The sequence below is a fragment of the Mesorhizobium sp. NZP2077 genome (assembly GCF_013170805.1).
Taxonomy (GTDB): Bacteria; Pseudomonadota; Alphaproteobacteria; order Rhizobiales; family Rhizobiaceae; genus Mesorhizobium.
This window is the reverse complement of sequence record NZ_CP051293.1, coordinates 3,880,051-3,937,281: the sequence shown is the minus strand read 5'-3', so window position 1 is coordinate 3,937,281 and position 57,231 is coordinate 3,880,051. Positions and strand designations below refer to the sequence as shown.

Here is a 57,231-nt window from a genome sequence, read left to right as displayed (position 1 = left end):
GCAGACCGCGCCTTTCGTGACCGGACGCCGTCGATCCTCGGCCACGAATTGGCCGGCGTCGTCACCGCGCTTGGCTACGGCACTACGGGGCTTTCAGTCGGTCAGCGGGTGTTCGGCCTGTCGGACTGGCACCGCGACGGCACCCTCGCCGAACATGTCGCCATGGAGGCACGCAACCTCGCGCCGCTGCCGGGCGACGTCGACTTCACGGTGGGCGCGAGCTTGCCGATCTCGGGCCTGACTGCGTGGCAGGGCCTGTTTCAGCATGGCCGCCTTCAGGCGGGGCAGAGCGTGCTTGCGCATGGGGCTGCCGGCGCCGTCGGTTCGATGGTGACGCAACTCGCGCGGGAGGCCGGCGCCTATGTCATCGGCACCGGACGCGCCGCGGACCGCCAGAAGGCGCTCGACTTCGGCGCGAATGAATTTGTCGACCTTGGGAACGACACACTGGAAGATGTCGGCGGCGTTGATTTGGTATTCGACGTCATCGGCGGTGACATTCAGAAGCGGTCGGCAGCGCTGATCCGTGCAGGCGGCACGCTGGTAACCGTAGTCGCACCGACGGATGTTCGCCCCGCCGACGGCCGGACGAGCGACTTCGTCGTCGAGGCCAATCGCGCGCACCTATCCGAGGTAGTCCAGCGGGTTCGAGACGGAAGACTGCGGACGAACATCGGCAAAGTTTCAAGCCTGGATGATGCCGTCGCCACTTTCAACTCAACCGAGCGGCGTGCGGGAAAGACGGTTATCCGCGTTCGTCCATGAGAACTCAGCGAGAATGAGGATATTCGCAACCGTCGCACCAGCAACATTTTGGACGACCGTGGTCGATATGGCCGCAATCGGTGCGACCGCCCTCATGGGGTGGAAAGCGTCCTCTTGGCAGGTTAGACTTCACGATCATGCTGGAGCCGCTGGGATCGGACCTGTGGTTTGCGGATGGCGGAGTCGTTTCGTTCAAAGGCGTCGACTATCCGACGCGGATGGTCGTCGTCCGACTTGCCGATGGTGGGCTATGGCTATGGTCGCCAGTAGAAAAGACGGCAGCGATCGAGGGCGAGATTCGGGCGCTAGGTCCTGTTCGGCATATCGTCAGCCCCAACAAACTGCACTACCTGTTTCTGGGAGAGTGGCAGGCCGCATTCCCAGGCGCGAATTTGTGGGCAACGGCGGCGACAACCGCTAAGTGCAGGGAACTCCATTTTGCCGGGGTACTAGCCGACGATCCGCCCGCCGAATGGAGCGGGCAGATCGACCAATTCTATTTCACCAACTCGCCTTTCATGGACGAATTGATCTTCTTTCACCGGGCGTCGTGCACCGCCATCATCGCCGACCTCTCGCAGACCCTCAGCGAGACGTTCTTGAAACGTCATTGGCCTTGGTGGATGCGGCCAATCGCAAGGCTTTCGAAAATCGTCGAAATCCCCTGCCCCAGCTCAATACCCCGCTTTGGCGCGCTAAATCCGCCCAAGGTTTCTTGCTCCACCGTGTACCAACGTGATCCAGCGTGACTGATCGTGATCCACAATCACCCGTCGGGCGACCCGACGCCGTCGCGCGCCGATATCGAGATGACGAAAGAGATCATCGACGCGGCCAAGCGGTTGGGCATTTCCGTGCACGACCACATCATCATCGGGCGCAAAGGCCATTCCAGCATGAAGGGTTAGTTGCCTATCTAGGCAGCGACCCCCTATGCCGCCGAAGTCGTCTTCGCCGGATCCGCGTGGCTGTTGCTGTGACGCGGATTGGCAACTAGGACCATAGTCCGGCCGACATGGGACTTCAGTACTGCAGCAGTTTCATGGCAAGAATTCTTATGAAATATCAAAAGGTTACGGTGCCCTCTGGTTGCCAGATCGCGTATTGAGACCGCATTTGTCTAAAGTTTACTCTGTACATTTAGCAATTCCTCATACGACGCTTCCTTAGCTGTCGGGCGGATGGCGATTCCCCGAGGAGGTTACCCATGACAAACCGAAAAACTCTGTTCGCGGCGCTTGCCGCATTGGCGCTTCTGGCGTCCCCGGTGCTCGCCGGAGCCGGTGGCAACGGCGGCGGCGGTGGCAACGGCAATGGCGGTGGCAACGGCAATGGCGGCGGCAACGGGGGTGGTAACGGCAAGGGCAATGGTGGCGCCTCGCATGGCAACAGCGGCGCTTCGCACGGCAAGTCGTCGTCAGCCAAGGGACAGGTGGCCAAGTCGGAAACGGACACGACGGTCGATACGACTGAGGTCTCGTCCGTACCCAAGGAGAAGAACATCCACGCCAAGCTTGGTCGGCTGAACTCGCTGCAGCGCAACATCAACGCCTATATGAACTCGAAGAGCAAGAAGTTCGCCGCCATTCAGGCGTTTGTGACGCAGTCCGCGAAAGCCAAGGTCGCCCAGGCCGCCGCTGATGCGGCAGCCGCCACAGCGGCCGCAGCCCAGGCCCAATTGGATGCCCTGAATACGCAACTGAGCGCGCTGACGTCACTGACGGCGGCTCAGATTGCCGCCATGTCGCCCGCAGACCAGGCGGCCCTGCCTGGGAAGATATCGGCTCTGCAGGCCGAGGTCACTGCTCAGCAGGCAGTGGTCACCGCCGACAACACGGCGGCCGACCAGGCCGAGGCAGCTGCGGTCACGGCGACCGTCGGCACCGATCAGGCATCACTCGACGCGGCGCTGGCGGACATGGCCAACAAGCCCGTCGATGCTGATGTCACGGCCTGGGCCCAGGGCGTCCTCGCCGGCAAGATCGACCAGATGGCTACCAAGATCGAAGCACAGGCGACACCTTAGAGCGTCGAGCACAACCGCGGTATCCTGATTTGTCCAAGACGATGCCGTCGGGTCGGCCCGGCGGCATTGCTGTTTCTGGCCGTGCCAGAAACGCCCGACGGCCATTCCGGAGCGGCAGCTGCGAGCTAAGTTGCCGGAAAGCGCTGCGAGTCCTCGTCGACTGCTGAAATCAGATTGACAAGTCGGCCAATTAATTGAGATTCAGGTCAGGCCGAGCCGGAGTGAACGGCGTTTCGAAACGGTAGTCGGCAACCCCGCGTCATCCAGGGCGCGCTCGATATCCTGCCTCGTGCGGTCCTCGCGGCCAAGCGCGATGAATTCCTGCTCTTCGAACTGGGCCGCGAAAATCACATTGTCATTGGCGAAGGCATGGTCGGGCGCAGGCACTGGAGGTCTTTTCGGGAAGGCGGTTTCGGGGGCCGCTTACCAACCAAAGCGCCAGAGTCTGATCAGGGCGGATTGGTACGGCAGGTCCCGGCGATCTGCTCGACCGCCGTCTCAAGCCCGGTGAGGTCGAAATCCGCCTGGCCGCGGCCGGACAACAGTCCGAACCGCCAGGAAAGCGACAGCCGGCTTGCGGGAACAAGGCGCTTGATACCGTCAGCGCCGTCGCGCACCAGGATTCGGCCACGTGACCCGACCGACCAACTCTCGTCGAACTTGCCGCCGCCGTCGACGGTGACCGACATGGTGATCTTGCGGCTGGCCGAAACCCCGTCATTCAATTGCAGCCATTCGGTCCAGCGCGGTTCGCCGTCGGCCCGGCAGGCAATGGTCAGGACCGGGCTGTAGCTCAAGGCGCCGCCACCCGTGATCAGTTTGTTGGTGCCATGAAGCGAAGCGGTGACAAGGCCACCGTCTTCCGTGAAAAAGCGCCACTCGCCGGCAAGCGCGTCGGCTTGGGCAAGATCGCAGGCGAAGGCCAGAACAAGCGCCAGGACGACGGCACGCCCCGTTTCGAAGAATAGGCTCAACGCCCCCTCCAGGAACCACACGATTTGCAGCAACAGTGCAGATAGTGATTAGCGCTTGGTTTAGCCAAGTGCCGCCTCCTGCGAAGTCAATCGGCTGTTGCAGTTTCGCAACGAAAAAGGCCGCCCCGAGGGCGGCCTTCGTCGATTCCATGAAGTGCGGGACCTTATTCGGCGTCCTTGGCAGCCTTTTTCTTCGGCGCAGCCTTCTTCTTCGGCTCTTCCGCCTCGTCCTCGTTCGCCTTGGCTTCAGCCTTCTTGGCCGCGGCCTTCTTCGCCGGCTTCGCCTTGGTCGCGGTTTCCGCGTCCTCGTCGTCGGCCATCAGCTCTTCCTTGCTGACCTTGACGTCGGTGACCGAGATCTGGCCGAGCAGGTGGTCGACCACCTTCTCCTCGAACATCGGTGCGCGCAGCGCATTCAGCGCCTCGGGATTGTTGCGGTAGAACTCGAAAGCTTCCTGCTGCTGGTTGGCCGGGAAGCGGCGAACCTGCTCGAACAGGCCGCGCTGCAATTCCTCGTCCGAAACGGTGACACCGGCCTTCTCGCCGATCTCGGCCAGCACCAGGCCGAGACGCACGCGGCGTTCGGCAAGACGCAGATATTCGGCGCGGGCCTCTTCCTCGGTCGTCTCTTCGTCGGCGAAGGTGCGGCCAGCGGCTTCCAGATCGCGGTTGACCTGCGCCCAGATGTTGTTGAACTCGGCCTCGATGAGCTTCGACGGCGCCTCGAACGAATAGGCCGCGTCGAGTTGGTCGAGCAGCTGGCGCTTGACCTTCTGGCGCGTCATCGAGCCGAACTGGTTCTCGATCTGGCCGCGCACGATCTCACGCAGGCGCTCCAGCGATTCCAGGCCAAGGTTCTTGGCGGTCTCGTCGTTGATTTCCAGTTCGCCCGGCTTCGACACTTCCTTGACGGTGACGTCGAAGGTGGCTTCCTTGCCGGCCAGATGGGCCGCCTGGTAGTTTTCCGGGAAGGTCACGGTGACCTGCTTTTCGTCGCCGGCCTTGGCGCCGACCAACTGGTCCTCGAAGCCCGGAATGAACTCCTTGGAGCCGAGCACCAGCGGCTGGTCGGTGCCGGCGCCGCCGGCGAAGGCTTCGCCGTCGATCTTGCCGACATAGTCGATGCTGACGCGGTCGCCTTCAGCGGCCTTGCCGGTCTTCGGCTCATAGCTGCGCGCCGATTCGGCGACCCGCTTGACCTGGTCGTCGATCTCGGTGTCCGGCACGTCGAACACCTGACGCGTCACTTTGATGTCGGAAAAATCCTTGATCTCGATCGCCGGAATGATCTCGTAGTTGAGGCGGAACTCGAAGTCGGTACCGCCGGCCAGGATCTTCTCGGCTTCCTTCTCGTCCTCGGTCATGATGACTTCGGGCTGCATGGCGGCTTTTTCGCCACGACCCGTGATGATCGAACGGGTCGAATCGTTGAGGATCTCGTTGACCACTTCGGCCATGAACGACTTGCCGTAGACCTTGCGCAGGTGCTGCACCGGCACCTTGCCCGGCCGGAAGCCGTTGATGCGAACCTTGTTGCGGGCGTCCGACAGCCGCGCCATCAGCTTGGCTTCCATGTCACCCGCCGGCACGGTGATCTTGATCTCGCGCTTGAGACCGGAGTTGAGCGTTTCGGTGACCTGCATCGTAAAACCTTTGTTTTCACCAATGAGACTGCCACGGCCTCTGCCGTTTACAGCCTGCCGGTATAATCTTGCCGGGAATGGCTTTTGGTACGGAACCTGGCGATTTGACCGAAATTACGGCTCAAACTCTCCCAAACTGCGTTCCAAAATGTGAATAAGTTCTTGTTTTTCCTACTTCTTATCACATTCTGTAGAAGCGGATCGTCGCGTCCCGTCACATTTGACACGCCTTTTGTCACAGGCGAGGCTAATTTTCAACAGTCTTCGCGTTTAGGCGAATAACCAACATTTCGGCCCTGAACCGACATTTTGGCCCTCACCCGACATTTTGGACCTGACCCAACATCTTGAACCTGAGATTGACAGAATGATGGCTACATGGGATTGCCGGGCAACGCGGGTATGGCGGAACTGGTAGACGCACCAGATTTAGGTTCTGGCGAGAGATCGTGGGGGTTCGAGTCCCTCTACCCGCACCACCCTTCGCTCTTCGACCTTCGGGTGGCAGGCCACCTGAAGCTCGTTAGACGAAGGAGTGTCCTCCGAAGCCTTGGCGAAGGAGGACCGGCGCTGTCACGTGTGCCATTCCAAACCACTATTGGAACCAACACCGCAGCCTAATACAGCGGCTCCTCGAACAGTGTCTTGTCGCCGTCGACCAGTGCCTTGATCTGCGCGGTGCCGTCGCTGGCAAGGACAAGCTTTATCCCGAACGGGCGCACCCGCATGTCGTTCTGGATCGCCATGCCCTCGCCTTCCGGCAGGTAAAAGCGTTCTATACCGTAATCCGGTGCGATCGACGCTCCTTCCTCGCGAAGATCCCAACCCGCTGCAACATGGCCTGATATATCAGCCTCATCCGCGGCGGCCTGCGTTGGTGCCTTGCCGAACCAGGCGGTGGTCGGTGTCCAATAGCCGTCGACGCCTTTCTTCAAGCGGACGGCAATCGAGGTGTCGTCGCTGGAGAGTTTGCCGGCGGGAATGTTGGCGATCATTTTCACCGGTATGCGCGAGATGTCGTAGCTCAGGATAATGTAGTCGCCGCGCAGCAGGTCGCGCGGATCGACGGGTTCGATCTTCAACAGCACCTCCTTGCCGTGGCGCAGGATCGCCGCCCGGCCGGCGATGATCCAGCTCAGGAAGCCTATCTGGACGAGCGCCAGCACCAGCGCCGAGATAACAAGCCGCTTTCCGGTCATCATGCCGCGACTCCCCCGGTGGCCGGACCCTTCATGCGTTTTTCGACGCGGATGATGACGATCGCCAGGATGCCGAGCAGCACCGCTGCGGCAAGGAAGAAGCCGGCCGTATCGAGCATGGATTGCAAGGTCACGACATAGATCATGGCGAGTTCGAAAGCGAAGCCTAGATAGGCAAGCCAGCGCAATCCGCGGCTCTCCCGTCCTGCCAGCACGATGGCAGCGACAATGCCCGCCAGCGCAACAACCGAAGCAATGGTGAAACCGCTGTTGTAAGTGCTCTCGTCGGCCAGTTCGAACTGGATGATGGCGAGGCCGGTGAGGAAGCCGAGCAGCGCGTGCAGGGGCAAGCGGCCGCCGAGCCGAACGATCCTCTCGACCGGCTCCGGTGCGAAGACGGCAGCCGCGAAAAGCACGACGGAGACGATGACCAGGGGGATCGCCACCGGCAGCGTCGCGTGATTGCCGGCCAACAGCACGAGATAGAGGAGCAGCGACAGGATGATCAGATGCCGCGCCGGCTGGCTGCGGGTCCAGAACGAGATGGCAAACAGCACGACCGCCATGACGACGAAGGCATGCGGAAAGTCGCTGCGGTTGTAATAATCGAATCCTTTGAGGAACAGCCAGGCATCGGCGATGCCGACCGAAGCGACGGTCAGCGGGTTCGACCGCAGCGCGACAGCCGCCAGCGCCGTGCCGGCGCCCCAGGTGATCAGCGCGGACGCCTCGTCACCGGACAAATGATACATCTGGCCAATCAGCGCGATCGAACCGCCGAAGGCTGCTGCCGCCACGATCCACAGGGCTTCGCCGATCGCCGCATGGTCGCGCGTCTTCAGCACCGCGCCGCCGACATAGCCGCCAAAGATGATGGCAAACAACGCTGCCACGCGCGCCAGCCGCGGGATGGCGTCCCAGTTGGCGGCGACGAAGATCAGGATGGCCGCGCCAAACAGCAGCGCCGCCATCATCGCCAGGATCGAACCGAAGCTCAGTGATGTGCGCGCGTTGGCCTCGACGTCGCGCGTCAGGGAATCGGCTGTCGCGGCGTCGATCAGGCCTGCCTGAAGCCATCGCGCAATATCGGACCTGACTCGTGTCGAGTACCCTGCCATCCCCTGCCTCCCCCGCTAGGTCGTTTTTTTCAGCCGAACCAGCCAAACCGTTGACGCCACGGCACTTTCTGATTCTGGCTTCTTTGTGTCAGGTCCGTGAAGGCGCGTTAATGTTGCATTGCACAATTTGCATTGCTGCCATGCAGCCATAGCGCTTTTAAATCGATATAGGCCCGCCTATTTATGGTTCGTACACAAACGGAATGATCCGCAAGAAAGACGAAACGAGAACTACCATGAACCTGATCCGCAACTACCGCAACTGGCGCCGCTACCGGGACACCGTGTCCGAGCTGAGCCGCCTGAGCAACCGTGAACTGACCGACCTCGGCATCAGCCGCAGCGACATTCCTTACGTCGCTCGCAAGGCGGTCTAATTCTTCGGACCGCGAATGGTCCGAACAAGTTTCTGAAAAGAGAACGACAATGAACCTGATCCGCAACTATCGTAACTGGCGCGTTTATCGCGAGACGGTTACCGAGCTGGGTCGCCTTTCGAACCGTCAGCTGCATGATCTCGGTATCGTCCGCGACGAAATCAAGATCATCGCCCGCCGGGCGATCTAACGGAATTTCGCTGGGGTCGACCTCCTCCCCGACCTCCAGCGAACGGTCAGCCCTTATCCTCCTCCCGAGGGTTGACCACCAAAACGGCGCCCGCCGCACCTCCTCCCGCGGCGGGCGCTGTTTCCCCGGAGCAAAATGAATTTTGCTCCAAAGGGTTTCGCCCCTTTTCGAAATGCGAAAGAGATTTCGTCAGAGCCGACCTCCTCCCCGGCGATGACGAATAGGCCGGACCTTCACCTCCTCCCGAGGGTTGGCCAACCAAACGGCGCCCGCCGCACCTCCTCCCGCGGCGGGCGCTGTCTCTCCGGAGCAAAATGTATCTTGCTCCAAGGGGTTTCGCCCCTTTTCAAAACGCGAAAGAGATTTCGTCAAAGCCGACCTCCTCCCCGGCGATGACGAATACGGTCGATCTTCACCTCCTCCCGAGGGTCGACCCCAAAAACGACACCCGCCGGACCTCCTCCCCCGGCGGGTGTTGTTGTTTTCAGGGCAGGCTTTCCGGATCAAGCGTTTCCCGTTACCGCAGCACGACAATTGCAATCGCGGCGGCAAGCGATTATTCCGGCGCTCATGAGCAAAAACCCTATCCACGTCATTGGCGGCGGTCTCGCTGGTTCAGAAGCCGCATGGCAGGCAGCGCAAGCCGGCGTCCCCGTCGTGCTGCATGAAATGCGCCCGGTTCGCGGTACGGACGCGCACAAAACCGATGGCCTGGCCGAACTCGTCTGTTCCAATTCCTTCCGCTCCGACGATGCCGAAAACAACGCCGTCGGCCTGCTGCATGCCGAGATGCGGTTGGCCGGCTCGTTGATTATGAGCGCCGGCGACGCCAACCAGGTGCCGGCCGGCGGCGCGCTCGCCGTCGACCGCGACGGTTTCTCCGAAGCGGTGACGAAAAAGCTCGAAGCGCACCCGCTGATCACCATCCAGCGCGAGGAAGTGCCCGGCCTGCCGCCGGCCGACTGGGACCAGGCGATCATCGCCACAGGCCCGCTGACCGCGCCTTCGCTTGCACAGTCGATCGCCGAAGCAACCGGCGCCGATGCGCTGGCCTTCTTCGACGCCATCGCCCCGATCATCCATTTCGACACGATCGACATGGACATTTGCTGGTTCCAGTCACGCTACGACAAGGTCGGACCGGGCGGCACCGGCAAGGACTACATCAACTGTCCGATGGACAAGGACCAGTACTTTGCCTTCGTTCAGGCGCTGGTCGACGGCCAGAAGACCGAGTTCAAGCAATGGGAAGGCACGCCCTATTTCGACGGCTGCCTGCCGATCGAGATCATGGCCGAACGCGGCGTCGAGACGCTGCGCTACGGGCCGATGAAGCCGATGGGGCTGACCAATGCGCACAACCCGACGGTAAAGGCCTATGCCGTCGTCCAGCTGCGGCAGGACAATGCGCTGGGCACGCTCTACAACATGGTCGGCTTCCAGACCAAGCTCAAGCACGCAGAACAGGTCCGCGTGTTCCGCACCATTCCGGGCCTGGAAAACGCCGACTTCGCTCGCCTCGGCGGACTGCACCGCAACACCTACATCAATTCGCCGACCTTGCTCGACGCTTCGCTGCAGTTGAAATCGCGCCCGGGCTTGCGCTTTGCCGGCCAGATCACCGGGTGCGAGGGCTATGTCGAAAGCGCTGCCATTGGCCTGCTCGCCGGCCGCTTCGCCGCCGCCGAGAGGGTCGGCCAGGCACCCTCGCTGCCGCCGCTGACCACGGCCTTCGGCGCCCTGCTCAACCACATCACCGGGGGCCATATCGTTTCCGAGGACGAACCGGGAAAGCGCTCCTTCCAACCGATGAATGTCAATTTCGGCCTGTTCCCGCCAGTGGAAGCGGTGAAGGTCGAACGCAAGCGTCTGCGCGGCAAGGACAAGACGGTTGCTAAAAGACATGCGATCACGTCGCGTGCGCGCACCGACTGTCGGCAATGGTTGGGATTGCCGGCGCAGCCAGAAACTGCCGAGGCCGCAGAATGAGAACCCTTATTTGGCTGGCTCGGCACCTGCCATCGGCAACCCCGGCTTGCCAGCCTCACCCGGATTTCGCCTGACATAGGCGGCCTTCAGGCTTTCCGATGTGTCGCGCGAACCATCATGGCTCCAGCCCGGTGGCTTGATCAGGTAATTCAGGCGATCACTCAAGGTCAGCCCCGGCGCGAAGGCATCCCTGAACATGCCGATCCACTCGTGAAAGGCGACTTTCAGCGCGTTGAAGGTGCCGAGATTCTTGACGATGCCGTAGCGCGGCCGGTCCTCCTCCAGCTCATCGACGAAGGTGCCGAACATGCGGTCCCAGATGATCAGCGTGCCGGCATAATTGGCATCGAGATAGCGCGGATTGGTGGCGTGGTGGACGCGGTGATGCGAGGGCGTGTTGAAGATGAGTTCGAACCAGCCCCACATCTTGCCGATCGTCTCGGTGTGGATCCAGAACTGCCAGACCAGGTTGAAGCCGAAGGTGAAGGCAATCACCGCCGGATGGAAGCCGAGCAGCACCAGCGGCGCCTGCAGCACGAACATGAAGGTGAACAGGCCGGTCCAGCTTTGCCGCAGCGCCGTCGACAGATTGTAGTGCTGGCTGGAATGATGGTTGACGTGCTCAGCCCACACCCAGCGCACCCGGTGCGCGATGCGGTGGTAGACGTAGTAGCGCAGATCATCGAGCAGGAAGGCGGCCAGGAACACCCAGACCGACAGGCCGAGATTGAAGACGCGGAACTGCCACAGCCACAGCAGCGCCCAGTAGGACACAACGCCAAGCAGCAGCCCGGCGACGACATTGCCGGTGCCCATCATCAGGCTGGTCAGCGTGTCGCGCGTCTCGAACGAGCCTTTCGCGCGGCCTGTGCGCACCAGCCAGAGCTCGATCAGGATGGCGGCGACGAAGAACGGAATGGCCAGCTGGGTGACCTGCGGAAAATCATAACTGTCCATCACGCGGCCTCCCTGGCCGAATTTGCATCGTGCGGCCCGAGAACGTTCAGCAAGGCCTGTGCATCGCCGGCATTGGCGAAGCGGAAGCGGCCGCCATTCCAGGTGAAGTCCGTCAGACGCATCTGAATTGTGTTGGCCTCGTTAGCGCTGGACACCTTTGCGTCGTCAGCCGTGACCATACGGGTCAAAAAGCAGTCGCCGATGCTGTGAACGATGCCGACGCGCCCTCGTCCAAGGTCCAGAAATGCTGTTTTGGCATCCGCCGTCAGGCGGACTATCGCAGCCATCTCGTCAGGGTAATCCTCGGCGAAACGGCTCAACGCCTGATCCGCATTGGCCAGCGTGGCCGTCTTGCTACCGCCGGTAAAATGCACCGCGGCAACCGACAGCGCAATGCCAAGGACGACGATCGCGACCAGAACGGGCAGGCTCATGGATTTCCTCCGGGCCGGCCTGTCGTCTTTGGCGACAGTTCTCGGCGCGGCCGAATCCTTAACACGAATGACGTTTACGTCAAAGTGCGGGCCAGCCCTTGCTCGCCCGCCGCAACAGCAGCCAATGCCGGCGCAAGGCGGATAGCCGCACGACGCCCTCGAGCGGGCGAGAGCCTTCCATTTTGTCGAGATAGGCACGCGAAAGGGCCAGTGGCAGGAATGCCGGACGCAACGACACCGGCAGCGCGGCAGCGCCCCGCTCGAAAGCGGAAAGGTGTTCGCGCGCCAGCGCGGCCAAAGCCGCCAAGGCGCGCTCCGCGCCAGGCCCGCCATCGCCGGCAACGAACTCTTCCGACGAAGACCCCGCCGCCGCCAGAATGTCGGCCGGGATAAAACACTGCCCGCGCTTGCGGTGCCGCGGCAACAGAAGCAAGAGGCCGGTCATCGCCTGCGCACAGCCCGCCCTGCCCGCCAGTTCGGCAAAGCGAGGCGCCTCGACGGGATCGAGCACCATCGCCGCAAGCTGGATGAGCGCGGCCGCCGTCTCGCCGCAATAGCCTTCCAGATCCGTGCGCGACGGCATCGGATCGTCGTAGAGATCGAAGATGCGCGCTTCGAGCATGTTGTCGAACGCCAGCTTTGGCAGGCGATGGGCGGAAATTGTCGCTTTCAGCGTATCGGCGACGGGATGGCCAATGCCTGCGCCATCATTGTCGGCGGCGATGAGGTCACGCCACCATTGCAGCCGTACCTCGCCCGGCAACGACTCGTGGATGCGGTCGCGGATGCCGGCGATTTCGGCATTGAAAGCGTAAAGCGAAAACAGCGCATCGCGCTTTTCGGCCGGCGCATAGAGCGCTGTGAGGTAGCGGTCGTGGTCGGCGGCGCGCACCGCGTCCATGACAATTTTGGCATTCTGCGACATATCAATCGACGGCGATGAGCGCGGCAGCCACGGCGCGGTCTTCCGCCAGCAGGACATTGTAGGTCCGCACCGCCGCACCCGTCGACATCGGATCGGACGCAATGCCCGCTTCCTTCAGCGCCGCTCGCAGCGCCGCCGGCAATGGCCTCAAATCCCTGCCCATGCCGACCAGCAGGATCTCAACCTTGCCGGCCTCTGCCAGCAGCCTATCGAAATCCGCGACGGTAAGCGCCAGGGGATCTGCCGGCTCCCAGCCATGGATGCCTGTGGGCAGGCATAGCAGCGAGCCGCGATGCGACATGTCGGCAAAGCGGAACCCGCCATTGCCGTAGGCCTCGATTGGCGCGCGGCCAGGGAAATGCGCCTCGCGGATGACAATGCCTTTGCCGGTCACCACTCTGTCACCCCTTCGGGGCCGCGCGTCAGGTCGCGACCGCCTTGCCGCCGCTGACCGGCTTCTCCTCGTCGGCTGAAGCCTGCGGCCGCAGCTTGAACAGGATCAGCAATGGTGCGGCGATGAAGATCGACGAATAGGTGCCGAAGACAACGCCGAACAGCATCGCCAGCGTGAACGAGCGGATCACCTCACCGCCGAACAGCACCAGCGCCAACAGCGCCAAGCTGGTCGTCACGGACGTCAGCGTCGTTCTCGACAGCGTCTCGTTAATGGCGTTGTTAAGAAGCTGCGGCAGCGGCATTCGCTTGTATTTTCGCAGATCCTCTCGAACACGGTCATAGACGACGATCGTGTCGTTCAGCGAATAGCCGATGATGGTCAGGATTGCCGCCAGCGATGACTGATTGAATTCAAGCCCGCTGATGACGAAGAAGCCGAGCGTCATGACCACATCGTGCACCGTCGCGATGATAGCACCGACAGCGAACTGCCATTCGAAACGGAACCAGACATAGACCAGGATGCCGACCAGCGCGACGATCATCGCGATGGTGCCTTGCTTGGCCAGTTCGCCCGAAACGGTCGGACCCACCACTTCGACGCGGCGGAAATCATACTGGTCCTGCAACTCACCGCGCACCTTGTCGATCACGGTCTGCTCGGCATTTTCACCGGCATCTTGCGTACCGACGCGGATCAACACGTCATTCGGCGCGCCGAACTGCTGCACCTGCACTTCGCCGATGTTGAGTTCCGTCAATCGGTTGCGGATGTCACCAAGATTGGCATCACCGCTCTTGGACTGCACCTCGATCAGCGAACCACCCTTGAAATCGATGCCGTAATTGATGCCGACGGTCATGAACAGCACGACCGACAGAATCGATAATGTGCTCGACAGCGCGAACGTCCACCGGCGGATACCCATGAAGGGAATTTTGGTGCCTGGCGGAATGAAAGTCACCGGCGCCTTCGGCAACTCCTTCGGGCGAGCCCGACGCAGCCAGATCGAGACCAGCAGGCGGGTGAAGGTGAAAGCGGTGAAGACCGTGGTCAAGATGCCGATGGCGTAGGTGATGGCGAAGCCCTTCACCGGTCCGGTGCCGAGATAGAACAGCACCACGGTGGCGATCAGCGATGTGACGTTGGAATCGACGATGGTCGCCAGCGCCTTGGTGAAACCGGTGTCGATCGCCTGGATCACGGAGCGGCCGGCACGTCGTTCCTCGCGGATGCGTTCGTAGATCAGCACGTTGGAATCGACCGCCATGCCGATGGTCAGCACGATACCGGCGATGCCGGGCAAGGTCAGCGTCGCGCCGAGCAGCGACAGCACACCGACGATCATCGCCACGTGCACCGCCAGCGCGATGTTGGCGAGGAAACCGAGGAAGCCGTAGGCGACGAACATGAAGGCGACGACGAGGATCGAGCCGATGATGCCGGCGACCTTGCCGGCATGGATCGAATCCTGGCCGAGGCCCGGACCGACAGTGCGTTCCTCGATCACCGTCAATGTTGCCGGCAGCGCGCCGGCGCGCAGGAGCACGGCGAGATCGTTGGCGCTCTGGGCAGTGAAATTGCCTGATATCTGCCCGGTGCCGCCGAGGATTGGTTCCCGTATCTGCGGCGCCGAAATCACTTGGTTGTCGAGGATGATGGCGAACAGCTTGCCGACATTCTGCGAGGTCGCCTGGCCAAAGCGCGCGGCGCCCTTCGAATCGAAGCGGAATGAAACCACCGGCTCGTTGTTCTGCGAATTGAACGTCGCTTGCGCGTCGACGAGGTTCTCGCCCGAAACGATGACGCGGTTTTCAATCAGATATGGAACCGGCGGATCGTCCTGGGAGTAGAGCACCGACGAGCCGGCGGGCGGGCGCCCCTTCATCGCGTCCTGCACCGGCATCGACTGGTCGACCATCTGGAAGGTCAGCTTCGCGGTCTGGCCAAGGATTTCCTTCAGCCGCTGCGGATCCTGCAGGCCGGGCACCTGGACAAGGATGCGGTCGTCGCCTTGCCGCTGCACGATGGGCTCGGTGGTGCCAAGTTCGTTGACGCGGCGCTCGACCACCTCGATTGACTGCGCCAATGCGGTGGACGTACGGTATTTGATGCCGGCGTCGGTGACGGTGAACTTGAGCAGGCCCGGCTCGGACTCGTCCAGCGACATTTCCTGGATGGAGCCGCCAGTGAACAGGCCGGCGGCGACAGGGTCGGTCAAGGTCTTCAAGGCCATCTTTGCGGCGTCGAGTTGGGCTGGATCCGTGATGCGGACCTGCAAGGTCCGCCCGGTGCCGGCAAGGCCGGTATAGCCGATCTTGGCGTCGCGCAGCAGCGTGCGGATTTCGTCACGCGTCGTCTCCAGCCGATCCTTGATAAGATCGTTCTGGTTCATCTCCAGCAGGATGTGCGAACCGCCCTGCAAATCGAGGCCGAGCGTCATCTGCCGCTTCGGCACCCAGCTCGGCAGCTGGGCCAGCGTGCTGGCGGGGAACAGATTGGGCGCGGCGAGGATCACTGTGATGGCGACTGCCACCCAGATCAGGATCATCTTGAAGCGCGAAAAATACAGCATATGGCGTCGTCCGTCAGAGCGTGTCCGCGGATCGCTCCGCCTGGAATTGGATTACTTCTTGGCGTTCTGGTTGGCCACCGGTTCGCCCTTGACGCGCACATCGGCGATCGTCGAGCGCAGCGCCGTGACCTTGGTGCCACCGCCAAGGTCGATCTCGAGCTCGTTGTCGTCGATCACCTTCGTCACCTTGCCGACGAAACCGCCGCCGGTGACGACCGTGTCGCCGCGACGGACCGCCGCCAGCATCTCGCCGCGCTTCTTCAGCTGCGTGCGCTGCGGGCGGATGATCAGAAAATACATGATCACGAAAATCAGGACAAACGGCAAAATGCTGATGAGCATATCGGGAGAGGCGCCGCCGATGCCTTGGGCGTATGCCGGTGTCACGAACATCGAAAGTACTCCTGAATTTTGAAAACAGCAGCCAACCGTCCTGCGGAGTTTGGCGGCCCCTTGAAATTTGGCCGGAATATAGTCGGTAAAGTTGTCAATGCAACTGCGCGGCGAGCCAAATCGGCTGCTTTTCGGGCTTGTCGGGCCGTGTTAGAGCATGACCGCGAAAAGCGCGAGCCGGTTTTCCGAAAAGATCACGTTCGAACAAACGGTTGGAACCGGTTTCGAACCCGACGGAATCGAACGCCCCCACCTCCCCGCCCCAGGAAACGAACCAAAAAAGACCTGAAATGACCGACAGCAGCATCGACACCCTCAACAAGAAACTCGACCGCCTGATCGAGGCCGTCGGCCGCCTCGCCCCGCCGCCGGTGCCTGAAACCGACCTCGGCGAGGCCGACTGCTTCGTCTGGCAGGCCGATCCCGGCTATCTGGAGCCGGTGCGCAAGGTCAACCGTGTCGACATCGGCCTGATCCGCGGAGTCGACCGTGTCCGCGACATCCTCGTCGACAACACCGAGCGCTTCGCCGCCGGCTTTGCAGCCAACAACGTGCTGTTGTGGGGCGCGCGCGGAATGGGCAAATCGTCGCTGGTCAAGGCCGTGCATGCCGAGATCAATGTCAGGGCCAAATCCGACCTGCCGCTCAAGCTGATCGAGATCCACCGCGAGGACATCGACACGCTGCCGAAGCTGATGGGTTTGCTGAAGGCGGCCCCCTTCCGCGTCATCCTGTTTTGCGACGATCTGTCGTTCGATCATGACGACACCTCCTACAAGTCGCTGAAGGCGGCACTGGAAGGCGGCGTCGAAGGCCGCCCGGCCAACGTCATCTTCTACGCCACCTCGAACCGCCGCCATCTGTTGCCGCGCGACATGATCGACAATGAGCGCTCGACCGCTATCAACCCCTCCGAAGCGGTCGAGGAAAAGGTCTCGCTATCCGATCGTTTCGGACTTTGGCTCGGCTTCCACAAATGTTCGCAGGACGAATATCTCGAGATGATCAACGGCTATGCCAGCCATCACGGCCTCGACATCGACCCCGAGCAGCTGCGTGCAGAGGCGCTGGAATGGGCGACGACGCGCGGCAGCCGCTCGGGCCGCGTCGCCTGGCAGTTCACGCAGGATCTGGCCGGCCGGCTTGGCAAACCGCTCAAGGATTAGACCATGATCCCGAAAAGTGGAGGCCGGTTTTGGGGCAAGACCATGGTCAGGAAAAGTCACTGAAAAAGCCCGCTCCTTGCGGAACGGGCTGAGCCGGCGGGCCGGACTGGAGGTCAGACGGCCCGCAAATCGCCTTTTTTATTCTATTCGAGATAACCCGACGGATCGACCGGGGCCGAGTTCTTGCGCACTTCGAAGTGCAGCTTCGGCGAGTCCGTCGTGCCGCTCATGCCCGAGAGCGCGATTTCCTGGCCGCGCTTGACCTTCTGGCCGCGCTGAACCTCGATCGAACTGGCATGGCCGTAGACGGTGACCAGGCCGTTCTCGTGGCGCACCAGCACCGTGTTGCCGAATTCCTTGAGCCCGTCGCCGGCATAGATGACGACGCCGTTCTCGGCTGCCTTGATCGGCGTGCCCGTGGGCACGGCGATGTCGACGCCGTCCTTGCCGGATCCGAAACCGGAGATCACCCGGCCGCGCACCGGCCAGCGCATCTTGCCGATACCCGTGGCATCCGGCGCCACCGCGTCGTCGTCCTCGGCCTGCTGAATGACCTTCGCGTCCTTCTTCGGCGGCGTGTAGGATGCCAGCGTTTCCGACGGCGTGGCTTTTGCGGGCGGCTGCGTGGTTGCCGTGGTAACCGGATCGACCTTCGCCGGCTTGGCGCTGGCGACCGTCGCGGTTCCGCCGGCAGGCACCTTCAGGGCCTGGCCGATCTTGAGCAAGCCGTCCTTCATGCCGTTGGCCTGCTTCAGCGCAACGACGCCGACGCCGGTCTTCCTGGCGATCGAGGACATCGTGTCACCCGACTGGACGGTATAGGTTCCGGCGGCACCGGTCGCCTTGGCCACCTGCGCGGGCTTGGGCTCCTTGGGCTGGCTCGCGGCGGCCGACGCATCGACTTGCGCGGCGGACTTGCCCTCCTTGAGTTTCGGCTGCTGCGGCAGGACGGCGACCTTGTCCGGCGCGGTGGCCGGCAAATCATGCTTGCCATCCTTCGCCGGCTTTGCGTCGGCGACCTTCGGTTCGGCCTTGCTCGAATACGCATAGGCAGGGATGACCAACTTCTGGCCGGTCTTCAGCCCTTTGGTTGCGCTTAAACCGTTCACCTTCATGATGACGTCGGCCGGCACCTTGTAGTGCTGCGCGATGCCATTGATCGTTTCGCCGTCGCGAACGACGATCTCAGTCGCGTGCGGCCTGCCCGCTTCTGCCATCTTCGGCGCGTCGGGCTGGGCATTCTTGAACGGTTTCGCAGCCGGATCGATAGTGCCGGTTGTGGTCCTGTCGACATGCGGAGCCGGACGAACCATCGCTGGCGCCGATGCGACACGCACCGGATTGGCGGCAGGCGCGAGTGCCGGCGCGGCCTGGGCTGAAACGGGCGGCGGCAACGGCCGGCTCGAAACCGGTTCGAGGCTGGAGCGGCTGACCGACTGGGTGTGGCTGCCGTCAAGCGGAGCGGCGGAGACATCGCCCGGAAAGGGCTGCGCCGCATCCTGCTTGTTGATGATGGCGCGCTGATTGTTGGTCGAGGAAGTGAAGACATCGTCGACGCTGTTGAACCGCGAAGCCTGGGAACTGCACCCGGCGGCCGCGCCCGCAATCATGAGAACAGCGCAGCCCCGCGCCAGATTGCGACTGTTTGCCTTCAAAACACTGAGTTGCATCGCACTAACCCGCACAAAACTCTCACCAACTGAGACAGGATTAAAGCGCGTTAATGTTACTGGGCGGTTAACCCATTAGAATCCGACGAAAATTTTCTTAAAACATTTGAGGACGGTTGGCGGTGTGGATCACAAGGTCGAATTAGATGTTCGACCGTGAGCCAGCGCTGTGCTGGAAAACTAGAGAACGGCCGCGACGCTGCGCAGGATCGGCTGCAGCCGCACCATACCGATGTCCTCGCGCTCGAAACGGCTGCCGACCTTGGTCAGCTTGCCCAGCACCTGCTCGCCCTCCTCCGGCCCGATCGGCGCAATGACGATGCCGCCGCTCGACAATTGGTCAAGCAGGAAGCGCGGCAAGCTGTCGAAGGCCGCCCAGGCAACGATGCGGTCAAACGGTCCTTCGGCCGGCAAGCCGCCGGAGCCATCCGCCTGGCGGACGATGACATTGCCGATGCCGAGCGCCTCGAAACGCTGCCTGGCCTGTTCGACCAGCGTCTTGTAGCGATCGACGGTCACGATGCGCGCCGCCAGCCGCGACATCACCGCCGAAGTATAGCCGGAACCGGCGCCGATCTCGAGCACGCGGTTTCCCGCTTCGATGGCAAGGGCCGCGATCACCGCCGCCTGCATGTCGGCGCCTTCGATCGCCTCGCCGCATTCGATCGGCAGCATGCGGTCCGACCAGGCGATCTGGTGGAAATGGGGCGCCAGGAAACCGCGCCGTGGTGTCGCCTCGAATGCCGCGATGAGCGCCTTCGGCACCGTTCCCCTGCCGCGCAGGCGCAACAGGAAAGCGGCAAATCCTTCGCGGTCATCGATTGGCAGGTTCATGCAAGCGCCTTGCTCAGCTGGTCACGGATCTCATGCGCGGTGAGGTCGAGCTGCAATGGCGTCACCGACACCAGGCGGTTGCGCAGCGCGTAGAGGTCGGTGCCTTGCTTGCCCTCGACCGGCTCGCGGCCGAAGCGCAGCCAGTAGTAAGGCAGGCCGCGCCCGTCACGGCGCTCATCGACCCACAGGCTGTGCACGAGCTTGCCCTGCGTGGTGACCACCGTGCCGGCGACCTCTTCAGGAAGGCAGTTGGGAAAATTGACGTTGAGCAGCACGCCGTCCGGCAATGGCGTCGCGACGAGCTTCTTCAGCAGTGCCGGCGCCAACGCCTCGGTAGTCTCGTAGGGAACGACGCGATCCTCGCCGACATAGGAGTATCCCTGGCTGAGTGCAATCGAGCGGATGCCGAGCAGCGCGCCTTCCATGGCGCCAGCGACGGTTCCCGAATACGTCACGTCGTCAGCGATGTTGGCGCCGGAATTGATGCCGGACAGGATCAGGTCCGGCGCACCGGGCAGGATCTTCTTCACCCCCATGATGACGCAATCGGTCGGCGTGCCGCGCACGGCGAAATGCTTCTCGCCGATCTTGCGCAGCCGCAGTGGCTCCGAGATCGACAGCGAATGCGCATAGCCGGACTGATCCTGCTCCGGCGCCACCACCCAGACATCATCGGACAGCGTGCGGGCGACGCGCTCGAGCGACGCCAGGCCCTCGGCATGAATGCCGTCATCATTGGTCAGAAGAATGCGCATTATTTCGCTTCGATCTTTGCCAGACCGCCCATGTAAGGCCGCAGCACTTCAGGAATGGTTACGCTGCCATCCTCATTCTGGTAGTTTTCGATGACAGCTATGAGCGCGCGGCCGACAGCGGTGCCCGAACCGTTGAGCGTGTGGACGAAGCGGTTGCCCTTGCCGTCCTTGTCCTTGTAGCGGGCGTCCATGCGCCGCGCCTGGAAATCGCCGCAGACCGAACAGGACGAAATTTCGCGATAGGCGTTCTGGCCGGGCAGCCAGACCTCGATGTCATAGGTCTTGCGCGCGCCAAAGCCCATGTCGCCCGTGCATAGCACCATGGTGCGGAACGGCAATTCCAGCCGCTTCAGCACTTCCTCGGCACACTCAGTCATCCGCTCATGCTCGGCGAGCGAGGATTCCTGATCGGTGATCGACACCAGTTCGACCTTGTAGAACTGGTGCTGGCGCAACATGCCGCGCGTGTCGCGGCCTGCCGAGCCTGCCTCCGAGCGGAAACACGGCGTCAGTGCGGTATAGCGCAGCGGCAACTTTTCGTGCGCCGTGATTTCCTCGCGCACCAGGTTGGTCAGCGGCACTTCGGCGGTCGGGATCAGGCCAAGCCTGCCCTCCCCGTGCTTCACAAAGAACAGGTCTTCCTCGAACTTCGGCAACTGGTTGGTGCCGAAAAGCACCTCGTCGCGCACCATCAGCGGCGGGATCACTTCCTCATAGCCATGCTCGGTCGTGTGCAGGTCGAGCATGAACTGGCCGATGGCGCGTTCCATCCTCGCCAGGCCGCTTTTCAGCACGGTGAAGCGCGAGCCCGACAGCCTTGCCGCGCGTTCGAAATCCATCATGCCGAGCGCTTCGCCGATCTCGAAATGCTCCTTCACCCAGTTCGGCCGCGTCGGCACCTTGCCGACGATGTGTTTGACGACATTGTCCTGCTCGTCCTTGCCGACAGGCACATCGTCGAGCGGCACATTGGGCAGCACCGCCAGCGCGTCGTTCAGCGCCTTGTCGAGCTCACGCTCGCGCGCCTCGCCATTCTGGATGAAGGTTTTTATCTCGCCGACTTCGGCCTTGAGTTTTTCGGCCAGTGCGGCATCGCCCGAACGCATGGCGTTGCCGATCTCCTTCGAGGCGGCGTTGCGGCGCTCCTGCTTGGTCTGCAGTTCGGTGACGTGTTCGCGCCGCGCCTCGTCACTGGCGATCAGCCCGTCGACCGTGGACTGCGCCTCAGCCGCCGACCACGAGCGCTTCACTAGCGCCTCGACAAGGGCCTTCGGGTTGTCGCGAATCCATTTGATGTCAAGCATGGTTTATCCGTCCTCAGCTATGCGAGAGGGCGTAAACCGCATCCTCGATTGATGCAAGATAGACCGGGCAGCGACGGGCTCTTTCCGGCGCTGCCTGTTGTTTACGAAGCAGCCGGCGCTGGAGGCTCGTCCGGCGTTTTGTCCGCCACGGTCTCACCGGCGTCCTGCTTCTCACGTGCCAGCCGCTGCTTTTCCTGGTCGCGCTCGATCCACCGCGCGGCCCAGATCGAGACCTCGTAGAGAAGGATGGTCGGAATGGCGAGACCGATCTGGCTCATCGGATCGGGCGGCGTCAGCACGGCGGCAACGATGAACGCAATGACGATCGCCCATTTGCGCTTTTCCGCCAGCGCCTTGGACGACAGCATGCCGACACGCGTCATCAGGCTGGTCACCACCGGCAGCTGGAACACCAGGCCGAAGGAGAAGATCAGCGTCATGATGAGGCTGAGATATTCCGACACTTTCGGCAGCAGCGAAATCTGCACCTGGTCGTCCGTGCCGACCTGCTGCATGGCGAGGAAGAACCACATCACCATCGGGGTGAAGAAGAAATAGACCAGTGAGGCGCCCATCAGGAACAGAATGGGCGACGCGATCAGGAACGGCAGGAACGCGTTGCGCTCGTTCTTGTAGAGGCCGGGCGCGATGAATTTGTAGATCTGCGTGGCGATCAGCGGAAAGGCGATGACCATGCCGCCGAACATGGCGAGCTTGACCTGCGTGAAGAAGAATTCCTGCGGCGCGGTGTAGATCAGCTCGACCTTGTGCGGATCGAGACCCGCCCATTTCGTCGCCCATTTGAAGGGGACGACCAGAAGGTTGAACAGCCGCTTGGCGAAGAAGAAGCAAACCAGGAAGGCGACGAAGAAGCCACCCAGCGACCAGATCAGTCGCCGACGCAGCTCGATCAGATGCTCCATCAGCGGAGCGGACGACTTTTCGATCTCGTCCTTTTCCTTGTCCGAAACGCTCACTTGGCGGCTCCAGCCGTCTTTTTGGCCACCGGCTTCTTCGCCGCAGCAGGCTTCGGTTCGGCTTTCGCCACGGTTTTGGCAGCAGTCGCGTTGGCGGCGGCAGGCTTCGTCGAAGCGGTGGCGGCAGGCTTTGCGGCTGTCGCGACCTTTGTCGACGTCTTGGGCGCGGGCGCGGCTTTCGCCGTAGCGGGCCTCACGGAAGTCGCGGCCTTGGACGGCGCCTTTGATGCGGGTGCCACCTTGGCGGCTTTCTTGGCCGAAGCTGCCTTCGGCGCCACGGCAGGCACTGTCGATATCGCCACCACCGATTCATCGGTCATTGCCGGGAAGATCGGGGCTGGCGGCGCTGCCTCCGGCCCGCTGACGCCGGGCATTTCCGTTGCGCCATTCTTCAACGGCTCGGCCGCCTGTGGCGTGGAAGCGGCGGGCGCTGCCGGATCGGCGGCCGGCTTCGGCTTCATCGCCGCATCGACACCGGCGCGGACATCGGCCGCCGCCTGCTGGAACGGATCAAGCTGCTTCTTGATTTCGGCAACCGGGCTGAGGCCCCTGAGCTCGTCGACCGACTTCTTGACATCGTCGAGCTCGGCCTCCTTCAGCGCCTCGTTGAACTGTTTCTGGAAGTCGGCGGCCATGGCACGCAGCTTCGCCGTCGTGCGCCCAAAGGTGCGCAGCATGTTGGGCAAATCCTTCGGCCCGACGACCACGATCATGACGATCGCGATCACCAGCATTTCGGTCCAGCCGACTTCAAACATGGCAATCTGTTCCGACTAGAACTCTTGGCTCAGCTCTTGCTGGCCTTTTCCTTCACGGCCGAAACGGTCTCATCGGCACGGTGTTCGACGGTGCGCTTGTCCTCGGCGACGTCGTCGTCGGCCATGCCCTTCTTGAAGCTCTTGATGCCCTTGGCCATGTCGCCCATCAGTTCGGGGATCTTGCCGCGACCGAACACCAGAAGCACGATGACCAGCACGATCATCCAGTGCCAAATTGAAAATGAACCCATAGCAAATCTCTCTCGAATGTTTTCCCTGGCGATGATCTATGCGTTTTCGCGTTGGGATTCAAACACAACCGCGACAGAGTTTATGAAAGGCTGGCGGATGTCACGCATTTTCGGCAACGCGGCCCGCTACCAAAAGGCGCATGTAAAGACGTAAAGCCGCTTTTGATAGACGCTTGCGGTCAATCTTCCGTGACGCGTGGCGTCAAAAGGCCAAGCTCCTCGAGGTCGATGTCGGTCAGCGGATCCTCGTCCTCGGTCGGCGCGTCCGGGTCGGCCGGCGGCTGCGGAATGGAGAAGTTCGACGGCATGCGGCCCGAAAGCAAGCCCGCCCCCTTCAGTTCCTCCATGCCCGGAAGATCGCGGATTTCCTCGAGCGCAAAATGGTCGAGGAAGGTTTCGGTGGTGCCGTAGGTAACGGGACGGCCGGGTGTTTTGCGACGGCCGCGCATGCGCACCCATTCCGTCTCGAGCAACGTGTCGAGCGTGCCCTTCGACGTCTCGACACCGCGGATATCCTCGATCTCGGCGCGCGTCACCGGCTGGTGATAGGCGATGATCGCCAGCACTTCGAGGGCGGCTCGCGACAGCTTGCGCTGCTGCACCGTGTCGCGGCTCATCAGGAAGGCCAGGTCGCCTGCGGTGCGGAAAGCCCAGGCGTCACCGACGCGCACCAGATTGACGCCGCGCCGCGCATAAACCTGCTGCAACTCGGCCATCGCTAGGGCGATGTTGATGCCGTCTGGAAGGCGCGCGGCAAGCTGCTTTTCGCTGACCGGCTCGGCGCTGGCGAAAACAATCGCCTCGGCCATGCGCACGGCCTCGGCCATATGCAGGCGCTCGGCCGGGTTCTGTACCGGATTCTGGACGGAAGCCTCGTCGAGATCCCCCGCTTCCGGCCCATTATCCACCTTGAAGGGGATAACCGAAGCGTTGGCGCGTTCGCTCATGATGCCACCTCGACTGCCTTGGTTGCCTGCACGCGGCCGCGCAGATAGATCGGCGCGAACGTCTGATCCTGCCGCAAGTCCATCGTGCCGTCGCGCACCAGTTCCAATGTTGCCGCAAACGAACTGGCGATCGCCGTGCGCCGTTCCTCGGGACTGGTCATATACACGATCAGGAAACTTTCCAGCGTCGTCCAGTCGCTGACAGCCCCGACCAGGCGGGTCAGGATGTCGCGCGCGTCCTTGAGCGACCAGACACCACGCCTGGCGATGGTCACATTGTTGATCGCATGCTTCTGCCGCTGCTGGGCATAGGCGGTCAAGAGATCGTAGAGCGACGCCGAATAGGCATTGCGCTTCTCGATGATGACCATTTCCGGCATGCCGCGCGCGAACACGTCGCGGCCGAGCCGGTTGCGGTTGACCAGACGCGCCGCCGCGTCGCGCATGGCCTCCAGCCGCTTCAGCCGGAATTGCAGCACCGCCGCCAGTTCCTCGCCGCTTTCGCCCTCTTCCCCCGGCTGCTTGGGGATCAGGAGCTTCGATTTGAGGAAGGCGAGCCACGCCGCCATGACCAGATAGTCGGCTGCGAGTTCGAGCCGCAGCGCCCTCGCCGTCTCGACAAAGGTCAAATACTGCTCGACCAGCGCCAGGATCGAGATACGCGCCAGATCGACCTTCTGGGTGCGGGCAAGATGCAAGAGAAGGTCGAGCGGACCTTCGAAGCCGGCAACGTCGACGACCAGCGACGGGTCGCCGGTGACGCGCGAATCGTCGTTCTCGGCCCAAAGACGGTCCATCGGTGCGGCCTTCGCGGCCTTGCTTTCCAATGTTTCCGCCACTGTCCCTGTCACTTCCCTTGGTTAGGCCACCGCATCGAAATAGGTGGCGAATTCAGCGCGTATCTCGGTTTCCTCGACCGCGTCGTGTTTCTTTATATAGGTCAGTGCCCGCTTTGCGCGCTCCAGAGACTTGCCCTCAAGCCCTTTGGTGCGCGAGGCGATGCCCGCCATCTCCTCGAAAACGCCATTGCAGTGAAGGACCAGATCGCAGCCCGCCGCAAGGATCGAGGCCGCCTTTGTCGGGAAATCCCCAGAAAGTGCCTTCATCGAGGTGTCGTCGCTCATCAACAAGCCATCGAAGCCGATCTCGCGGCGGATGATCTCGTCGATGACCTTGCCGGAGGTGGTCGCCGGGTTGTTGGGGTCGATGGCGCTGTAGACGACATGTGCCGTCATCGCCATCGGCAGGTCGTTGAGCTCCCTAAACGGGGCAAAATCATGCCGCTGCAGATCGCTGAGCGAGGCGTTGACTATCGGCAGCTCGAAGTGGGTGTCGGCAAAGGCCCGGCCATGGCCCGGAATGTGTTTCATGACAGGTAGCACGCCGCCCGCCATCAGCCCTTCCGCCGCCGCACGGCCGAGTTCGATGACCGGGCGCGGCTCCTTGCCATAGGCACGAGCGCCGATGACGTCGCTGGCGCCCTCGATCGGCACGTCGAGCACCGGCAGGCAATCCGCAGTGATACCGTAGCGTAGCAAGTCGAAGGCGTGCAGACGCGCCATCAGCCAGGCGGCACGGGCGCCGGCGTCGTGATCGTCGCGCCACAGCGCGCCAAGCGCCCCGCCCGCCGGATAGTTCGGCGCCAGCGGCGGCCGCAGGCGTTGCACCCTGCCGCCTTCCTGGTCGATGAACACCAGCGCGTCCGGGCGTCCGATACAGTCGCGCATCTCGGCGACCAGATCGCGGATCTGCTCGGTCTCGCCGATGTTGCGGGCAAACAGGATGAAGGCCCATGGGCATTCATTGCGATAGAAATTGATTTCTTCGCGGGTGAGCGATTTCCCGGCACAGCCGAGGATCATGGCTTTTGATTCGGTCATATCAGGAGTTTAGGGCTTCGCGCAGCCAAAGGGAATCGTCTCTGGACACATGCGTGGAAGCACCTGACTTGCTTCCACATAAAAAGGGTTGGCACATGAAAAACGCTGGGCACATGAAAAAGCCGGCGCGACCTTGGGCCGCGCCGGCTTTGAATGGTTGAACGCGTTTAGCGCGACACGAAGCAGTTGCCGCCGGCGGCCTTGTAGCTGGTGCACAAATTGATGGCATCGTTGCGCGACTGGGCGACAACGCGGACCCGGTAGAACGTGCCCTTGCCGGCAATCTCGGCCTTGACGATGTTGGCGGTGCGGCCGGCAAGCACGCTGCCATAGCGGCGTTGCAGATCCTGGTAGGTCGACTGAGCGCTTTCCACCGTCGGCTGCGAGGCAACCTGCATCGACCACGAACCGCCACCGGTCGCCGTCGTTGCCGGATCGATGGAAGCGACCTGATCGGGCTTGACCTCGCCGACGACGTCGACCGGCTGGTCGGACGGACGCTGCGGCGCGATCGCAACCTTGGCCGGCGTGTTGGCTGACTGCGCCTTCGCCGGCTTGGCTGCCGGCTTGAGGGCCGGCTCGTCGTCCGCCTGGGCGGCGGCGGGCGCCACGGTGCCGGTCTGGTCGGCATCGGCCTGGGCCGACGGCGCGACATGCTGCGGCGCCGGATCGCTCGGCTCAGCCGCCGCAACCTGCGGCGCGGCCGGTGCCGGATCCTCGCGAGGCACCAGCGAGCCATCCGACTTGACCACCATGGTCCTCACCTTACGCGGCGCAACGGCGACGACATCGGTGTTGGTGCCCTTGTCGGTATCCTGCAGCACCTGCGCGATGCGATCTTCGGACTTGGGCGCGGGCGCCGCCGCATTGTCGGCCGGCGCGGCAGTGTCAGCCGGCGCAGCACTTGCGGTCGGCGCGGCATTGCCGTCATCGGCGCCGCCGGCGGCAGCACTCTGATCAGCAGAAAGATCGACGGCACGGGCCGGATCCTTCGCCTGCACGTCCACCGGTTGCTCGGTGTTGGTGACAAGCTTCTGCTGCACGGGTTCGGCGGGCTTGGCGCCCTTGACCACCGCGTCATAGACCTTGTTGTCCTGATTCGGCACCACGGTGCCGCCCGGATTTTCCGGCTTGACCTTGATCGGCGAATTGTCGGCCTTGACGATGACAGGAGCTTCGCTGCCGTGCTTGCCACCGAAGGACAGCGCAAAGGCACCGAGGCCACCGGCAACCACGACAGCGCCGATGATCCCGGCCATCAACAGGCCACGCCGACGCACGGGCTTTGCCGCTTCCCGCTCGCCGAGACCCGGAACGGACATCGCCTCGTCCAGTTCGGGATCATAGTCGAGTTCATCGACGGTGAAATCGTCCGCCTGCGAAACCGGCTGGCTGCCGGGCAGATTGTCGAGGTCGAAGCCGTCGGCGGCGTCGGCATAGCCTGTGTTCGCCGCAGCAGCGCGGGCCGGCATTTCCGCCGGACGCGCCGCATAAGTCCGCGCTTCCGGCTGGTAGGCCGGTTTGACCCCGTCATAACCCGGCTTGGGCTCTTCATAGGATGGCGCCTGATAGCCCGAAGTGAATCCGGCGTTGTAGGATTCGTCGGCATAAGCAGCGCTGCTCGCGGGAGCAGCAGGAGCAGGCGCGACCTCCACCGAATTCATTTCCGTCAGCAGGCTGGCGAACTCGGCGTCGAGATCGTCATAGCCAGGCGAGGCCGGCTCATCTTCCTCGAAATGCAGTTCCGGAATGTCGAGATCGTCCGCCAGCGCCACGACGCGCTCCGGCACATCAACCGTTTCGACATCGGGCATCTCTTCGTAGCGCGGGGCCTGTCGCTGCTGCGGCGCGGATGCGGGGGCTGCATAGGGAGCAGCCGCAACCGGCTCGGGGGCACGGTAGGAGGGCACAACAGCCACTGCTGGAGCCACTTCAGGCGCGGCGGCCCTGGCCGCCATCGAGGCGGCCGGCTGCGCGGCGAATGCCGGCTGCTGGGGAACCGGCGTCACACGGCTCCACGACCGGGTCGGCTCGGCCGGCGCGGAGCGTTCGGCCAGCCAATCGAGGGAATCGGCCTGCTGGGAAGCGACCTCGTCACGCGGATCGAGGTTCCTGGCCAAGGCCGCATCGAACGCATCATTGTCGAAATCGACGTCGACTTGATCAGCAGCATCAGCGTGAGCCGCACTGGAGGGATGCAAATCCTCGGGCGCTTGTTCGTCGAGATCCCAGTCGAGATCGCCAACGAGATCGGCAGGGTCCTCGGCAGCCGTTGCAGGCGCGGGAACATACTGCTGACCACGAGCGGCAGCTGGCTGAGCCACAAAGGGCTGAGCGATGACAGGGGGAGCCACGACAGGCTCCTTGGCCGACGGCACCGTGCGCGCCGTCATGGCGCCCAGAAGCGCGTTCAACTCGTCTTCGAGGCTTCGTTCGTCCCCCACGGGAGCCCGCACCGGCTCGGCCATGATGGCTGACGGACCTACCGGCTGGGCCGCGGCGGTCGCGACCTCGGCGACCGGCTCTATGACAGGCTCGGCAAACGCGTCGTCCAAATTCAGATCGAACGCATCATCCGAAACGGCCTCAGCGCTTGAGAAGTCGGCCCTGGCGTCCGCGGCATCGACGAGCATTTCGTGCGTTTCCGCGCCATGAAAGGCCACCGGCTCGTCCGCCTGAACGTCAAAATCCATATCGACATCAGCCATGGCGTCGTCGAAGTGACCCTCGAAATCCTCGTCGGAAATCGCCTGGGCCTCATGCGCGGTGGCCAGCACCGGTTCTGGATAGTCGACCGCGGTCGCGGTCACATGATGCTGATCCGCGGAATGGTCGTCCAGAGAATGGTCGTCCAGCATCAGCTCGTCTTCGAGCGAAAGCGCGACCGCATCATCGAATTCAAGCTCGGGGGCCAGCTCGACAGCCACCGGCACTTCGGCAACGGCATGCTGGGGCTCGACGGCCTCGTCTTCGATCTGGACAGCATGGTCCTCGATGCGGAAATCCCGATCGAGCGACGCGGCAAGCTCGTCCTCCATCGGCAGATCGTCTTCATAGGGCGAAACATCCTCGAGCGAACTGGCGACGGCATTGTCGAAATCGACGTCGAAGGCAGGCTCGACAGCCGGCGCGACTTCGGCAGCGCCGGTATCGGCATGGCTGGCGACGACCGCATGGTCGTCGGCACCGGTGAAGTCCAGATGAAAATCGTCGTCGAGCGACAGCGCAAGATCATCGTCAGCCACAAGATCGTCGTCAGCAGGATGCGTAGCCGACATTTCGAATGCCGGCTCATGAACCTCGACAACCGGAGCGGCAGCGCTGTCGCCCGCGTCGAACTCGCCCATCAGTTCCTTTTCGAGGTCGATGTCGAAATCGTCCCCTTGCGTGGACTGACTAGCCGCCTGTGGCTGGGCCGGCGCCTGCTGCTTGACCGGCTGGCGTGGGTCGAATCCCATGATCCTGGTCAGTTCCGCGAACGGATCATCGTCAGCGATGTCGTTGTTGTCGGCTACTCTCAGCTGGGTTCTGTCTGCCATTATTGTTCCCGAACTCGCACTCATTCGGACGCCATGGACGTCGCGCAGGGTTGGCCCTTACCAGCGCAATGTGGGCAAAAGGTGACAGGTTTTTTAGTCAAACCTAACGCATTTCGGTGGGCGCGGCGGCCCCGATCAGCGTCAGGCCGGACGTGAGAACGTCCGAAACAGCCTGCACCAGCCCTAGTCTGGCATGCGTCAATTTACGATCGTTAACCTTAACAAACCGTAAGTCCGGATTATCCGTGCCCCGGTTCCAGTGTCCGTGGAAGCTGGAAGCCAGATCGTAGAGATAAAATGCCAGCCGATGTGGCTCCAGCGCAAGAGCGGCGGACTCGATCAGGCGCGGATATTCAGCGAGCTTGCGGATCAGGCCGATCTCGCCCTCGTCGGTCAGCAAAGCCGCCGCGGCGGAGAGGCTGTTGCGATCGAAATTCACCTCGCCCAGCTGCTCGCTGGCCTGCCGGAACACCGAATGGCAGCGCGCCGAGGCGTACTGCACATAAAACACCGGATTGTCCTTCGACTGCTCGGTAACCTTGGCAAAGTCGAAGTCGAGCGGCGCATCGTTCTTGCGGAACAGCATCATGAAGCGCACCGCGTCGCGGCCCACCTCTTCAATAACTTCCCGCGCCGTGATGAAATTCCCAGCCCTTTTTCCCATCCGGACCGGCTCGCCGTCGCGAAACAGCTTGACCAGATTGCACAGCAGAACCGTGAGCTTCACCTCGTCGCCGGCAATCGCCCGCGCCAAGGCTTCCAGCCGCTTGACGTAACCACCATGGTCGGCGCCAAGCACGTAGATCAGGTCGACGAAGCCGCGATCGACCTTGTCCTTCAGATACGCCACATCGGCGGCGAAATAGGTGAACGCGCCATCGGACTTGACCAGCGCCCGGTCCATGTCGTCGCCGACCGCGGTCGAGCGGAACAGCGTCTGCTCACGGTCTTCCCAGTCATCAGGCTTCTCGCCCTTGGGCGGCGGCAGCTTGCCCTTGTAGATATGACCCTTCAGCGTCAGGTCATTGATCGCCAAGCGGATCTTCCTGGCATTGTCGGCGTGCAGCGTGCGTTCGGAGAAGAACACGTCGTGATGCACGTTAAGCAGCGCCAGATCATCGCGGATCATCGCCATCATCGCGTCGATGGCGCGGTCCTTGACGATGGCCAGCGCCTCGTCATCCGGCATTTGGAGCAGGCTCCGGCCTAACTCTTTCGCCAATGCTTGGCCAAGAGGAACCAAATAATCGCCAGGATAAAGGCCTGGCGGAATTTCGCCGATCTCGTCGCCCAACGCCTCCCGATACCGCAATATAACTGAGCGGCCGAGCACGTCGATCTGTCCGCCGGCATCGTTGATGATGTATTCTTTGGTGACATCATAGCCGGCGAAGGCCATCAGATTGGCGAGCGCATCGCCGACAACAGCACCCCGGCAATGGCCGACATGCATCGGCCCGGTCGGGTTGGCGGAAACAAATTCGACATTGGTTTTCCGGCCGGCGCCGATCGTCGAGCGGCCATAGTCGCGGCCCTGCCCGAGCAGCGCGGTTAGATGCGCCTGCCAGAAGCCGTCCTTGAGCCTGAGATTGACGAAGCCGGGGCCGGCAACCTCGACGGCGGCGACATCCTTGTCATCACGCAGCGCCAGCGCCAGCCGTTCGGCCAGCGCGCGCGGGTTCTGGCCGGTGGGCTTGGCCAGCACCATTGCCGCATTGGTCGCGAGATCGCCATGGCTGGGGTCGCGTGGCGGTTCGACGGCAATGCGCGACAGGTCGGGCGAAACGCCGTCCTTGTCTTTCAGATCAAGCGCTTCGACAGCCTTTGTGACTCGCGCGGTGAAATCGGCGAAGATGTTCATGGGTATTGCTCTGGCGGCTTTATGGCGAATCCGGCTCGTTGGCCGGCAAAATCGCGCCCGCCCTAGCTCAAATCCGGGGTGCGGTCAAACAAACGCCTGTGTTCCTTGAGCGCATAGGTGTCGGTCATCCCTGCCAGGAAATCGGCCACACTGCGCGCCTTGATGCGATCCTCGGCCCTGTCCAGCCCCTCACGCCAGCCGTCCGGCATGGCACGCGGATCGGCGAAATAGACGTCGAACAGGTCCCTGACGATCTGCTCGGCGCCGGCGCGCACCCGCATCACCTCCTTGTGCCGGTAGAGGTGCTTGTAGAGAAAGGCCTTCAGTTCCTTCTCGGCCTCGGCCATCTCGGCGGAAAAGGTCACCATCGTCTCACCCGCCTCCCTCACCGCATCGGCGCTGCGCGGCCCGACACGCTCCAGATTGGCGGTCGCCGAGACTATAACATCCTCGACCATGGCGGTGATCTGCCGCCGCATCAGCTCATGGCCGGTGCGCACGTCATCAAGCACCGGATAGCGCTCGCGGACCCCCGCCAGGATCGACCCCGGCAGCGAGACCGTTTTCAGCATATCGAGCGTCAGCAGCCCTGCCCGCAGGCCGTCATCGATGTCATGCGTGTTGTAGGCGATGTCGTCGGCAATTGCCGCGCACTGCGCCTCGATGCCGGCGAACCGGTCGAGTTCGAGATCCTGCAGCTCCGAATAATCGCGGATCGCTTGCGGCACCGGCCCTTTCAGGCCTTTGCCGCCGGCGTCCGTCAGCGGGCCATTGTGCTTGACCAGGCCCTCCAGCGTCTCCCAGGTCAAGTTCAGCCCGTCGAATTCGGCATAGCGCGCTTCCAGCCGCGTCACGATGCGTAGCGACTGCGCGTTGTGATCAAAACCGCCCCAGGCCGCCATCTTGTCGTTCAGCGCGTCCTCGCCGGTATGGCCGAAGGGGGTGTGGCCGAAATCATGCACCAGCGCCACCGCCTCGGCCAGATCCTCGTCGCCGCGCAGCGCTCGCGCCAGCGCACGCGCGATCTGTGCCACCTCGATCGAATGCGTCAGCCTTGTGCGATAGTGGTCGCCTTCATGGGCGATGAAGACCTGCGTCTTGTGCTTGAGCCGCCGGAAGGCCGTCGAATGGATGATGCGGTCGCGGTCGCGCTGGAACGGCGTGCGGGTCGGGCTCTCGACCTCATCGAACAGCCGGCCACGCGAGCGCGCTGGATCAGTGGCATAGGTCGCGCGCGGCCGATAGCCGAATCCGATGTCGCCCAACTCATTGGTCATGGCTGATGCTGCCGCAGTTGACTTGATCTAGTTGACTTGGCCCCTCGCGCTTCATACCTATCATGTGAAACCGAAAGCAAGGTGACGCCCATGGGCGCGGATGCCAAGACTGCCATGAAAGTCGATATGACCGAGGCCGCGGCCAAGCGGATCGCCAAGATTGTCTCTGGCGAGGCCGGCAAAACGGCGCTGCGCGTTTCCGTCGAAGGCGGCGGCTGCTCGGGCTTTTCCTACAAGTTTGACCTGGTCGACGCCCGCAACGACGACGACGTCGCCATCGAGAAGGACGGCGCCACGGTGCTGATCGACGATCTGTCGCTGGTCTATATGGGCGGTTCGGTGATCGACTTCGTCGACGATCTGATGGGCCAGTCCTTCCAGATCCGCAATCCGAACGCTGTCGCCTCCTGTGGCTGCGGCACGAGCTTCTCCATCTAGCGGCATGCCTGGCATAGGCGCGGTCCGTCAGGTCGCGCTGTCGGCAGGACGCAACCTTGATTCGACGCTGGCCTTCTGGCGCGATGTCCTTGGCATGGGTGTTCACGCCCGCTACGATCCCCCCGGTATCGCCTTCATCATGGCGGGCGATGTGCGTCTGCTATTCACCGACGGTGTGCCGGCCGGCACGGTCTATCTCGACATTGCGGGCCTCGAGGCTTTCCACGCCGAGGCGAAAGCCTCGGGCGTCCCCTTCACCGCGCCGCCAGCGCTTGTCCATCGCGACACCGAAGGCACATTCGGCCCGGCGGGGGAAAGCGAGTGGATGGCCTTCCTAAAGGACCCGGCAGGCAATACGATCGGCCTCGTCGAACGCCACCCGCCGCAGGAAGAATAGACCGCCCATGAAAATCGTCACCTGGAACATCAACGGCGTTCGCGCCCGCCTCGGCAACCTCACCCATTGGCTGACCGAAAGCGCGCCCGACATCGTCTGCCTCCAGGAGATCAAGACGGTCGACGAGCAGTTCCCGCGCGCCGAGATCGAGGCGCTGGGCTACAATGTCGAAACCCATGGCCAGAAGGGTTTCAACGGCGTGGCGCTGCTGTCGAAGCTGCGCTTTGACGAAGTCAATCGCGGCCTGCCGGGCGACGACACCGACGAGCAGGCGCGCTTCATCGAAGGCGTGTTCTCGACCGACAAGGGCGCGCTGCGGGTCGTCTCGCTCTATCTGCCGAACGGCAACCCGATCGATGACGAGAAAAAGTTCCCCTACAAGCTGTCCTGGATGGCGCGGTTGGAGCGCTGGGCCGAAGAACGACTAAGGCTGGAAGAGGCACTGGTGCTGGCCGGCGACTACAATGTCATTCCCGAGCCGATCGACGCGCGGTTTCCGGAGAACTGGCTGGGCGACGCGCTGTTCCAGCCGCAGACACGGCAAGCCTTCCGCCGGCTGCTCAACCTCGGTTTCACCGAAGCGGTGCGCGCGGTCACCGATGCGCCCGACACCTACACCTTCTGGGATTATCAGGCCGGCGCCTGGCAGAAGAACAACGGCATCCGCATCGATCATCTGCTGCTGTCGCCGGAAGCCGCCAACCGATTCTCGTCGGCCTCGATCGAGAAGCATGTGCGCGCCTGGGAAAAGCCATCTGATCACGTGCCGGTGGCGATCGATCTCGCGCTACAGTCGGCCTGACGGGAGGCCCTGCGCCCCGAGGCCGGGCACGCCATGCTGGACCTCATATCGCCACATTCGGGCGCATGATGGGAGATCATCATGGCGGCTGGGGTTCCCATGACCATTCGATTTGTTGTTTGTCCGATCGGCTTGGCAATTGCCACGGCCGCCATGGTGCCGGCTGTCGCCGCCCCGGAATGTCTCGCCAATGGAAAATCCTATCCGGTCGGTCAGGTCGCCTGCCTGACGGTTGCCGACCAGAGCCATCTGGCCCGCTGCGAGATGGTGCTCAACAACACATCCTGGACGAAGGTCGGCGACAGCTGCCCCGAAAACACGATGGCGCCGCACCTGCACGTCACGCCGATCTCGACGCCCGCGCCAAGCATGGTGCCGACGGAGCCGACTGAGAACTGATTTTTTGATCAGCTGATCTCTAAAGACAGGTCCGGCGCGCAGAGGGGGGCGAAGAATCGCTTGCCCGTTTTCGCCAAGAACCCGCAGCAGGTGCCGTCGGCGCCTACTGTTCCGTGTTGGCGGTGCCCTTGGTCAGGATGTCATCCGCCAGAGAAATCGCCGTGCGCCGGTCGGCTTCGCCGGCTGCGGCGAAGGCTTCTTCCTGCATGCCGCGGATCCAGGGCTGGTCGGCCGGCGACGCGCGTTCGAGTGCCGCGGTCATCATCGCCAGGCCGCGAACGATCTTGCCGCTCTGGAACAAGAGATGGCCAAGTGTCGCCTGGGCGCCGGCATGGCCCTTCTCGGCGGCGAGCTGGAACCAGCGCCCGGCCTGCTTGACGCTGGCCTTCACGCCGCCCTCGCCCTTCAGGAACATCTGTCCCATCTCGAACTGGGCGTTCGGGTTGCGGTAGTTGGCGGCGGCGCGCATGTAATATTCCTGGGCCGCCACCTCGTTCTCGGTGACCGGGCTGCCGGGGATACCCGTGCGCAGATAATCGCCGAGCGCCACCAGCGCGTCGGAGACATAGCTTTCTTCCGGCGAACCGGGCTCGACATCCTGGTCGACGATCTCGGAGAAGAACTTGAACGCCTCATAGTCGTCGCGCGCCACGCCGTCGCCCTCGGCATACATGCGGGCAAGCTTCCAAGTGGCGCCGATCTGGCCGTTTTCGGCGGCGTATTTGTAGGCTTCGGCGGCCTGTTCCTTGTGGCCGTTCTTGTAAGCGGAGAAGCCAAACTGGAACACCGCCCAGGGGCTCGACTGCGGCTTCACGCCGGTCTTGTCGTCGAACACCTTGTCGTCGAAGGCCAAAGCCTGGCCCACGGCGCCAAAGATCGCGACAGCGACCAGTGCCGGAAGGACAGATGACCTCAACAACTCTGGTGTTGACTTCAACAACTCAGATATCCGCATAGCAGTGTGTTTCTTTCGCACCGCCCGGATGGGTGACCGCGCCGTCGCGGGCAGACCCGACCGTCTGTGCGTATTTCCAAATCGCGCCCGACTGGTAGTCGGTCGTACGTGCCTTCCAGGTCTTGGCCCGCGCCGCCAGTTCGGCCTCGGTCAGCGCCACCTCGATCGTGCCGTTCACGGCATCGATCGAAATCACGTCGCCATCCCGGATGAGGCCGATCGGGCCGCCAACGGCTGCTTCCGGCCCGACATGGCCGATGCAGAACCCGCGTGTCGCGCCCGAGAAGCGGCCGTCGGTGATCAGCGCCACCTTGCCGCCCATGCCCTGGCCGTAGAGTGCCGCCGTCGTCGACAGCATCTCGCGCATACCCGGGCCGCCGCGTGGTCCTTCGTAGCGAATGACGAGAACCTCGCCTTCCCTGTAGTTGCGATGCGTCACCGCCTCGAAACATTCCTCTTCCGAATCGAAGCAGCGCGCCGGGCCGGAGAATTTCAACTCCGTCATGCCCGCGACCTTCACGATCGCGCCTTCGGGGGCGAGGTTTCCCTTCAACCCCACGACACCGCCGGTTTGGGTAATTGGTCTGTTGGCCGGGCGGACCACATCCTGATGTTCATTCCAGGCAACATGTTCCATGTTTTCGGCCAAAGTGCGGCCAGTGACCGTCAGGCAATCGCCATGCAGATAGCCATGGTCGAGCAGCGTCTTCATCAACAGCGGAATGCCGCCGGCCTCGAACATGTCCTTGGCGACATATTTGCCGCCCGGCTTGAGGTCGGCGATGTAAGGCGTCTTCTCGAAAATCTTTGCGACGTCGAAGAGATCGAATTTGATGCCTGCCTCATGCGCAATCGCCGGCAGATGCAGGGCTGCGTTGGTCGAGCCGCCGGTGGCGGAAACCACGGTCGCCGCATTCTCCAGTGCCTTCAGCGTGACGATGTCACGCGGCCGGATGTTTTTGGCGATCAGTTCCATGATCTTTTCGCCGGAGGCGAAATTGAAACGGTCACGCATTTCATAAGGGGCCGGCGCACCGCAGGAATAGGGCAGCGCGAGACCAATCGCCTCGGCAACGGTGGCCATGGTGTTGGCGGTGAACTGGGCGCCGCAGGAACCGGCCGACGGGCAGGCTACCTGCTCGATTTCAAGAAGCTCGGCATCGTCGATTTTGCCGACAGAGTGCTGGCCAACCGCCTCGAACACATCCTGCACGGTGATCTGGCGGCCGTGATAGCTGCCGGGCAGGATCGAGCCGCCATAGATGAAGATCGACGGCACGTTGAGCCGCACCATGGCCATCATCATGCCGGGCAGCGACTTGTCGCAGCCGGCCAGCCCGACCAGCGCATCATAGCAATGGCCACGCATGGTGAGTTCGACCGAATCGGCAATGACCTCACGCGACACCAGCGACGACTTCATGCCCTGGTGGCCCATGGCGATGCCGTCGGTGACGGTGATGGTGCAGAATTCGCGCGGCGTACCGTTGGCCGCCGCGACACCCTTCTTGACCACCTGCGCCTGGCGCATCAGCGAGATGTTGCATGGTGCGGCTTCGTTCCAGCAGGAGGCGACGCCGACCAGCGGCTGCGCGATCTCAGCAGCCGACAGGCCCATGGCATAGAGGTAGGACCGGTGCGGCGCACGCGCCGGACCGACAGTCACATGGCGGCTAGGGAGCTTAGCCTTTGAAATGACTTTGGCGTCCATTCTCTTCCTTGCCGCGGGGCGGTGCGGCCTGTCCCATCGCCGAGCCTTTTGGCGCGTGTCCCGAGACAAGATCGAGGTGCGCCGGGTTTATGGCGGGAAATGGGCAATTTCCTCGACCTGACTTCTAGCGCAGGGGTTGTTCAGAAAGTGTTGCCAAAACGTCACAATCGCACGAGGCGGTCCCAGTGCGGCTAATATGCAACGCAGCTTTAATGACGGCATCGCCGGCGATCCCGGCTCAAACAAAAAAACCGGGCAATGCCCGGCTTTTTTCTCGAATTTCCAGATAGTTAGAACTTGATCTTGATGCCCCCGGAAAACGCCGTAACCAGATCATTGCCGAAGTCATAGCTGGCATCGTCGCCGGCAACATAACCATTGTCTCCGACCACCATGCCGGAATGGCCGCTGGTCAACACTCCGATCGCACCTGCCAAACGAATTTCGATATTGGGCTTCGGGGTGTAGGCCACGCCGCCACCCAGCGTCCACGTATCGGTCTGAGAGCCATAGCCGTGCGAGGTGCCACGATCCCAGGAAAGCTGGCCGGCGGCCGCCCACTGATCGTTGAACTTGTGGCCAATACCGCCTGTAACCGTCCAGCCGTCACGATACATCAGGTCGAGAGAGGTCAACTGGGCTGAATGAACTTTGTCGCCCGTGACGCACAGTGCAGAAGGAGTACCCACCGCACAAATCGGGACGCTTTGCAAAACGCTCCAATTGACCCATTTGATCGAGCCAAAGGCGAGCCATCCGGGCGCAATTCCCGACTGTAATTTCAGCTCGACCACATCCGGCATGTACTGGGTAGAGCCGTAAATCGGGATGACGGGGCCGCCGACATTCGTCAGATCGAGAGTGCCCGAGATGTTGTCGAGCTTGACCTTCGAATTGTAGACGAGGCTCGCCCGCAATGCGATGTCTGGTATTTCGTAAGCAAGGCCGGCACGCCAGCCCCAGCCATTGCTCGTCAAGTCGACGCGACCCGTGCCCCCGAAATCGGGCACAAAGGGCGACACAAGGCTTTCCTTGTAGCCGTAGACCTTCTGGTAAAAGACGCCGCCGATGAAGCGAAGTTGACCCTTCCCCGCATCCATCTTGTACGAGCAGGTGCCCGCGTAGTTGTCGCTCTTGATGTCGGTCTCCATATTGGAAAACGCACCGTTCCAGACGCCGGGCGCAACATGGGCCCCCCAGGGCTGCGAATAGTCGAACATACAGTCGACGCCCTGCACAACCTGGGCCTTGACGCCGATGCGGGGTACCCAATAGCCCTCGGCGCCGTCGGCCGAGGTGCCCCAGCCGAGATTGGCTCCGCCCGGCCCCCTCGCATTCTCGTACTTGCGATCCGGCATCACATAGGTCGCTTCCGCCTCGGTCGCGACCTGCGCCGGATCGAACAGCAGATCGATGTCGTAGCCGCCGCGTTCCAAGCCGCCCGCGTGAGCCGGGTGCATTACCGCACCGATCAAAGCCAGCGAAAAGCACCCCGCCCCCAGCAGTGCTTTCAGACGCAAATTGTTCATGGATGTCCTCCCCGAATAACTAGTGCAGCAAGCTAGAACCAATTCAGGTTAACGGTGCAACAACGAATTCTTGGGGCGTACATGTACATGCTTGCCAAACGTATTTTCGACAAAATGCAGATAGGCACCGCAAGGCTAAAAAGCGGCCCAACGTGTAGCTATCGGAGCAGAAAATGAAGGAAAGTCGTCCAAGAAGGCTGAAAAACAGCCATTTTCAGGGGGTTACGGCCCCGTTGTTACATTATGGCAACAATGGGGCTAAAAGTTTCCGTTTACGTCAACATTAACGCTGCGGAATGCCTGTTTTTGAGGCAGTTGACCCAAGGGAAACCGGTCCCTGCCCGGTTGCGAATCTGCCCTTCAACCGGCGTCGCGAACCCTGGTCAACGCCACCGAAAGCTTGTCCTGCGCGTCGCGGTATTCGGCGAGCTTTTCACGCTCGGCGTCGACGATCTCGGCCGGCGCGCTGGCGACAAACCGTTCGTTGGACAGCTTCTTGTGCAGCCGGGCGATTTCCTCGGTCACCTTGGCCAGTTCCTTCTGCAGCCGGGCGGCCTCGGCGATGAGGTCGATCAGGCTGCCGAGCGGCAGGCAGATCGTCGCCTCGTTGAGGACGATCTGCGCCGAGCCCTTGGGTGCTGTGTCAGCCGACGAGATGTCGCCGACGCGCGCCAGCCGCTTGATCGCGGACTCTTCGCGCACCAACCGCTCGCGCGTGACATCATTGGCGCCGACCACGACCAGCGGCGCGATCGCCGCCGGCGGCACGTTCATCTCGGAACGCACCGAGCGGATGCCGGAGACGAGGTCGACCAGCCAGTTGATGTCGGCGGCAGCTTCCGCGTCCTCGAAGTCCGGCGACGGCCAGGCGGCGTGGCAAAGCAGCGAGGAGCGCTCCTTGCCCTGACCCGCCGTCTGCGCCCACAGCTCTTCCGTCATGAACGGCATCATCGGGTGCAAGAGCTTGTAGATCTCGTCGAGCACGAAGGCGACGCAGGCGCGGCTTTCGGCCTTGGCCGCCTCGTCCGTGCCCATGAACACCGGCTTCAGCAGCTCCAGATACCAATCGCAGAAAAGGTTCCAGACGAAGCGGTAGGCAGCACCGGCCGCCTCGTTGAAGCGGTATGAGGTGATGCCGTCGGTGATCTCGCGTGCGGCCCGCGTCAGCTCGGTCAGGATCCAGCGGTTGACCGCCAGCTTGGCGTCGTTCAGCCAGAAATCGTCATTGCGGGCGACTTCGTTCATCTCGGCAAAGCGCGTCGCGTTCCACAGCTTGGTGCCGAAATTGCGGTAGCCGGCGATGCGCGCCGGGTCGAGCTTCACATCACGCCCCTGTGCCGCCATCACCGTCAGCGTGAAGCGCAGCGCATCGGCGCCAAACTCGTCGATCAGATCGAGCGGGTCGATGACGTTGCCTTTCGACTTCGACATCTTCTGCCCGTTCTTGTCGCGCACCAGCGCGTGCACATAGACGGTGTGGAACGGTTCCTCGTCCATGAAATGCAGACCCATCATCATCATGCGGGCGACCCAGAAGAAGATAATGTCGAAACCAGTCACCAGCACGTCGGTCTGGTAGTAGGTCTTCAGCTCCGGCGTCTGGTCCGGCCAGCCCAAAGTCGAGAACGGCCACAGCGCCGAGGAGAACCAGGTGTCGAGCACATCCTCGTCACGGGTCAGGATCTCACCAGGCTTGTAGTTCTCGAGCTTGTCCTCGACCCAGGCCTTCCATGGCCCTTCCAGCGCCAGATAATATTCGATCGCCGCGCCCAGCGCCTCTTCCTCGGTCTTCTCGACGAAGACGCGCCCGTCCGGTCCGTACCAGGCCGGAATCTGGTGGCCCCACCACAGCTGGCGGGAGATGCACCAGGGCTGGATGTTTTCCATCCAGTCGAAATAGGTTTTTTCCCAGTTCTTCGGCACGAAATTGGTGCGGCCTTCACGCACCGAGGCGATCGCCGGCTTGGCGAGCTCGGCCGCATTGGCATACCACTGCTCGGTCAGGAACGGCTCGATCGGCACGCCGCCGCGGTCGCCATGCGGCACGGCATGGCGGTGCGGCTCGATCTTTTCAAGGAAGCCGCCGGCCTCCATCAGCTCGACGATCTTCTTGCGCGCGACGAAACGGTCGAGCCCGTTGAGATCGTCCCAGACCGCCTGGCGATCCGGCGTCACCTCGAGCCCGGCGAGGAAATCCTCATTGTCTTTGAGGTTTATCGCAGCCTCGATGGTGAGAATATTGATCGCTGGCAGCTTGTGGCGCTTGCCGACCTCGAAGTCGTTGAAATCATGCGCCGGCGTGATCTTCACCGCGCCGGAGCCTTTTTCCGGATCGGAATACTCGTCCGCCACGATCGGAATCTTGCGACCAACGATCGGCAGCACCACGTTCTTGCCGATCAGATGCCGGTATCGCTCGTCGTCCGGGTGCACCGCCACCGCCGTATCGCCCAGCATCGTTTCCGGGCGCGTCGTCGCCACCGTGATGAAGGTCTGCGGATTTTCCGGATCGAAGGTCTCACCCTCGATCGGATAGCGGAAGTGCCAGAGATTGCCGTTGACCTCCTGCTGCTCGACCTCGAGGTCGGAGATCGCGGTCAGCAGCTTCGGGTCCCAGTTCACAAGGCGCTTGTCCTTGTAGATCAGGCCTTGCTTGTAGAGGGTGACGAACACTTCGAGCACGGCCTTGGACAGGCCCTCGTCCATGGTGAAGCGTTCGCGCGACCAGTCGGCCGAGGCGCCGAGCCGCTTCAGCTGGTTGAAGATGGCGCCGCCGGATTCGGCCTTCCACTCCCACACTTTCTCGATGAACTGCTCGCGCGTGAGATCGCGGCGGTGGATCTGCTTTTCCATCAGCTGGCGTTCGACCACCATCTGCGTGGCGATGCCGGCATGGTCCATGCCCGGCTGCCACAGCACGTTCTTGCCGCGCATGCGCTCGAAGCGCACCAGAATGTCCTGCAACGTGTTGTTGAGCGCGTGGCCCATATGCAGCGAGCCGGTGACGTTGGGCGGTGGGATGACGATGGTGAAGGCCTCGGCGCCCTCCTCGGCGCCTGCGCCGGCGCGAAATGCGTCGGCCTCTTCCCAGGTCTTGGCGATCTTCGGCTCGACGGTCTTTGCGTCGTAGGTCTTTTCAAGCATGGGAAAATGGTCCGCGCTGTCGGGATTTTTGCTGGTTCGGTGTAAATCGGAAGGTCTGGGCCAAGTCAACCGCAAGCGCCGCCTCGGCTCATGAGAAGCAAATAGGCGTGGCCCTGCCTATTTCAACGGAATGCCGTGGGAAGGCCATGCCCACACTCCGCTCAAAACTTCGCCCTTGGTATCCGGCGGACGCCATAAACGAAAAACGCCGCCTTCCGCAGCGGCGTTTCATCCATGACCGATGCGTGAGCCTTACTGCGCGCCGCGCGCGACGCGCTCGATCTCCTCGCGCACCAGCCTTTCGACCAGCGTCGGCAGATTGTTGTCCAGCCAGTCCTGCAGCATCGGCCGCAGCATCTCCTCGGCCATCTCGTCGAATGTCTTCTTGCTGCGGCTGGCAAAGGCGTCGGACAGTTCGCCGAAGGCTGCAGCGACCTGCCGGCCGGTATGTTCGGAAAGGATTGCGGCGCGGACCGCAGGCGCTTCAGTTACCGCTGCACGTGCCTGAGCGGTGCCTGCCGGAGCGTTGTTTGAAGAAGGCCGCTCGAACGCGGCCTCCACCACCGGCTCGCTCGTCGGCGCCTCGAGTTGGGGCGCCTCGGGCTGGGGCGCCTCGGGTTGGGCGACCGGCCTGCGGACGCTCCTGTCCGGTATCGCTCTTGCCTGCTCTCCGACCGCCGCGATCTCGCGCCGCCAATCGGCAATGATGGCATCGCTTGTCGCGCTGGCCTGCGGGGCCCCAGCCTGCGGGACCATTGCCGCGTCGGCCCTGACGGCGGGAACCGGCTCGGCTGCTATCCTGGCGCTGACCTCGGCAAGCGTCATCGACGGCTTGGCGGGCGCGGGATCGGCACGTGTCTGCTGTTCCATGTGCACGGGCTCGGGGCGCGCGGGCTCGGGCGACGGCGCCTGGACTTCCGTGAGCGCAACCGGCTTCCTGACTTCAGGGGCCGCATGCAACTCTGCGCGAAACGCATCGACATCAGTGGCCGGAGCCTCGCTCGACGATGGCTCCAGGTCCTGGCGCAGTTCATCGGCCTCGCCGGGCTGCTTGCGGCCGTTGTCGCTGTCCTCGATGATCCTCCTGATGGAAGCCAGTATCTCTTCCATGGAAGGTTCGCGCTGCGCGCTGCTTGCCGTTGCCATCGTCACATCCGCCGCCCTTGTGACCTCTGTGGTCTTTCGCCCCGGCACGAGCCGGATCGAATCATGGCGACAGCGTAACCGACGGATCGCCGCACGAGAATCCCCAATCTGGGGACATGTGGGATTTCAACAGATTAGAGCAATTCCAGGAAAAAGTACGAAACGATTTCCCCGGGAAAAGCGCGTAGCGCTTTCCCTACGGAATTGCATCAAAACGAGGATATAGAGCGCAAAGCCGAAGAAACGGGACGGGTTTTCGAAAAATCGCGTTCTGCGTGGACGCGAGAATTCCAACCGGCGGCCTAGCGGCCGTCCGGCGTGCGCAGGCCGGTCCATTTGTCCTTGACGGCGTTGTAGTGCTCTTCAGGCTTGTACTTGGTCACCTGCAAGGCGAGCCGATCGACCGACAGACGCCCCATCGCTGACAGGATGGCATAGCTCGCCACGACCACATCGTGCTCGGAATTGGCCTGGCTGATCTTGGCGGTGATGACGGTGGCCTGCGCATTGAGCACGTCGAGCGTGGTGCGCTGGCCGACATTGCGCTCTTCGATGACGCCGTTCAGCGCCAATTGCGCGGCGTCGATGACCTGCCTGTTGGCGGAGACGCTCTGTTGTGCCGCGGTGTATTGCGACCATGCGGTGGCAACGGCCTGGCGAACCTGGTCGCGACTGACATCGACCTGGATGCGGGCCTCGCCCAGCGATTCCTTGTTCTGCCGCACGTGCGCCGAGGTCCGGCCGCCCGAATAGATCGGAATGGTCAGTGTCGCGCCGATATTGGCCGAGGTCGAATTGCCGTTCGATCCGGCATTCGGATTGCGATTGAGATAGTCATCCGAGATGCCCGCCGAGGCGCTAAGCTGCGGCAGCAGTGCGCCTTCCGCCGACTTCACCGAAAACGCGGCCGCGTCGACCAGATGCTGGGTGGAGAGAATGGCCGGATGTTCGGCCGAACCAATGGCAATCGCCGAATTGAGGCTCGACGGCAACAGCTTCGCCAGCGGCGCAGCCGGCTTGAGCTTGCCCGGCTCGTCGCCGACCACCTGGTGATAGGTTGCGGCGCTGGCCAATGCCTGCGCGCGGGCGGCGCTGAGCGAGGCCACCGCCGAGGCGCGCGACGCATCGGCCTGCGCAACGTCGGTGCGCGTACCCTCGCCAACCTCGAAACGCGAGCGCGCGGCGCGCGCCTGCTCGGTCAGGAACTGCAGGTTCTGTTCGGTCAGCACCGCGATCTGCCGGTCGCGGATCACGTCCATGTAGGCGGTGGCCGCATTGAACAGCGTGTTCTCTTCGGTGTTACGCAGGCTCTCCACCGACGCCTTCACCTGGGCTTCCGCGGCCGCCACATTGTTCCTGGTCTGAAAACCGTCGAACAGGGTCTGGTTGATGACAATACCGACGCTGGCCGATGATGTTTTGCTGTTGGCGCCGCTGGCGCGCGTGTTCACATAGTTCGCGTCGGCGGATCCGTTGATGGTTGGGCGCCAGCCCGACTTGGCGATGGCCACGCCTTCGTCGGTAACGCGCACACCGGCGCGGGATAAATTCAGCGAGGAATTGTACTGATAGGCCTTGGCCAGTGCGCCGGAGATGGTTTCCGCCGAGGCGGTCAGGGGAGACAGCGCGGTCGCGGAAACGAGGACAGCGGCAAAAAGGGTCTTGGACACAGACGGCACGGGTATATCCCTCATTCGTTTTCCCATGGGAACCGCGCCGCGCCAACTTCTCGTTAAGAGCAGCCGGAGTGGCGTGTTTTTAATGCTCCCTGTCGCTCGGTCCCAAAGTGCCCCCAGTCTGGGATCAGCAACGATTGTTCAAATGCAGGCGACCATGACAAAGCCTCTGCTGCAAGGCCAAATCATTCAGAATTCAAAAGCATGCTCACGTTCGAACCCGGGTAGTGGCTTAATTGCCGCATTAAATGCCCGTCTCCCGGTTACAACCCCCCCAGCCTTAAAAAAAAGTCGCGCCACGGCGGAATTGCCCTGCCCTTCGACCGCAACGAGTCGGCCGCCCTCGGCAAGCTGGTCGAGCAGCGGCGCCGGCACTTTCTCGACGCTGCCGCCGACAAAGATGACGTCATAAGGCGCCTTGGCCGCATGCCCCTGCGGCAGCGCGCCCTGGACCACGGTCACATTGCCGCAGCCCAGGCCGGAAAGGGTCGACGCCGCGGTTTGCGCCAGCGTCGAATCGTTTTCGAGCGCGACGACGGACCCCGCCAGCCGCGACAGTATGGCCGAAGCGTAGCCAGTGCCGCAGCCGACATCGAGCGCCGAATCGGTCGGGTTGATCTCGGCCAGCTGCATCAGCTTGGCCAGCGGCGATGCTTCCATGAGATAGCGCGCGCCATCGGCGCCGTCGGCGATGCGGATGTCCTCGTCGATATAGGCAAGATCGCGCTGGCGCTCACCGACGAAAACCTCGCGCGGCACGGAAAGCATGGCATCCAGCAGTGGGGCGCTGGTCACGTCGGTGGTGCGAACCTGGCCATCGACCATCTTGACGCGAAGCTCGGCAAAATCAGCGCTCATGTTCCAACCAATCCGCTTGCCGCGTCAGAACCGCGGTTCATTTCGATGAGAACGTCAGGCTCCGGCGCTGAGCGCGCGGGAGCCCGGGTATTGGAGGCCTCGCCCGGAATCGAACCGGGGTGCAAGGATTTGCAGTCCTCTGCGTAACCACTCCGCCACGAGGCCTCGTTGCTCCCGGCGTTCCGAGCGGACTCAATAGGTTGGCGGCAGAATGCCGTCAAGCGCCCGCGTCCCATTCTGAAAATAATCGACGGCCCATTCTGAACGGAGTTCGCCGAGAAGGGAATGCTGCGGCCCACGGTGCAGAGCCCCAAGGGTTCGTTGAACTTGTCGGTGTTGACGATTTCGTCCGTGACCGCTTCCGCTTTGGTGTCGACCGAACCGCGCTCTCCTCCACGTAGCCGCAACCGTTTGCTTGCCGTGGATATCGACCAGCACCACGTGCCTGCGCGGGGTGCTGACTCATCATTGTGCGACATCGTGATTGTGCGACATCGTGCGACCGACCGCATAAACCCAGAAGCTCGCGGCATAATCGCACGGGCAGTCTCGCGGCCGGGCGCCGCGAATGGATCGAGAGGCGAGTGGACGTCTGGTCCGATCAGCATCCGTTTTCTACTTTGATCGACGCCACCAGGTTCATGCCGCTGGCCTGTTTTGTGGTCACGATCGACGAGCCGTTGCAGACTTTACCATCTTGGGTTTCGAACGTGTATTTCGCCCTGAACCGGTTCTCGGATGACTGTGTCACCCCGAGCAATTTCAGCGGCCGTTTCAGGTTGCCATAGAATTTCGTCAGCGCTGCCGCCGAAAACGGCCCCTTACCGCGTTTCTCGGGGACCACATTCATGGCAGCCGACGCCCCATCCCCGGTCTCCAGATACAGGTAGAACGCTTCCACAGTCGTTTGTGCTAACGAGGCGTCGGCGGGGACTTCGTTCAGGGAGGCGGAAACCACATCCATCAGCAAGGGGGCATGGTGATGCCCGGTGTGAGCGCCGAAGGGATCGTTGCCCGTAACTTCGATGGGATGGCCGACTAGTTTGAGCAGGATACCCTTGTCATCCAGGAGCTGGATTCGGTCGATCGTTTGCCCGTCTTCCAGAAAGTCATCCCCAGTGACGCAGAACGGGGAATCCAGTGCCAGGATGTAGGACGGCTCCGGTGCGTCACCCTTGCGGACATCCTCGAAATTCGGCGGCCCGGCGAACATGGGTCGGATCAGTTCTCCGGATGCGGAAATCGCAGGTTGCTTGGAGAGATCGAGACATGCCGCGGCCGCAGGCCATGAGAGGGCGGTTACGAAAACGAATGCGAGTGTCGTTTTCATCATTTCTTCCTCGCCTGTTTTCGATTGGCCTGATCCTTCTGGATGGCCTTGCCGAACCAATCCGGCACTTCGGCGACCTGTGTGTCGTAGATGCTCTCGGGAACATTCTGCCAGAACGAAACGATGGCATCAGAGAACGCCTGCAGCTGATCGTCGCTTACTTTGAGATGCGTGTGGTCTCGATATTCAAGGTGTGAGAGAGGCCGCCCAGATCCCTCGAACGGATCGGGCAGATATTCCGGATATCGGCTCTTTAGATCATCAAGGGAATCGCCTTTGCCGTGTTTGTAGACATTGACCACGCGGCGGCAGGCATCGAGCTTGCTGAAATAATCCGTGGTTCGGACCGGCCAGCCCAGGCTCTCTAATAACTCGGCAATCTGATCGAAATTGACCGACCACATTTTCGCGGCGGCAATATCACCATGATGCCAGTGCCTAATCTCGCGAGACAGCCAACCACGTAACTGCTTGTCCCACTCATGGAACATTCCGGCGACAACGCTCAGGCGAGTGTTCTCGCGCATATCACTCAAGAGACCGTAGAACTCGATCCGGACGTCGTTTGCCGCCTCGTAGAAGCTACCCTCGTCATCTCGATCCGGGTCAAAGTACCGACCGCGCTCTTTCAGCCATACCTCGCCCGCCCTGTCGGCTTCAGGCTCAATGTTTTCGAACTGCGAGAGCAAGCGCTTCTGCGCCTGCTCGACATAGAACTGATGCCTCCTGATCAAGGATTGCCGAAAGTCCGACCACATCTGGAACAAGGCATAAGTCATGCCGTCGCCATCCCCGCGTTCAGCCCTTGGACCGAGATCCAGGAGACTTCTTCGTCGGGGTGAGACCCCCTGCGGTCGGCTTGATGCGGATACGCATGCTGCCGCCTTCAGGATGCTCCATGTCGAATGCATTCGTCTTCCGCACCAGATCGCTTAGTTTTCGGAAACCAAATGTCCGCGGGTCGAAGTCGGAAGCCAGATTGGCAAGCTGGGTGCCCACGGCTCCGAGTGAGACCCAGCCGTCTTCGCTCTCCATCTGGGCGATCATCTTCTTGATTATCGGCGTCGCGGCACTTGGGGATTTGAGAGCTTTGCTCACAGGGGCGGAATCCTGGTTGGCAGCTTGCTCGGCCACCGACAGGTTCTCCGTATAATGAAGCGGCGACAGGCCTGGCGGAAGCTCTCAGGCGTCTTCTGTTCGCCGAAACCGAAGACATCGACGCCCTGCTCTCGGATGCGGGCCGCAAGCCGCGTGAAGTCGCTATCCGATGAGACCAGGCAGAAGCCGTCAAACCGTCCGCTATGGAGCAGGTCCATGGCGTCGATCACCAGCGTGATATCAGAGGCGTTCTTGCCCGTTGTATACGCGAACTGTTGCTGAGGGATGATAGCGTGCTTTGAAAGGATATCGGCCCAGGTCTTGGAGCGCGCGCTCGAAAAGTCGCCATAGATGCGACGGACGCTGGCTTCACCGATCTTGGCGATCTCCTCAAACAGACCGTCGGCTATCTTGGCCGAGGCATTGTCGGCATCGATCAAAACGGCGAGTCGTGGCGAGCGGGATTCTGACGGCATGGTGATCTCCAACAGGCGACAACTTCATTTCGGCTATCCGACGTGTCAACTCGACATTCATGGAGTGAGAATCCTGGACACGTATCCCATCTGCCCTCTCCGTCTGATCTCCGCTTTATCGCAGTGATCACAGCAGGCCCGGAAATGCCCGGTCTTCGACTTGGCGCCGAACGCCCAATCCAGAATTCTGACGGAGAGGTTCGGACGTCGGGTGGATTTCGGTCCCTGAAAATATTCGGAGATTGCCGCCCTCATGCAGGACCGGGTTCTCATCAGTTCGCTGACCTGGTCGATCTGGTGATAACGCTGCTCCAGCATCTGCTGCCGGTCAAACGTGGAAACCTGCGCTGACTCGACTGTCTTCTCGGCCATGAAACGCAGTCTCGAAATGTCGCGGCCGATACTCGAGCCATTGTGGAACATCACCGCCACGGAGGGCTTCCCGTCCCTCCCGGCACGCCCGAATTCCTGTAGCTGGTCTTCAACCGAGGCTGATTGCTGCCAGTGGATCACGAGGCGCACCTTCGGGACATCGAGACCCATTCCAAAGGCATTCGTGCAGATGATCTGGTCAACGGGCGGCTTGCTTTGTCCAAGGAACCGCTTGACGAGTTCCTGGCGTTCCCACGCGTTGCCCAGCCTTGAATGGTAGAAGGGCACCTCCAATCCGAGATTGCGTAGTGCAGCCTGCAGTTCCTCGCCGACCTTCGTCGACGGCACGAATACCATGGCCTTCTGTCCTCGGACCTGCGGCAACCGCAGAAGAGAGGCGATTTCCTCCGCACGTTTTTCGACCGAGCATCGCCACCGGAGCAACGCGATATTCGGTCTGTCAACGTCTCGAACGAAAACTTCGGCGTCCTCGAGGCCCAGCGATGCCAGGATGCGCTGCTGCATCTCCCGCCCCGCGGTAGCGGTGAATGCCAAGACCGGCGGGCCGCCCAGCTTTTCGCGGACTTCCTTGAGGCGGCCGTATTCGCGCCGGAAGTCCCGGCCCCACTGATCGACGCAATGGGCTTCGTCGACGACAATAAATGATGGCTTCGTCTGCTTCAGCCGTGCCCGCTCGTCCTCGCTCCGGACGAAAAAACGCTCGGGAGCCAGATACAGCAATTTGATCGCGCCCCGTTCCAAATGGGAAAACCGGGTTTGCTTCTCTTCGGCGTTCAAATCACTGTTTACGAAGGTGGCCGGAATTTTCCTGGCGAGTAGATCTGACACCTGCTCCGACATCAGAGTCTTGAGAGGGCTGACGACCATGGTCAGGCCGCGGCGGAGCACGGCAGGCAGTTGGAAGCAGAGGGTCTTGCCTGATCCGGTTGGGCTGACCACCAGGATCGATTTTCCGGATAGCGCCGCCAGCACGATCGGCAATTGGCCTTGCCGGAAGCGATCCAATCCGAATAGGCGGAGAGCCGGGCCGAAATTGCCGACGCCTTCGGAAACCTGGCCATCGGTATCCAACCAGCGGGCCAGCCGGACTGCCCATCTCTCGATAACCCGCCTTGCAAGGCCGCCGGCCAGATTCGGATGATGGGCGGCATGGCAGCCGTCGCAAAGGGTGACTAGATTCGAGAGTTCGTCCGTCCCGCCCATCGATTTGGGCAGCAGATGATGGATGTCGGCTTCCGACGATTTCACCGGGGTCGAGCACGAGACGCAGCGGTAGTTGTCGCGCTTGAGAACTTGAAGTCGTATCTCGCGCCACGGATCTGTGGCAATCGGTTGATCCATTTCCGCTACATCCAAGTCCCCGAAAACAACGGGAATAGCAGAAGAGGTTTATGAAAGACTGACCTATCGGCTTAATCGAACCCGATGTTCACTAATGAACGGCATTTCCGTTGCTATCCACGGCTTTCGACAATATTCGAATACTCGTGAGGGGGCTGGGCAAGGCCCGTCACGAGGGTTCGGGGGCAACACTATGCGCAACAGCGATCCCAAGGGGCTCTATGCCGTCCTTGGCGTTTCACCATCGGCAACAGCCGAAGAAATCAAGAATGCATTCAGGCAGCGGGCCAAGGAGACGCATCCGGACACCTCGGGCAATGCCTCCGCGACTCTCTTTCAGCATGTGAACGCAGCATATAAGATTCTATCCGATCCCGAGTCTCGGGCCGAATACGACAGCTCAGGCTACCAAGCATCGGCTGAAGAGGTGAGGCAGAAGCAGCTTGACCCAATATGCTGCTCCCGCTGCGGACAGGTAACCGCCCAGCCAAGATACGTCGTATTCCGCCGTGTCTACAGTTTCGTTCTGGCTACGGTCAGGACACCCATTCAAGGAATTTTCTGCGCCTCATGTGCCAGGAAAGAGGCCTTCAAGTCGTCCCTGATTACAATGTTCACTGGATGGTGGGGATTTCCATGGGGGCCGATCTACACGGTCGGCGTTATCCTGGGAAACGGATTCGGCGGCGAACACTCGAAGGAGGCCGAGGAAAGGCTAACCTGGTACAATTGCCTGGCCTTCCTGTCGCGCGGGAACGTCAACATCGCCTATTCCCTGGCCCAGATGTCCAGAAAGGCATCGGATCCTGAGATCTCAGCTCGGGCAGCAGAATTGTCCAAGGAACTGGAGAACGCTGGGATCGACCCGAAGCGATCCCGTCTTAAGAACCCATGGCAATTCAATCCTGTCGAGCGCCTGAAGTACGTTGCCATGGCAGCAGCGCTTCCGCTGCTGATCGTCGGCATCTTCATGCAGGATCAAATTTCCTCTTGGTGGACCGGGAAGCCAATTCCGCGGCATTCATACACGTCGACTTATACGCCACCGCCACGAGCGACCAAGGCCGCCCCCGAAAAGGTGGTTCCGGTAGCGAATGCCTGTGCCACCCACCCAAGAAACGGTGATGCATTGGGAGGATTCAGCAATTCCATGTCGTCGGAAGGCCACGTCCTGGAAATCAGGAATGGCTCTGGAGGTCCGGCCATCGTGAAAGTTCGTAATTCGTTCTCGAACAAGATGACCGCATCGTTCTACGTCAGCAATAACGCTACTGCGGAGTTTCGTGGCATCCCCGACGGGAGCTACCGCATCCAATATGCGGTTGGTGACATGCTTCGAGCTGATTGCAGATCATTTTTCAATACCGCCGCCGTCGGCCAGTTTCCTGGCGTCGAGCAACTGCAGACCGAGACAACATCGAATCAGATCATCACGCAACATCTCACCTATACGCTTTACGCGGTCCCTTCCGGAACCGTTCGACCACAATCGCTTTCGGTAACAGCATTTGACGCGCCGTAAGGCGACAGGTCTGGAAAAATGAGTTACTTCAGGACGTTATTCGCAATCCTCATCACCACTATTTGGATCGTCAGAGCGGAGGCTGCCGAGATTCAAAGGCGGGCATCGGTATTGGCCTGCCATCGATGGCCACAGTTGTCCTGAGGCAAATGGTCACTTAGAATCGCGGAGGATGAGCACCAGCTACAGCTCGCATTCGGCGACAATAACCTCGCCTAAAATCATAACGCCGTGTCTCGCTATGCGACCAATCGATCGGGCTCGAAACCGACGACATTTGTTCTGTAAAGCGTCGATCCTTCAGGCGACTTGCTGACCTCTACCGTGATCAATTTGTCCCCCACGAACGCAGGGCTCAGTTCCAGCGACAGATATTCGAACAATGGACGCTCATGAATAGCGATGATCAGCTGCCGCTTTTCACGCTTGGCGAGCGTGCGCAGCAAAGCCGCGAACTGAGCGACGTGGAGTTCGTCCATCGACTGGACCGGATCGTCGAGGAGCAGCCATGGTAGCTCTGGCTTCACCGACAGATGCAGGGCCAGGAACAGCGTAAGCGCTGCTGTGTTGAGATTGCCCGCACTGAGCATCGCGCCGGGCCTGCCATAGCTACCCCCTTCGCGGTGCACTGTTTCTAGCATGGCGTTGACGGTCTTCTCACCCGATGTAGGGAGCATGAAGGCGGGCACGAACGGTTCGTTTGGCGCGAGACGAACGAACAGGTCACGCCAGATCGCATTCAGTCGCTCATTGAAGACACGGCCGATGATAGTACTTCGCGCTTCAGTCGCGGCGCGGCCAAGATTGCTCGCGAGATCTCGCTCACGCTTCACCGCGCGCTGCGCCGCAGTCAGTTGAGCCAACCTCTGGGTTCGCCTGGCCGTCTGGGCATCACGCTCGGTCTTTTCAGACGCAAGTGCCAGCAGACGCGCGATGGTCTCCGCTGCGGTTTTGCGATCAGCCTGCAGGGCGATAGCCGTCTTGAGTGCGGTTTCGGTCGCAAAGATCAGTCTGGACAAGGCATCCTGCGTTGTCTCGGCCTCGCCGATCGGCGGCTCGGCAATCGTTTCCGCCAGAGTCGACAGCGTGCTCCGAATTTCTGCGCTCGTTGCATCGCGCAAGCGCAACTGGGCGACCTTGCTTGCTGCAGTCGCGTGACGGTTGCGGATCCCAGTTCCCTGTACGGTCTCCACTGCAAGGGCTTCGAGTTCGCCCTTGGCAGTGCGCAGCGTCGCCAGCCGCTGCTGGTACGTGGTTGCATCTATAGGTGTGATCACGCGCGCGGTTTCGGCGCTGCGGCTTCGCTCGAACCCTGCAAGCCGCGTCTGGACCTGTTGGCGTTCCGCAATGAGCGAATTGAGCTTCTCGGACTGTCCAATCAGTCGGGCCACTTCCTGCGACAAGTGGGTCCGCAACCTAATCTCGGACACCTCATTGAAGGCCCGATCGCAGACCGGACAGACATCATCGGTGACATGCGGCAGCAACGCCGCCAGCGCCTGTCCAAGCCCGGCCGAATCTCCGGCGATATCGGCGATCTGCTCGTTCAACAGCTTCAGCCGGGCCTGCTGCTGACTGATCGACTGATCCCTGACGCTGATCGACTGGCTCGCGGCAGCGGCCGATGACAGCAGCCCATCGAGTCGCACGATTTCGCGATCGACCAATCGGATCGCACCGATGCGCGCCTCTTCCGGATCGGTCCGCTCGGGGTCGGCCGAATCGGGAAAGATCGGCCGAATGCTTGAAATGGAGGTGGCGAGCCGGCGGCCCGGCCCTGCACTATAACTTTCCAGAGCCCGCGCGGCGTCAGCCTCTTCAGTTTCAAGAGATGCGCGATCCTCCTGCGCTTCCTTCGACGTGAAGCTCGACCATTGAAACTGAAGCGACGTCACGCCGCTCACACGCGCTTCATGTCGCGCTACGAGTTCGGGATCCTCGCTCTTGGCGAGCATTGCAGCGGCGGCGGACAAATCTTCGGGCAACTCGAGAGTCTTGCGAAGCTGCTCGAATTCCGCTTTCAACCGGGCGATTTCAGCATTTTGGCTGCGCTGTAGCGCATCGATTTCGCGCTGTTCGCCCTGCAATCGCCCTTCGAGTTGATCGGCGCGATCGAAATCAGCGCTGAGCTTGGACATTCGCGCCTTGTGGCCGGCCGGGTGCACTCCGTCGATGAGTGCTTCGAGCTGGTCGAGCCCCAGCAGCTTCTTCACAAAGCTCGTCAATGGCGTGTTAGACGGATCGCGCGATGTTGGCGCTTGATAGATATCCAGCAGCCGACCGAGAGTGGATTGAGACAAATAGCAGCGGTCCGTGAAAAAGATCCGGCCATCGTCGTCGAGAATAGGCGTTCCGCGAATGAGGCCGTCGCGGATCGATATGTTCGTCTCCGACTTGGGTCCGCCAGTCATCCGCAACACAATGGCTGCCTCCAACGCATCGCGATTGACGAGATGGTTCTGAACCTTCTCGTCGGACCGCCTTAGGCCCCCTACGTCACCCGTCAGGGCAAGTTCGATGGCGGTTGCGATGCTGGTCTTGCCGACGCCATTCGGGCCGTGAACGAGAACGATCGGAGCATCGAGCGGGATCGTTAGCGTACCCTTGATGCTGCGAAAGTTGCTGACGACGAGCTCGGTCAGCTGGTACGTCATGACAATGCCCCCGACAGGGCACGCTCGACCCGCTTGCGTAATTCCAAGCGTACTCCGGCCTCACCTTGTTCCGCAGCCGACAGGTAGCTGGTCGCTGCGCGCACTTCTTCCGCCGAAAGGCGACGCCGAACTTCGCTGCCCCAGTCACCTTGCATATCCGCAGCGTCGGGCAGTTCAAGTGGGAGCAGTACGGCCAGACAATCGCGCATCCGTGCATCGCCGGCCTCTAGTGGTCCAACCGGAAGGACACGGCATACCTGTGACAGTGATGCCAAGATTGCGGGCTCGAGTGGCTGTCCGACAAGGATCAATGTCAGCGTTCTACGAGACCCGAGCACGTCGAGCGAGCGCCCAAAGGCAAGCACCTCGCGTCGGATGCGCTCCCCCGAACCCAACGTCGTATCCTGGAGCAGTACAAGGTCGAGCGACTGCTCGGCGGTTAGGACGGCATCGAAGCTGTATGTTGCGCTACCAATCCCGAAAGGCTGCTGCACCGTGCGATAGCCTTTGTCTTTCAGCAGCGCGATAGCGCGATCGAGTGGGGTCACAGGCTCGCGCTCCGCTTGAAGGCGTCGATCAAATCGAGTGCATCCGTTGCAGTGTCGATCACCGCGGTCAAGCAGATCTCGCGCAGGCCGATCTTGCCAGTCCTCCCCACTGGCCCCGACGACGATCGGGCCTGCCTTGCCTTGGGTGAAGTACTCAGCAGCAGGATAGTGTCAACGGAGTCGGGATCGATATGGCCTGCTTGTATCATTTTTCCGGCCACATCGTCATTGGCCGCGACGAATACGCGTGTGACGCGCGCCCCCTGTTGTAGGTTGATCGGTGTGCTCGTAGCCGTGCCGGCGGAAATTGACCAGTCACCTGCGGCAGCGCCTTTGCCAAGGAGCGCAAGCGCAATGGCCGCCTGCCTGAGACCCGTTGTTTCTGGCACATCAGCGATTTGCTGGATGGGATCCGATGACAACGGAATGTAGCGACCGGTGTCGGATTTGCCGTGATGATAGAGGTCGAGCCCCAGCATCATAGCCGCAATCAGATTGCGAATAAACGCGAGGCGTTCCGGCTCAGCCGCCGTTGCCGCCGCATCACGAATGTGCCGTAGGCCCTCTATGACTGTGTTTCTCTCGGCAGGATTCCATGCTGCTGGCAGTCCTAGGTCCGCCAGCGCAGCGGCCTTGAGCTCGAGAACCGAAATGAGTAGCGCGAGCAGCAGTGGTTTGGCGAATGCGCGGACCCTTGCCGCCTTTTCAATGGCGGGCCGATTTGGGGCATACTGTTCCCCGTAAGCGCTAGCCAAGATGCCGCGCTGACCTCCCGAAAGCGCGTCCTCGGCAAAGAGGAAAGGACTGGGCGCCGTGTTCCATTCCCAACCACTACCGTTGGCGCCATGGACAAATATTTGCTGAACGTCTGTGTCCTGCGCCGAGAAGCCGATCATCAGCGTGCGGCGTTGCTGCACTAAGGCCGTCAGGTGGTCGCGCATGACCGTGTAAGCGACGTTGACCCCATATTGGGTGATCTGGGGAGTGCGCGCGATCAACAGCGGCCGATAGACGACAGCGTCAGCAACCGCCCGAACCGCACAGCCATGATATTTGAGAAGCTTCGCGCGGCCGCCCGCGTTCTGGAAATCAACCGCTCGGATGCAAACATCGATTTTGGCGCCGACCGCGCCTATCAACGTTCGCTCAGCTGCCTCGATCAGGTAATCCCAGTTCGCCGAGGTGATATCGCGAAAGGCCCCCTCGAGCGTCAGGATCACGACGCAGAGATGTTCGACGTCCGGATCGTCGCCGGTAAAGCTGCCTGGCACATCGACTGCCGTCCAGAGCAAAAAGTCAGGATCCGCTTCCCCTTCCAGAGGCGTTTCTAACACCTCAGCATAGAAACCGGCCAAGCGCGACGTGATCGCACGTCGATCCGCCTCAGGCCAGTCGTCGATCGGCAAATCAAGGTGCAGCCTCTCACGCTCTGGCAGCGAGAGGTTTGCGAGGACCTGATTGAGGGCAACGTTATATCGACATGCCGGATCTCCCGCATCCAAGCGTGACCGCAGATACTCGATGACACGGCCAATGACGGCAGGAACGCCAACAACGCGGTCGAGTGAAATGCCTGAGCCGAGCCATAACGCGTAGCTGCCCCGCGCTACTGCGCTGGCCATTTCAGGAAAGT

At 61.9% G+C, this 57,231-nt stretch carries 50 protein-coding genes, 2 tRNA genes and 2 pseudogenes (2 of these 54 cut by a window edge); 14 read left to right on the top strand and 40 right to left on the bottom strand.

Features of this window, described 5'->3' with window-relative positions; translation table 11 throughout:
• The 4 genes and pseudogenes from HGP13_RS19495 to HGP13_RS19480 form a co-directional block, all read left to right on the top strand.
• Positions 1-765, top strand: partial view of an NADP-dependent oxidoreductase gene (locus tag HGP13_RS19495; RefSeq protein WP_172228279.1) — the 3' portion only. The gene continues 153 nt to the left of window position 1, outside the view; the window shows 765 of its 918 coding nt (coding positions 154-918); the start codon falls outside the window, past its left edge; it ends in the stop codon at positions 763-765.
• A 137-nt stretch (positions 766-902) separates the two neighbouring features.
• Positions 903-1,514 carry a DUF4336 domain-containing protein gene (locus tag HGP13_RS19490; protein ID WP_172228278.1) on the top strand — a complete coding sequence of 204 codons (612 nt, stop codon included), beginning with the start codon at positions 903-905 and terminating at the stop codon, positions 1,512-1,514.
• A pseudogene (locus tag HGP13_RS19485) lies at positions 1,515-1,673 on the top strand (JAB domain-containing protein); the annotation flags it as partial.
• A 299-nt stretch (positions 1,674-1,972) separates the two neighbouring features.
• Complete coding sequence (locus tag HGP13_RS19480; RefSeq protein ID WP_172228277.1) at positions 1,973-2,791, top strand: hypothetical protein; 819 nt, start codon at positions 1,973-1,975, stop codon at positions 2,789-2,791.
• Positions 2,792-2,992: 201 nt separating this feature from the next.
• Here the strand turns inward: HGP13_RS19480 and HGP13_RS19475 are convergent, their stop codons facing one another.
• The 3 genes from HGP13_RS19475 to tig all read right to left on the bottom strand — a co-directional run bounded on the left by HGP13_RS19475 (position 2,993) and on the right by tig (position 5,408).
• Entirely contained in the window at positions 2,993-3,178 is a 186-nt protein-coding gene (locus tag HGP13_RS19475; RefSeq protein WP_172228276.1) for a hypothetical protein, read from the bottom strand.
• Positions 3,179-3,240: 62 nt separating this feature from the next.
• A complete protein-coding gene (locus HGP13_RS19470; RefSeq protein ID WP_172228275.1) occupies positions 3,241-3,765 on the bottom strand; it encodes a hypothetical protein in 525 nt (174 codons plus the stop codon).
• Positions 3,766-3,929: 164 nt separating this feature from the next.
• Positions 3,930-5,408, bottom strand: coding sequence for a trigger factor (gene tig / locus HGP13_RS19465; protein ID WP_172228274.1), 1,479 nt, complete (start codon positions 5,406-5,408; stop codon positions 3,930-3,932).
• 396 nt (positions 5,409-5,804) lie between these two features.
• On the opposite strand from tig, the gene HGP13_RS19460 reads away from it, so the two are divergent.
• Positions 5,805-5,887, top strand: a tRNA-Leu gene (locus HGP13_RS19460).
• A 138-nt stretch (positions 5,888-6,025) separates the two neighbouring features.
• On the opposite strand, the gene HGP13_RS19455 is transcribed toward HGP13_RS19460, so the two are convergent.
• Both HGP13_RS19455 and HGP13_RS19450 read right to left on the bottom strand, forming a co-directional pair.
• A complete protein-coding gene (locus HGP13_RS19455) occupies positions 6,026-6,610 on the bottom strand; it encodes a GDYXXLXY domain-containing protein (protein ID WP_172228273.1) in 585 nt (194 codons plus the stop codon).
• Positions 6,607-7,725, bottom strand: coding sequence for a DUF2157 domain-containing protein (locus tag HGP13_RS19450; RefSeq protein WP_172228272.1), 1,119 nt, complete (start codon positions 7,723-7,725; stop codon positions 6,607-6,609). The genes HGP13_RS19455 and HGP13_RS19450 overlap by 4 nt, the downstream gene beginning before the upstream one ends.
• A gap of 236 nt (positions 7,726-7,961) precedes the next feature.
• Here HGP13_RS19450 and HGP13_RS19445 point away from each other — a divergent pair, with 236 nt between their 5' ends.
• The 3 genes from HGP13_RS19445 to trmFO all read left to right on the top strand — a co-directional run bounded on the left by HGP13_RS19445 (position 7,962) and on the right by trmFO (position 10,281).
• Entirely contained in the window at positions 7,962-8,102 is a 141-nt protein-coding gene (locus tag HGP13_RS19445) for a DUF1127 domain-containing protein (protein ID WP_013531315.1), read from the top strand.
• Between the two features lie 49 nt (positions 8,103-8,151).
• Positions 8,152-8,292 carry a DUF1127 domain-containing protein gene (locus HGP13_RS19440; protein WP_019858543.1) on the top strand — a complete coding sequence of 47 codons (141 nt, stop codon included), beginning with the start codon at positions 8,152-8,154 and terminating at the stop codon, positions 8,290-8,292.
• A 570-nt stretch (positions 8,293-8,862) separates the two neighbouring features.
• Entirely contained in the window at positions 8,863-10,281 is a 1,419-nt protein-coding gene (gene trmFO / locus HGP13_RS19435; RefSeq protein WP_172228271.1) for a methylenetetrahydrofolate--tRNA-(uracil(54)-C(5))-methyltransferase (FADH(2)-oxidizing) TrmFO, read from the top strand.
• A gap of 6 nt (positions 10,282-10,287) precedes the next feature.
• Here trmFO and HGP13_RS19430 read toward each other — a convergent pair whose 3' ends face one another.
• The 7 genes from HGP13_RS19430 to HGP13_RS19400 all read right to left on the bottom strand — a co-directional run bounded on the left by HGP13_RS19430 (position 10,288) and on the right by HGP13_RS19400 (position 16,269).
• Complete coding sequence (locus HGP13_RS19430; protein ID WP_172228270.1) at positions 10,288-11,238, bottom strand: sterol desaturase family protein; 951 nt, start codon at positions 11,236-11,238, stop codon at positions 10,288-10,290.
• Entirely contained in the window at positions 11,238-11,672 is a 435-nt protein-coding gene (locus tag HGP13_RS19425; RefSeq protein ID WP_172228268.1) for a hypothetical protein, read from the bottom strand. The genes HGP13_RS19430 and HGP13_RS19425 overlap by 1 nt, the downstream gene beginning before the upstream one ends.
• A gap of 79 nt (positions 11,673-11,751) precedes the next feature.
• A complete protein-coding gene (locus HGP13_RS19420; RefSeq protein ID WP_172228266.1) occupies positions 11,752-12,597 on the bottom strand; it encodes a phytoene/squalene synthase family protein in 846 nt (281 codons plus the stop codon).
• 1 nt (position 12,598) lies between these two features.
• Entirely contained in the window at positions 12,599-12,991 is a 393-nt protein-coding gene (locus HGP13_RS19415; protein WP_172234777.1) for an Mth938-like domain-containing protein, read from the bottom strand.
• 28 nt (positions 12,992-13,019) lie between these two features.
• Positions 13,020-15,569 carry a protein translocase subunit SecDF gene (gene secDF / locus HGP13_RS19410; RefSeq protein ID WP_172228264.1) on the bottom strand — a complete coding sequence of 850 codons (2,550 nt, stop codon included), beginning with the start codon at positions 15,567-15,569 and terminating at the stop codon, positions 13,020-13,022.
• Positions 15,570-15,620: 51 nt separating this feature from the next.
• Entirely contained in the window at positions 15,621-15,962 is a 342-nt protein-coding gene (gene yajC / locus HGP13_RS19405; protein WP_027043763.1) for a preprotein translocase subunit YajC, read from the bottom strand.
• Positions 15,963-16,056: 94 nt separating this feature from the next.
• Positions 16,057-16,269 (bottom strand): hypothetical protein, encoded by a 213-nt coding sequence (locus tag HGP13_RS19400; RefSeq protein WP_172228262.1) that lies wholly within the window; start codon positions 16,267-16,269, stop codon positions 16,057-16,059.
• On the opposite strand from HGP13_RS19400, the gene HGP13_RS19395 reads away from it, so the two are divergent.
• A complete protein-coding gene (locus tag HGP13_RS19395; RefSeq protein ID WP_172228260.1) occupies positions 16,253-17,128 on the top strand; it encodes an ATP-binding protein in 876 nt (291 codons plus the stop codon). The genes HGP13_RS19400 and HGP13_RS19395 overlap by 17 nt on opposite strands.
• Before the next feature lie 143 nt (positions 17,129-17,271).
• On the opposite strand, the gene HGP13_RS19390 is transcribed toward HGP13_RS19395, so the two are convergent.
• From HGP13_RS19390 to HGP13_RS19330, 13 genes are all read right to left on the bottom strand, one after another.
• The gene (locus tag HGP13_RS19390; protein ID WP_172228258.1) at positions 17,272-18,798 is read right to left on the bottom strand and encodes a peptidoglycan DD-metalloendopeptidase family protein; all 1,527 of its coding nucleotides are present in this window, start codon (positions 18,796-18,798) and stop codon (positions 17,272-17,274) included.
• 180 nt (positions 18,799-18,978) lie between these two features.
• Positions 18,979-19,632 carry a protein-L-isoaspartate(D-aspartate) O-methyltransferase gene (locus HGP13_RS19385; protein ID WP_172228256.1) on the bottom strand — a complete coding sequence of 218 codons (654 nt, stop codon included), beginning with the start codon at positions 19,630-19,632 and terminating at the stop codon, positions 18,979-18,981.
• Positions 19,629-20,387: a 5'/3'-nucleotidase SurE gene (gene surE / locus HGP13_RS19380; protein WP_027039151.1), complete on the bottom strand. Its 759-nt coding sequence runs from the start codon at positions 20,385-20,387 to the stop codon at positions 19,629-19,631. Before surE ends, HGP13_RS19385 begins: the two co-directional genes overlap by 4 nt.
• Positions 20,387-21,691, bottom strand: a complete 1,305-nt coding sequence (serS, locus tag HGP13_RS19375; RefSeq protein ID WP_172228254.1) for a serine--tRNA ligase — start codon at positions 21,689-21,691, stop codon at positions 20,387-20,389. Before serS ends, surE begins: the two co-directional genes overlap by 1 nt.
• A gap of 101 nt (positions 21,692-21,792) precedes the next feature.
• On the bottom strand, positions 21,793-22,668 hold the full coding sequence (tatC, locus tag HGP13_RS19370) for a twin-arginine translocase subunit TatC (protein WP_172228252.1): 876 nt from the start codon (positions 22,666-22,668) through the stop codon (positions 21,793-21,795).
• Positions 22,665-23,426: a Sec-independent protein translocase protein TatB gene (tatB, locus tag HGP13_RS19365; RefSeq protein WP_172228250.1), complete on the bottom strand. Its 762-nt coding sequence runs from the start codon at positions 23,424-23,426 to the stop codon at positions 22,665-22,667. The genes tatC and tatB overlap by 4 nt, the downstream gene beginning before the upstream one ends.
• A gap of 29 nt (positions 23,427-23,455) precedes the next feature.
• Positions 23,456-23,677 carry a twin-arginine translocase TatA/TatE family subunit gene (locus HGP13_RS19360; protein ID WP_013895102.1) on the bottom strand — a complete coding sequence of 74 codons (222 nt, stop codon included), beginning with the start codon at positions 23,675-23,677 and terminating at the stop codon, positions 23,456-23,458.
• 179 nt (positions 23,678-23,856) lie between these two features.
• On the bottom strand, positions 23,857-24,624 hold the full coding sequence (gene scpB / locus HGP13_RS19355; protein WP_172228248.1) for an SMC-Scp complex subunit ScpB: 768 nt from the start codon (positions 24,622-24,624) through the stop codon (positions 23,857-23,859).
• The gene (locus HGP13_RS19350; RefSeq protein ID WP_172228246.1) at positions 24,621-25,421 is read right to left on the bottom strand and encodes a ScpA family protein; all 801 of its coding nucleotides are present in this window, start codon (positions 25,419-25,421) and stop codon (positions 24,621-24,623) included. Before HGP13_RS19350 ends, scpB begins: the two co-directional genes overlap by 4 nt.
• Before the next feature lie 63 nt (positions 25,422-25,484).
• Positions 25,485-26,504, bottom strand: a complete 1,020-nt coding sequence (nagZ, locus tag HGP13_RS19345) for a beta-N-acetylhexosaminidase (protein ID WP_172228244.1) — start codon at positions 26,502-26,504, stop codon at positions 25,485-25,487.
• Between the two features lie 167 nt (positions 26,505-26,671).
• Entirely contained in the window at positions 26,672-30,043 is a 3,372-nt protein-coding gene (locus tag HGP13_RS19340; protein ID WP_172228242.1) for an SPOR domain-containing protein, read from the bottom strand.
• Between the two features lie 103 nt (positions 30,044-30,146).
• Positions 30,147-31,904, bottom strand: coding sequence for an arginine--tRNA ligase (argS, locus tag HGP13_RS19335; protein WP_172228240.1), 1,758 nt, complete (start codon positions 31,902-31,904; stop codon positions 30,147-30,149).
• Positions 31,905-31,966: 62 nt separating this feature from the next.
• Complete coding sequence (locus tag HGP13_RS19330; RefSeq protein WP_172228238.1) at positions 31,967-33,181, bottom strand: deoxyguanosinetriphosphate triphosphohydrolase; 1,215 nt, start codon at positions 33,179-33,181, stop codon at positions 31,967-31,969.
• 90 nt (positions 33,182-33,271) lie between these two features.
• On the opposite strand from HGP13_RS19330, the gene erpA reads away from it, so the two are divergent.
• The 4 genes from erpA to HGP13_RS19310 all read left to right on the top strand — a co-directional run bounded on the left by erpA (position 33,272) and on the right by HGP13_RS19310 (position 35,217).
• Positions 33,272-33,619, top strand: coding sequence for an iron-sulfur cluster insertion protein ErpA (erpA, locus tag HGP13_RS19325; protein ID WP_172228236.1), 348 nt, complete (start codon positions 33,272-33,274; stop codon positions 33,617-33,619).
• Between the two features lie 4 nt (positions 33,620-33,623).
• Entirely contained in the window at positions 33,624-34,016 is a 393-nt protein-coding gene (locus HGP13_RS19320) for a VOC family protein (RefSeq protein ID WP_172228234.1), read from the top strand.
• Between the two features lie 7 nt (positions 34,017-34,023).
• Positions 34,024-34,818: an exodeoxyribonuclease III gene (xth, locus tag HGP13_RS19315; protein ID WP_172228232.1), complete on the top strand. Its 795-nt coding sequence runs from the start codon at positions 34,024-34,026 to the stop codon at positions 34,816-34,818.
• A gap of 81 nt (positions 34,819-34,899) precedes the next feature.
• Entirely contained in the window at positions 34,900-35,217 is a 318-nt protein-coding gene (locus HGP13_RS19310) for a hypothetical protein (RefSeq protein ID WP_172228230.1), read from the top strand.
• A 103-nt stretch (positions 35,218-35,320) separates the two neighbouring features.
• On the opposite strand, the gene HGP13_RS19305 is transcribed toward HGP13_RS19310, so the two are convergent.
• From HGP13_RS19305 to HGP13_RS19250, 12 genes and pseudogenes are all read right to left on the bottom strand, one after another.
• The gene (locus HGP13_RS19305; RefSeq protein ID WP_172228228.1) at positions 35,321-36,172 is read right to left on the bottom strand and encodes a tetratricopeptide repeat protein; all 852 of its coding nucleotides are present in this window, start codon (positions 36,170-36,172) and stop codon (positions 35,321-35,323) included.
• Positions 36,159-37,883 (bottom strand): dihydroxy-acid dehydratase, encoded by a 1,725-nt coding sequence (gene ilvD, locus HGP13_RS19300; RefSeq protein WP_172228226.1) that lies wholly within the window; start codon positions 37,881-37,883, stop codon positions 36,159-36,161. The genes HGP13_RS19305 and ilvD overlap by 14 nt, the downstream gene beginning before the upstream one ends.
• A 290-nt stretch (positions 37,884-38,173) precedes the next feature.
• Entirely contained in the window at positions 38,174-39,412 is a 1,239-nt protein-coding gene (locus HGP13_RS19295; protein WP_172228224.1) for an OmpP1/FadL family transporter, read from the bottom strand.
• 360 nt (positions 39,413-39,772) lie between these two features.
• Positions 39,773-42,556, bottom strand: a complete 2,784-nt coding sequence (locus tag HGP13_RS19290; protein ID WP_172228222.1) for a valine--tRNA ligase — start codon at positions 42,554-42,556, stop codon at positions 39,773-39,775.
• Between the two features lie 252 nt (positions 42,557-42,808).
• Positions 42,809-43,702, bottom strand: coding sequence for a PopZ family protein (locus HGP13_RS19285; protein WP_172228220.1), 894 nt, complete (start codon positions 43,700-43,702; stop codon positions 42,809-42,811).
• Between the two features lie 302 nt (positions 43,703-44,004).
• Complete coding sequence (locus tag HGP13_RS19280) at positions 44,005-45,396, bottom strand: TolC family outer membrane protein (protein ID WP_172228218.1); 1,392 nt, start codon at positions 45,394-45,396, stop codon at positions 44,005-44,007.
• Between the two features lie 171 nt (positions 45,397-45,567).
• Positions 45,568-46,236 carry a protein-L-isoaspartate O-methyltransferase gene (locus HGP13_RS19275; protein ID WP_172228216.1) on the bottom strand — a complete coding sequence of 223 codons (669 nt, stop codon included), beginning with the start codon at positions 46,234-46,236 and terminating at the stop codon, positions 45,568-45,570.
• Between the two features lie 91 nt (positions 46,237-46,327).
• Positions 46,328-46,401: transfer RNA gene (locus tag HGP13_RS19270), tRNA-Cys, on the bottom strand.
• Positions 46,402-46,837: 436 nt separating this feature from the next.
• A complete protein-coding gene (locus HGP13_RS19265; RefSeq protein ID WP_172228214.1) occupies positions 46,838-47,566 on the bottom strand; it encodes a DUF4431 domain-containing protein in 729 nt (242 codons plus the stop codon).
• Entirely contained in the window at positions 47,566-48,345 is a 780-nt protein-coding gene (locus HGP13_RS19260) for a hypothetical protein (protein WP_172228212.1), read from the bottom strand. The genes HGP13_RS19265 and HGP13_RS19260 overlap by 1 nt, the downstream gene beginning before the upstream one ends.
• A gap of 19 nt (positions 48,346-48,364) precedes the next feature.
• Positions 48,365-49,140 (bottom strand): annotated as a pseudogene (locus HGP13_RS19255) (NYN domain-containing protein).
• 57 nt (positions 49,141-49,197) lie between these two features.
• Positions 49,198-50,874 carry a RecQ family ATP-dependent DNA helicase gene (locus HGP13_RS19250; RefSeq protein WP_172228210.1) on the bottom strand — a complete coding sequence of 559 codons (1,677 nt, stop codon included), beginning with the start codon at positions 50,872-50,874 and terminating at the stop codon, positions 49,198-49,200.
• A gap of 193 nt (positions 50,875-51,067) precedes the next feature.
• Between HGP13_RS19250 and HGP13_RS19245 the strand changes: the two genes are divergently transcribed.
• On the top strand, positions 51,068-52,396 hold the full coding sequence (locus tag HGP13_RS19245) for a J domain-containing protein (RefSeq protein ID WP_172228208.1): 1,329 nt from the start codon (positions 51,068-51,070) through the stop codon (positions 52,394-52,396).
• A 239-nt stretch (positions 52,397-52,635) separates the two neighbouring features.
• On the opposite strand, the gene HGP13_RS19240 is transcribed toward HGP13_RS19245, so the two are convergent.
• The 3 genes in view from HGP13_RS19240 to HGP13_RS19230 are tightly spaced (each overlapping or abutting the next) and all read right to left on the bottom strand, a layout consistent with a single transcriptional unit that may run on beyond the window.
• Positions 52,636-55,050: an AAA family ATPase gene (locus HGP13_RS19240; RefSeq protein ID WP_172228206.1), complete on the bottom strand. Its 2,415-nt coding sequence runs from the start codon at positions 55,048-55,050 to the stop codon at positions 52,636-52,638.
• Positions 55,047-55,598, bottom strand: a complete 552-nt coding sequence (locus HGP13_RS19235) for a hypothetical protein (RefSeq protein ID WP_172228204.1) — start codon at positions 55,596-55,598, stop codon at positions 55,047-55,049. The genes HGP13_RS19240 and HGP13_RS19235 overlap by 4 nt, the downstream gene beginning before the upstream one ends.
• Positions 55,595-57,231 carry the 3' portion of an SIR2 family protein gene (locus tag HGP13_RS19230; RefSeq protein WP_172228202.1) on the bottom strand. The gene runs 55 nt beyond the window's last position, so the window shows 1,637 of its 1,692 coding nt (coding positions 56-1,692); its start codon lies off the right edge, out of view; the stop codon is at positions 55,595-55,597. Before HGP13_RS19230 ends, HGP13_RS19235 begins: the two co-directional genes overlap by 4 nt.

Excerpts from the sequence above, each read along its gene's own strand:
- HGP13_RS19420 (WP_172228266.1), bottom strand. The coding sequence starts at position 12,597 with ATGTCGCAGAATGCCAAAATTGTCATGGACGCGGTGCGCGCCGCCGAC.
- HGP13_RS19330 (WP_172228238.1), bottom strand. The coding sequence starts at position 33,181 with ATGACCAATGAGTTGGGCGACATCGGATTCGGCTATCGGCCGCGCGCG.
- yajC (WP_027043763.1), bottom strand. The coding sequence starts at position 15,962 with ATGTTCGTGACACCGGCATACGCCCAAGGCATCGGCGGCGCCTCTCCC.
- nagZ (WP_172228244.1), bottom strand. The coding sequence starts at position 26,504 with ATGACCGAATCAAAAGCCATGATCCTCGGCTGTGCCGGGAAATCGCTC.
- HGP13_RS19440 (WP_019858543.1), top strand. The coding sequence starts at position 8,152 with ATGAACCTGATCCGCAACTATCGTAACTGGCGCGTTTATCGCGAGACG.
- HGP13_RS19400 (WP_172228262.1), bottom strand. The coding sequence starts at position 16,269 with ATGCTGCTGTCGGTCATTTCAGGTCTTTTTTGGTTCGTTTCCTGGGGC.
- HGP13_RS19310 (WP_172228230.1), top strand. The coding sequence starts at position 34,900 with ATGGCGGCTGGGGTTCCCATGACCATTCGATTTGTTGTTTGTCCGATC.
- tig (WP_172228274.1), bottom strand. The coding sequence starts at position 5,408 with ATGCAGGTCACCGAAACGCTCAACTCCGGTCTCAAGCGCGAGATCAAG.
- HGP13_RS19240 (WP_172228206.1), bottom strand. The coding sequence starts at position 55,050 with ATGACGTACCAGCTGACCGAGCTCGTCGTCAGCAACTTTCGCAGCATC.
- xth (WP_172228232.1), top strand. The coding sequence starts at position 34,024 with ATGAAAATCGTCACCTGGAACATCAACGGCGTTCGCGCCCGCCTCGGC.
- HGP13_RS19385 (WP_172228256.1), bottom strand. The coding sequence starts at position 19,632 with ATGAACCTGCCAATCGATGACCGCGAAGGATTTGCCGCTTTCCTGTTG.
- HGP13_RS19350 (WP_172228246.1), bottom strand. The coding sequence starts at position 25,421 with ATGGACCGTCTTTGGGCCGAGAACGACGATTCGCGCGTCACCGGCGAC.
- HGP13_RS19430 (WP_172228270.1), bottom strand. The coding sequence starts at position 11,238 with ATGGACAGTTATGATTTTCCGCAGGTCACCCAGCTGGCCATTCCGTTC.
- HGP13_RS19445 (WP_013531315.1), top strand. The coding sequence starts at position 7,962 with ATGAACCTGATCCGCAACTACCGCAACTGGCGCCGCTACCGGGACACC.
- erpA (WP_172228236.1), top strand. The coding sequence starts at position 33,272 with ATGGGCGCGGATGCCAAGACTGCCATGAAAGTCGATATGACCGAGGCC.
- ilvD (WP_172228226.1), bottom strand. The coding sequence starts at position 37,883 with ATGGACGCCAAAGTCATTTCAAAGGCTAAGCTCCCTAGCCGCCATGTG.
- HGP13_RS19320 (WP_172228234.1), top strand. The coding sequence starts at position 33,624 with ATGCCTGGCATAGGCGCGGTCCGTCAGGTCGCGCTGTCGGCAGGACGC.
- HGP13_RS19490 (WP_172228278.1), top strand. The coding sequence starts at position 903 with ATGCTGGAGCCGCTGGGATCGGACCTGTGGTTTGCGGATGGCGGAGTC.
- HGP13_RS19425 (WP_172228268.1), bottom strand. The coding sequence starts at position 11,672 with ATGAGCCTGCCCGTTCTGGTCGCGATCGTCGTCCTTGGCATTGCGCTG.
- scpB (WP_172228248.1), bottom strand. The coding sequence starts at position 24,624 with ATGAGCGAACGCGCCAACGCTTCGGTTATCCCCTTCAAGGTGGATAAT.
- HGP13_RS19280 (WP_172228218.1), bottom strand. The coding sequence starts at position 45,396 with ATGAGGGATATACCCGTGCCGTCTGTGTCCAAGACCCTTTTTGCCGCT.
- HGP13_RS19360 (WP_013895102.1), bottom strand. The coding sequence starts at position 23,677 with ATGGGTTCATTTTCAATTTGGCACTGGATGATCGTGCTGGTCATCGTG.
- HGP13_RS19285 (WP_172228220.1), bottom strand. The coding sequence starts at position 43,702 with ATGGCAACGGCAAGCAGCGCGCAGCGCGAACCTTCCATGGAAGAGATA.
- serS (WP_172228254.1), bottom strand. The coding sequence starts at position 21,691 with ATGCTTGACATCAAATGGATTCGCGACAACCCGAAGGCCCTTGTCGAG.
- secDF (WP_172228264.1), bottom strand. The coding sequence starts at position 15,569 with ATGCTGTATTTTTCGCGCTTCAAGATGATCCTGATCTGGGTGGCAGTC.
- HGP13_RS19455 (WP_172228273.1), bottom strand. The coding sequence starts at position 6,610 with ATGATGACCGGAAAGCGGCTTGTTATCTCGGCGCTGGTGCTGGCGCTC.
- HGP13_RS19340 (WP_172228242.1), bottom strand. The coding sequence starts at position 30,043 with ATGGCAGACAGAACCCAGCTGAGAGTAGCCGACAACAACGACATCGCT.
- HGP13_RS19250 (WP_172228210.1), bottom strand. The coding sequence starts at position 50,874 with ATGGATCAACCGATTGCCACAGATCCGTGGCGCGAGATACGACTTCAA.
- argS (WP_172228240.1), bottom strand. The coding sequence starts at position 31,904 with ATGAACATCTTCGCCGATTTCACCGCGCGAGTCACAAAGGCTGTCGAA.
- trmFO (WP_172228271.1), top strand. The coding sequence starts at position 8,863 with ATGAGCAAAAACCCTATCCACGTCATTGGCGGCGGTCTCGCTGGTTCA.
- HGP13_RS19450 (WP_172228272.1), bottom strand. The coding sequence starts at position 7,725 with ATGGCAGGGTACTCGACACGAGTCAGGTCCGATATTGCGCGATGGCTT.
- surE (WP_027039151.1), bottom strand. The coding sequence starts at position 20,387 with ATGCGCATTCTTCTGACCAATGATGACGGCATTCATGCCGAGGGCCTG.
- HGP13_RS19305 (WP_172228228.1), bottom strand. The coding sequence starts at position 36,172 with ATGCGGATATCTGAGTTGTTGAAGTCAACACCAGAGTTGTTGAGGTCA.
- HGP13_RS19395 (WP_172228260.1), top strand. The coding sequence starts at position 16,253 with ATGACCGACAGCAGCATCGACACCCTCAACAAGAAACTCGACCGCCTG.
- HGP13_RS19295 (WP_172228224.1), bottom strand. The coding sequence starts at position 39,412 with ATGAACAATTTGCGTCTGAAAGCACTGCTGGGGGCGGGGTGCTTTTCG.
- HGP13_RS19265 (WP_172228214.1), bottom strand. The coding sequence starts at position 47,566 with ATGAAAACGACACTCGCATTCGTTTTCGTAACCGCCCTCTCATGGCCT.
- HGP13_RS19245 (WP_172228208.1), top strand. The coding sequence starts at position 51,068 with ATGCGCAACAGCGATCCCAAGGGGCTCTATGCCGTCCTTGGCGTTTCA.
- HGP13_RS19290 (WP_172228222.1), bottom strand. The coding sequence starts at position 42,556 with ATGCTTGAAAAGACCTACGACGCAAAGACCGTCGAGCCGAAGATCGCC.
- HGP13_RS19275 (WP_172228216.1), bottom strand. The coding sequence starts at position 46,236 with ATGAGCGCTGATTTTGCCGAGCTTCGCGTCAAGATGGTCGATGGCCAG.
- HGP13_RS19260 (WP_172228212.1), bottom strand. The coding sequence starts at position 48,345 with ATGACTTATGCCTTGTTCCAGATGTGGTCGGACTTTCGGCAATCCTTG.
- HGP13_RS19390 (WP_172228258.1), bottom strand. The coding sequence starts at position 18,798 with ATGCAACTCAGTGTTTTGAAGGCAAACAGTCGCAATCTGGCGCGGGGC.
- tatB (WP_172228250.1), bottom strand. The coding sequence starts at position 23,426 with ATGTTTGAAGTCGGCTGGACCGAAATGCTGGTGATCGCGATCGTCATG.
- HGP13_RS19480 (WP_172228277.1), top strand. The coding sequence starts at position 1,973 with ATGACAAACCGAAAAACTCTGTTCGCGGCGCTTGCCGCATTGGCGCTT.